We start from the raw sequence: 55,860 nt of genomic DNA on the forward strand, positions 1-55,860 counted from the left end.
GCGAAGACGTGCGGGGTGAAGCCCGTGAGGTCCCCGATGCCCTCGCCCTGGCCGATCAGCTTGATGGGCAGGCCGGTGCGCTCCTGCACGGCGAGCACGAAGCCGCCCTTCGCCGAGCCGTCGAGCTTCGTCAGCACGAGCCCGGTCACACCGGCCGACTCGAGGAACGCCTCCGCCTGCATCAGCCCGTTCTGACCGGTCGTGGCGTCGAGCACGAGCAGCACCTCGGCGATCGGCGCCTGCTTCTCGATGACGCGCTTGATCTTGGTCATCTCGTCCATCAGCCCGCCCTTGGTGTGCAGGCGGCCGGCGGTGTCGATGATGACGATCTCGGTGCCGTTCCGCTTCGCCTGCTCGACGGTCTGGAAGGCGACGGAGGCGGGGTCCTGGCCCTGGTGCTGGGGCCGGACGATGTCGGCGCCGGCCCGCTCCGCCCAGGTGGTGAGCTGCTCGACGGCGGCGGCGCGGAACGTGTCGGCCGCGCCGACGACGACGGTGCGGCCGTAGTTGCGGACGAACTTGGCGAACTTGCCGATGGTCGTCGTCTTGCCCACGCCGTTGACGCCCACGACCAGGACGACCGCGGGACGGTCGGTGAGGCGGAGGGTCGGGTCGAACTTGGCGAGCCGCTCCTCGAGCGACTCCCGCAGCATCCTCTGCAGGTCGCGCGGATCCGTGGTGCGGAAGCGGTCGACCTTGCCCCGCAGGTCCTCGATGGTCTCCTCGGTCACCGTCGGCCCGAAATCGGCGCTGATCAGCGCGGCTTCGAGGCCGTCCCAGGTGTCCTCGTCGATGACGCGCTTGACGGGCACGGCGGGCGGCGCGGCCGGAAGCGCGGCCGGCGTGGTGCCCGCCGCCTCGGCGGGAGCCGCGGCCTCGGCGGGAGCCGCGGCGGGAGCGTCGGCACTGCCGCCGCCGAAGAGGTTGCGGAGGCGGCCGGCAAGCGACCAGGGGGTGCGATCTGCCACGCCATCAGCCTATCCGCGTCAACCCCGGCGGCCGGATCTGTGCGACCCCGGCCGCCGCCGCTAGGTTGGCAGCACCTCCTGCCCGGCGACGAACGGACCCCTGCATGACGGTTCTCGGATTCCACGCCTCCCACGAGCAGATCCCCCCGCGCGAGCTGCTGCGAGCGGTCCGCCGGGCCGAGGAGGTGGGCTTCACCGGCGGCATGTGCTCCGACCACATCGCCCCGTGGAGTGAGCGGCAGGGCGAGTCCGGGTTCGCCTGGTCCTGGCTCGGGTCGGCGATGGAGGCGACCGAGCTGCCGTTCGGCGTCGTCAACGCGCCGGGGCAGCGCTACCACCCGGCGATCGTCGCGCAGGCGGCGGCCACGCTGCAGTCCATGTACCCCGGCCGGCTGTGGGTCGCCCTCGGCTCGGGCGAGAACATCAACGAGCACATCACCGGCGAGCGCTGGCCGCGCAAGGAGCTGCGCAATCAGCGGCTCCTCGAGTGCGTCGGAATCATCCGCGCCCTGCTCGCGGGCGAGGAGGTGAGCCACGAGGGCCTCGTCACCGTCGACCGGGCGAAGCTGTGGAGCCTTCCGCAGACTCCTCCGCCCCTGATCGGCGCGGCCGTCAGCGAGGAGACCGCGCGCTGGGTCGCCTCCTGGGCGGACGGCCTCGCCACCCTGGCGATCCCCGGCGACTCCGCGAAGCGGGTCGTCGACGCCTATCGCGACGCCGGGGGCCGCGGGCCCATCGTGCTCCAGCTGCATCTCAGCTACGCCAGCACCGAGGAGGAGGCGCTCGCCATCGCGCACGACCAGTGGCGCGCGGTCACCGTGTCGCCGCCCGCTGCGTGGGACCTCGACAGCACCGCCGCCTTCGACAATGCGACAGCGCTCATTCCCGCCGAGGCGATGCGCAGCAGCGTGCTCGTCAGCGCCGACCCCGCACGGCACCGGGCCGCGATCGAGGAGGCGATCGCGCTCGGGGCGGACGAGCTGTATCTGCACCACGTGGGCCAGCAGCAGGACGAGTTCCTCGACGTGTTCGGGGAGCACGTCCTCCCCCAGCTGCCGGTGACGAGGCGGGCCCTCCGATGAGGATCACCGACACCAGCGACCTCTGGTGGAAGTCCGCCGTCATCTACTGCCTCGACGTCGAGACCTTCCTCGACGCGAACGGGGACGGACGGGGCGACTTCGTGGGCCTCGCCCACCGCATCGATCACCTCGCCACCCTCGGGGTGACGTGCCTCTGGCTGATGCCCTTCTATCCGACGGCCGAACGCGACGACGGCTACGACATCACCGACTTCTACGGGGTCGATCCGCGGCTCGGCTCGCACGGCGAGCTCGTCGAGGTGCTGCGCCTCGCGGCGGACCGCGGGATGCGGGTGATCGTCGACCTGGTCGTCAACCACACCTCCGACCAGCACCCCTGGTTCCGGTCCGCCCGCTCGAGCCGCGAGTCGCCGTACCGCGACTGGTACATCTGGCGCGACGAGCCGCCGCCCGGCAGCGCCGAGAACGTCTTCCCCGACAAGGAGGACGGCGTCTGGCAGCTGGACGAGAAGACGGGCCAGTACTACCAGCACAGCTTCTACCGGCAGCAGCCCGACCTCAACGTCACCAACCCGGCCGTCCGGGACGAGGTGGCGAAGATCATGGGGTTCTGGCTGCAGCTCGGCATCTCCGGCTTCCGGGTGGACGCCGTCCCGTTCTTCCTCGACACGGCGGGCGTCGAGAACGCGTCCGAGCTGCTCGCCGACCCGCACGAGTACCTGCGCGACCTGCGCGCGTTCATGAACCGGCGGTCGGGGCAGTCGATCCTGCTCGGCGAGGTGAACCTGCCCTACGACGACCAGCTGGCGTTCTTCGGGGGCCCGCTCGGCGGCGAGCTGACCATGCAGTTCGACTTCAACGCCATGCAGCGGATGTACCTCTCGTTCGCACGGCAGGACGCGCGCCCGCTCATCGAGGCGCTGCGCGCCCGTCCGGCTCTCCCCGACGGGGCGCAGTGGGCGATCTTCGTGCGCAACCACGACGAGCTGACCCTCGACAAGCTGAGCGAGGAGGAGCGCCAGGAGGTGTTCGCCGCGTTCGGCCCGGACCCGTCGATGCAGCTGTACGGGCGTGGCCTGCGCCGTCGCCTGCCGCCGATGGTGGACGGGGACCCGCGCCGCATCCGCCTCGCCTACAGCCTGCTGTTCGCCCTGCCCGGAACCCCCACGCTGTTCTACGGCGAGGAGATCGGCATGGGCGAGAACCTCGCGATCGAGGGCCGCTCGTCCGTGCGCACGCCGATGCAGTGGACGCCCGGGGTGAACGGGGGATTCTCGACCGCGCCGGCGAAGAGGCTCCCCGCTCCGGTGACCGAGGGCGGCTACGGTCCCGAGTTCGTCAACGTCGAGGCGCAGCGGAACGACCCCGACTCGCTGCTCTCCTTCCTGCGCGCGCTCATCGAGCGCTACCAGACCACCTTCGAGATCGGGCACGGGGTGCCCGAGCTGCTCGACGCGGGCGCGGACGCCGTGCTCGCCCATGCGATGCGGTGGGACGAGGGCTGCGTGGTCCTCGTGCACAACTTCGGAGCCGCTCCGGTCGATGTCGCTCTCACGCTCGAGGGCAGCTCCCTGCTCGACCTGCTGACCGGCACGCGCCTGCCGCTCCCGGAGTCGGGTCCGGCACACATCCCCCTGGAGGGCTACGGCTTCCGCTGGCTGCGGCTGCTGCCGTGAGGCCTCTGGGCCTTTCCCTCAACAGGCGAAACGGCGGCCGACAGGCGGAAAGGGGCCGATTCCGCCTGTCGGCGGGATCTCTGCCTGTTGAAGGACAGGACGAGAAGGAGGACGGCGGGGACGGCCGAGCGACTCAGCTCGCGACGCGCTCCTCGCGGTCGGCGGACACCCGCTGGCCGACGACGGCGGAGACGCCGTCCTGGCGCATCGACACGCCGTAGAGGGCGTCGGCGATCTCCATCGTGCGCTTCTGGTGCGTGATGACGATGAGCTGCGACGAACTCCGGAGGTCCTCGAAGATCGTCAGCAGGCGGCCGAGGTTGGCGTCGTCGAGCGCCGCCTCCACCTCGTCCATGATGTAGAACGGGCTCGGCCGCGCCTTGAAGATGGCGACCAGCAGCGCGACCGCGGCGAGGGACCGCTCGCCGCCGGAGAGCAGCGAGAGCCGTTCGATCTTCTTGCCGGCCGGCCGGACGCTCACCTCGATGCCGGTGGTCAGCAGGTCGTCGGGGTCGGTCAGCTCGATGCTGCCCGTGCCGCCGGGGAACAGGATCGGGAACACCTCGGCGAAGGCCGCCTTCGTGTCCTCGAACGCGGTGAGGAAGATCGACTGCATCTTCTCGTCGATCTCGCCGATGATCGTGAGCAGGTCCTTGCGCGTGTTCTGCAGGTCGGCGAGCTGCTCGGTGAGGAACGCGTGCCGCTGCTCGAGCGCCGCGAACTCCTCGAGCGCCAGCGGATTCACCCGGCCCAGCTGCGCTAGCTTGCGCTCGGCGGCCGCGAGGCGGTCCTGCTGCTCTTTGCGGTCGAACCGGCGGGTCGCCGGCTCCTCCCCCTCGGCCGCCGTCAGGTCGGGGACGGGCACGTCGGGCCCGTACTCGGCGACGAGGACGTCCTCGTCGAGGCCGAGCGCGACCGCGCGCTCCAGCAGCCCGGACAGGTGCAGCCGCTTCTCGTAGGTCTGCAGCTCGAGGCCGTGCACCTGCTCGGTGATCGCGTGCAGGCGCGCGCGGAGCTCGGACTCGGCGCGGCGCAGCTCGGCGAGCTCCCGGTTGCGGCCGCTGCGCTCGGCCTCGGCCGCGGCGAGCTCGACCCGTGCGCGGGCGACCGAGCGGTCGGCGGACGCGAGCACCGCGGGCAGCTCCTCGGCGACCGCGGTCGCGGCCTCGATCTGGCGGCGGCGGATCACCGCCCGGCGCGCGGCCTCCTCCGCTGCGACGAGCTCCGCCGCCCGGCGGCGCTCCAGCGCGGCGATGCGGCCCGTCTCGGCGTTGACCCGCTCACGGGCGGTCTCGAGACCGAGGCGGGCGGACACCTCGCGCTCCCTCGCTGCGTCGACCTTGGCGGCGAGCGGCACGCGGGCCGCGCCGTCGAACGCGGGCCGCGGCACGGCACGAGCGGCGTCGAGCGCGTCCTTCGCCTCCGCGACGGCGGCCTCGGCGGCCGTGATCTGCTCGTCGGAGCGCGTGAACGCGGCCGCGAGGCGGTCGTGCTCCGCGGCGGCCGCCTCGGCGGAGGCGCGGGCGCGGTTCAGCGCCGCCGCGGATGCCGCTGCGCGGGACTCGGCTTCGCGCACCGCCGCCTGCGCGGCCTTCGCCGCCTGCTTCGCCGCATCCGCATCGGCACGCGCGGCGGCGAGCAGCGCACGAGTGTCGTCGGCCGCTTCCGTGACGGTCGCGAGGCGGGCAGCTGCGGCGTCGCGCTGCGCGCTCAGCTCGATGCGGCTCTGGGCGCGGCCGGTGCCACCGCGGAGCAGAGACGGCGCAAAGACCTCGCCCGCCCTGGTGACGACGGCGACACCGGCGGCGCGGGCGGCGGGCCACAGACCGCGGGCCTCGTTCGCGTCCTCGGCGAGCACGGCTCCCGCGAGGAGCGCCAGCACCCCGGCCGGGGCGGTCACGGCGGACGCGGCGGGGCGGCCGCCGGCGGCCGTCGCGACCGGTGTCGCAGCGGCGTCGGCGAGCACGATCTCCACGCGCCCCAGGTCGGCCTGCTCGGCGTGCCGCAGGGCGCCGACGGCGGCGTCCTCGTCCTCGGCCAGGGCGGCGTCGGCGAGAGTGCCGAGCGCGGCGGCGATCGCGGCCTCCCAGCCGGGCTCGACGGCGACCGAGTCGGCCACGAGCCCACGGACGCCCTCGATGCCGGAGCCGGCGAGCGCGGAGGACCCGTCCTCGGCGTCGAGGGCGAGGGAGAGGGCGGCGGTCCGGGCGGACAGCGCGTCGCGCTCGCGCTCGGCGGTGTGCAGCGCGTCACGGAGCTGGTCGACGGCGGCGGTGAGCCGGTCGACGGTCGCCTGCGCCTCCTCCGCCGCGGCGGGGAGGCCCTCCGCGGCGGCGGGCGCCGACTCCGCCTCCACCTCCGCGAGGCGGCCGCGCGCGGTGTCGCGGCGCTCCCGGGCGGCCTCGAGCGCGTTCTGCTGGCGGAGCGCCTCGCCGCGCACCGAGGCCAGGCGGGAGGTGGCGACCTCCGCGCGGCCCGTCAGCTGCGAGAGCTCGAGGTCGTAGCGGGACACCGCCGCGCTCTGCGCGGCGATCTCCTCGTCGACCGCGTCGAGGGCCGCGCGGTCCTCGGCGAGCGCCGCCCGGGCCGCCTCGAGCTCGCGGGCGGCAGAGCCGACGGCCGCCTGCAGCCGCACGAGCTCAGCCTTCGCGTCCTCGATGCGGCGCTCGCTCACGGTGACCTCGGCTGCGGGCGCCTCATCCGCCGCGCCGAGGAGGGCCAGCCGCTGGTTGGCGAGCGTGTAGAGGCTGCGGAGCCGCTCCTGCGCCGCCTCGAGGGCGAACGCGGTGTTGCGGGCGGCGTCGACCTCCTCGGTCGTGACGCTCGCCTCGAGCTCGGCGGCTCGGCGGGACTTCTCGTCGAGCTCCGCCTGCAGCACCATGCGCTCGGCGCCCCGCTCGTGCTCGGTGCGCCCGAAGTCGGCGAGCGCGGTGCGCAGCGCGACGACGTCATCCGCCAGGAGCCGGGCTCGTGCGTCGCGGACCGCCGCCTGGATGGTCTGCGCCTCGCGCGCGACCTGCGCCTGGTTGCCGAGCGGCTTCAGCTGGCGGCGGATCTCGCCGGCCAGGTCGGACAGGCGGGTGAGGTTCGCCTGCATGGACTCGAGCTTCCGCTCGGTCTTCTCCTTGCGCCGGCGGTGCTTGAGGATGCCGGCGGCCTCCTCGATGAAGCCGCGGCGGTCGGCGGGGGTGGCGTGCAGCACGGTGTCGAGCTGGCCCTGGCCGACGATGACGTGCATCTCGCGGCCGAGCCCGGAGTCGCTCAGCAGCTCCTGCACGTCGAGGAGCCGGCACGACTGACCGTTGATGGCGTACTCGCTGCCGCCGTTGCGGAACAGGGTGCGGCTGATCGTCACCTCGGTGTACTCGATCGGCAGGGCGCCGTCCGAGTTGTCGATCGTGAGCGCGACCTCGGCCCGTCCCAGGGGGCCCTTCGTCGCGGTGCCCGCGAAGATGACGTCCTCCATCTTGCCGCCGCGGAGGCTCTTCGCCCCCTGCTCCCCCATCACCCAGGCGAGCGCGTCGACGACGTTGCTCTTGCCCGATCCGTTGGGGCCGACCACGCACGTGACGCCGCCGTCGAAGGCGAACGTGGTGGGGTGCGCGAACGACTTGAACCCCTTGAGGGTCAACGTCTTGAGGTACACGCGCGCCTCCGTGCGGCTTCGGAATCCCGCTCACGGTACCCTCCCGCGCGCCCGCGGCCCGGCAGCCAGGCGGCGCACGCCCTGACATAGACTCCCGTTTCCGCCTCTCCCGCCCTCCCGGAAGGACGCCGCCGTGCCCGCTCGCACCTCGACGCGGACGTCCACGTCCCGTCCGCGGACCGCGGTCCCGGTGCGCCGGCGCCGTCCCGGCCGGCGGCGCCGGTCGCGCCGCCCCTCGGCCGCGGTGCGCGCCCGGCGCCGGGCGCTGCTCGTCCGGGGCGGCTGGATCGTCGCCGTGCTGGCGGTGGTGGGCCTCTGCTTCGCCGCCGCCGCGGCACGTGCCGGCGCACCTGGCCTCGTCTGCTTCGACGCGGCCGGCAAGCCGGTCGACCCGGGCCTCTCCGTCGCGGGCTACGGAGGCGAGCAGCTCGCGAACGCGAAGACGATCGTCGACACGGGAGCCGCCCTCGGCGCCCCGCGGCAGGCTCAGGAGATCGCCGTGATGACCGCGATGGGCGAGTCCGGCCTCCGCGTGCTCGACTACGGCGACGCCGCCGGCCCGGACAGCCGAGGGCTCTTCCAGCAGCGTGCCAACGGCGCGTGGGGCTCCTACGAGGACCGGATGAACCCCGCCGTGAGCGCCGGCAGCTTCTACCGGGTGCTGCTCGCCCTGCCCGACTGGCAGAGCCTCGAGCCGACGATCGCGGCGCATCGGGTGCAGCGCAACGCGGACGAGCGCCACTACCAGCGCTGGTTCCCCGCGGCGCAGGAGGTCGTTGCCGCGGTCAGCAGACCCGCACTCGACTGCTCGATCGGCGGGAACGCGGGCTGACCCCGGCCTACGGCGCCGCGGCGGCGAGGATCGGGAGGCCGCCGAGGAGGCGCATCCCGACCTCGACCAGGCCGTACGTGCAGTAGACCCCGAGGGCGATCGCGGCGACGTACTCGCGGATCGAGCCCGCGTTGCCGAGCAGCGGGAGCGCGATGTACCCGTTCGGCTTCCACAGGTCGTTGAGCACGTCGGTGCGCCGCCACCAGGAGGGCGGGCGCACGCGGATGGGCCACAGCAGGCCGGGGATGCCGCCCACGGTGAGCGCGTCGCCGGCGAGGTGCGCGACGTAGCCGATGCCGACGGCGAGCGGGAACCAGACCGCGGTGTCCGCCGCGTACACGAGCACGAGCAGGGCGGCGAGCAGGCCGAGCGCCCACGCGGTCCGCCAGTGCCGCACCAGGTCGCGGGCCTTGACGGCGAACGTGATGAGCGCGACCGTCGCGACGGCCGGCCCCACCGGCGAGTCGCCGAGGAGCGGCAGGTCCATCCGCCAGCGGCCGAGGGCGACGGCGCCCGCGGTGACGAGCCCCGCCGCGAGCAGCGTGTGGGCGCCGTGGCGGTGCCCGCCGCTCGCGTCGCCGATCGCGTCGGTGATCAGCGGACCGAGCACGGGCACCGAGTGCGCGATGGTGGCGCTGCGGTGGTCGGCGTCGGGCAGCAGCGCGGCGCCCGCGCACACCATCGCCCCGGCCAGCACGCCCGCGGGCTCGAGCGGCGCGATGCCGGTGCCGAACGCCGGCAGGGCGGCGGTGACCGCGAACCACGCGGCCGTCCCGCTCGTCGCGTGCGTGAACCCCATCACGAGGAACATAGTGCGGTGCTGCGCGGCCGGGGCCGATGCGGCACGCCGGGCACCACCTCCCCGCAGCGGTCCGGCAGGACTTCCTGCGCTCAGCAGGAGATCCGGGCCCGGAATGTCCTGCCGACTGCAGAAAGTCCTGCCGAAGGCAGGAGCCCGGTCCTCCACTCGAGCATCCGGCCCCGCGCTTGGGATACTGGCGCGGTGAGCGTCCCGGGACTCGACATCCGCCTCCTCGACATCCCCGCCACCATCGCCGACGACGACGGGTCGTTCGCCGAGATGGTGCGCGTCCGCAACGAGACGGAGGCCGCCGCGCTCGGCAGCTTCGACCTCGCCCCGGACCCCGCCGGCCTGCTCGTCGAGTACCACGACCGCTGGTTCGACCGGCGGATCTGGGTCGCCCGTGTGGAGGGGCGCATCGTCGGCCGCGCGTTCGTCGAGCTGCCGCTCGAGGAGGGCGCCCGCATCGCGGTCGTCGAGGTCGAGGTGCACCCGGACTGGCGGGGCCGCGGCATCGGGTCCGCGCTGCTCGAGCTCGGCGAGGGCCAGGCGGCGCAGGCGGGCCGCCGCACCCTGCAGGCGTGGCCCATCCACACGCGCGGGAACGACGGCGGCGAGCGGCTCGCGCCGCCCACCGGCTTCGGGACGCTGCCCGCCGGGGACCCCGGCGTGCGGTTCCTGCGCCGGGCCGGCTGGACGCTCGAGCAGATCTACCGCATCAGCCGCATCGACCTCGCGGAGTCGACGGCGCGCACGGCGGACGCGCTGCGCCGCGGGCGCGAGGGCGCCGGCGACGACTACGACGTGCTCGTGTGGGCGGGCGCGACGCCGCCGGAGCGCGAGGAGGACCAGGCGGCGCTCTACGCGCGCATGCTGACCGACGCCCCGTCCGCCGGGCTGGTCGTCGATCCCGAGGAGTGGACGCCGGAGCGGGTGCGCGACACCGACAGCCGAGCGGAGCAGGGCGGCTACCTGCTCGTCACGGCCGCCGCTCGGCACATCGCGACCGACCGGCTCGTCGGGTTCACGAACGTCTACATCCCGTCCGACCGCAGGAGGCCCGCCGACCAGGGCGACACGCTCGTGCTCAAGGAGCACCGCGGCCACCGGCTGGGGCTCCTGATCAAGGCCGCGCTGCACGAGGCGGTGCCCGTCCACTCCCCCGAGACGACGGCCATCACCACGTTCAACGCCGAGGAGAACCGCTACATGCTCGACGTCAACGAGGCCCTCGGCTTCGTCCCGATCGGCTACCAGGGCGTCTGGCAGAAGTCGCTGCCGGAGGCGCGCTAGCGGTCCTCTCCCTCAACAGGCACTTCTGCCCTCAACAGGCGGAAACGGGCGGTCCTCGCCTGTTGACGGGATTCCCGCCTGTCGGAGGAGAGGAACCGGTGGGAGCGGTCAGGCGGCGGGGCGGGGCAGGCGCTGGCAGTGGGGGCAGTAGTGGCTGCTGCGGTTCATGAAGCTCGTGCGCGCGATCGGCCGGCCGCAGCGGGCGCACGGCTTGCCCTGCTGGCCGTAGGCGTTGAGGCGCTGCGCGAAGTAGCCGGACGCGCCGTTCACGTTGACGTACTGAGCGTCGAAGCTCGTGCCGCCGTCCTCGAGCGCCCTCGCGAGCACGTGCCGCAGCTCCGCGAGCAGCGCCTTCCCCTTCGCGCGGGACAGGGACGCGGTCGGGGTGTCGAAGTGGAGGCGCGCCGCCCACAGCGCCTCGTCGGCGTAGATGTTGCCGATGCCGCTGACGAGAGTCTGGTCGAGGAGGGCCCGCTTGATGCCGGTCCCCTTGCGCGCGAGCGCGGCGAGGAAGCGGCGGTCGTCGAACGCCGGGTCGAGCGGGTCGCGCGCGATGTGCGCCACCTGCGACGGCACCACCGGGTCGGGCGACCCGAAGCCGCCGGCCGCACCGTCGCGCGTCGGCACGAGGTCGTCGACCGCCATGGACCCGAAGATGCGCTGGTCGACGAAGGCGAGCGAGAGGGGCCCGTGCTCGGGCGACTCGACGTCGAGGCGGATGCGGAGGAGCCGGTCGTCCGAGGCGTCGATCGCGCGGAGCAGCACCTGGCCGCTCATGCCGAGATGCGCGACGAGCGTGCGGCCGCCGCCGGCGAGCGGCAGCCAGAGGAACTTGCCGCGGCGGACCGCGCCGGCGAAGCGGGAGCCGACCAGCTCGTCGACGAACGTGTCGGAGGTGCCGGCGTGCCGGCGCAGCGAGCGTACGTCGAGCACGCGCACGCCCGTGACGGTCGCGCCCGCGACGGCGGGCTCGAGGCCGGCGCGGACGGTCTCGACCTCGGGGAGCTCCGGCACGTCAGGCCCCGGGGTCGGGGGCGCCGGCCTTGCGCTTGTGCTTGACGAGGCGGTTCCAGGCCTCGAGCGCGGCGGCCATCTCGGCCTGCTTCTTGCTCGAGCCCTCACCGGTCGCGGTGACGAGGGTGCCGACGGTGACGGTGGCGGTGAACATCCGCGAGTGGTCCGGGCCGGTCGCCGTGATCGAGTAGGCGGGCAGGCCGGCGCCCCGTCGCGAGGCGACCTCCTGCAGGCTCGTCTTCGGATCCAGCGCGCCGAAGCGGTCGGGGTCGTCGGCGAGCGGCCGGACGAGGCGCAGCACGAGCGCGGTCGCGACCTCGTCGCCGGCGGAGAGGAACACGGCGCCGATGATCGCCTCTACGCAGTCCGCGAGGATCGACGACTTGTCGCGGCCACCCGTGCGGTCCTCGCCGCGCCCGAGCCGGAGGAACGCGCCGAGCCCCAGCCCGCGCGCGATCTCGGCCAGCGCGACACTCGAGACGAGGCTCGCGCGGCGCTTGGCGAGGTCGCCCTCGTCGAGATCCGGGTGCTCGGTGAACAGCTGCACCGTCACGGCCTTGCCGAGGATGGCGTCGCCGAGGAACTCGAGCCGCTCGTTGTGGGGCAGCCGGCCGTGCTCGTACGCGTACGAGCGGTGGGTGAGCGCCAACTCGAGGAGGCCCGGGTCGATGTCGACGCCGAGCCTCTCGATCAGGATGCCGCGGTCCGCGGCATCCGCAGGTGCGGAGCTACCGCCCAAGTCAGACGTCGGCGACCTTGCGGCCCTTGTACTCGAGGTACAGCTCGGTGCCCTGGGAGTCCTCGACGACCTTCGCGCGGTGCGGAAGGCTGTAGGTGACCTTGCCGTTCTCGATGGTCTTCACCAGGGTCGGCACGGAGGCCTTCCACTGGGAGCGGCGGGCGTGGGTGTTGGCGCGCGACTTCTTCCGCTTGGGAACAGCCATGGGTTATCTCTCTTCTCTCGGAACGTCCGGGTTGTCGCGGTCCGCGCCCTCAGCGAGAGGGGCGAGCGCCGCCCACCGCTCATCGAGGGGGGCCTCGCGCTCATCGTCCGCGAGCACCAGCGCGATGCCTTCGGGAAGCTCGACCTGTTCGGTCTCCCCCGGCTTCACCGGCTGGAACGGCAGTGCCAGCACCACCGCGTCCCTCACGACCTGTTCAAGATCCACGTGGTCGCCTTGAACCTCGTAGTCGGAAGGAACCTCAGAAGGATACGCGAAAAGCTCCTGGAATTCGACCTCGACGGGGAGGTCGAAGTCGTCGAGCGTGCGCGCGTCCTGGGCGTCGGCGACGGTGCTCACGCTGCCCGTCGCGAGGATCCCCTCGTGCACGGACTCGAGCCGGACCTCCAGGTGCACGTCGCGTCCCTCGGGTACCCAGGCGAGCCCCTCGCCGAGCCGCTCGGGCGCCGCGACGCTGAACTCGCGTTCGCGCTGCTCCCCCGGGCGGTTCACGATGTCCCGGATGTTGACCAGGTAGTTCGCTGCCACGGGGGCAGTTTACGCCGCGCACGCAGGGGGTCCCGTCCGCGCGAGACCCCGTCTACAGCGCGGCGAGCGCCTCGTCGAGGATCGCGAGGCCGCGCTCGGCCTCCTCGCGCGTGATCACACAGGGCGGGACCACGTGGATCCGGTTGTCGGCGCTGAAGGGCAGCATGCCGCGCCGCAGCAGGTCGGCCTTGAGACGGCCGAGCTCCTGCGCCCCGAGGGGGCTCCGCGACGCCCGGTCGCCGACGAGGTCGAGCGCCCAGAAGACGCCGACGCCGCGCACCTCGCCGATCACCTCGTGCTTCTCCGCGAGCGCGGCGAGGCCGGGGCCCAGCACGTCGCGGCCGATCGCGGCCGCGTTCTCGACGATGCCCTCCTCCTCCATGGCGTCGAGGGCGGCGACGATCGACGCCATCGCGAGCGGGTGGCCCGAGTAGGTGAGGCCGCCCGGGAACACGGCGTCGTCGAACTGCTCGGCGATCCACGGCGGGATGATGACGCCGCCGGCGGGCACGTAGCCCGAGTTGACGCCCTTCGCGAAGGTGACGAGGTCGGGGACGACGCCCTCCGGGTTGACGCCCGGGTTCTGGAACGCGAACCAGTCGCCGGTGCGGCCGAAGCCCGCCATGACCTCGTCGAGGATGAGCACGATGCCGTACTTGTCGGCGAGCGCGCGGACCCCCGCGAGGTAGCCGGGCGGCGGGACGAGCACGCCGGCCGTGCCGGGGATCGTCTCGAGCAGCAGGGCCGCGATCGAGGAGGCGCCCTCCGCCTGGATGACGCGCTCGAGGTGGTGCAGGGCGCGCTCGCTCTCCTGCTCCGGGGAGTCGGACCAGAACTCGCTGCGGTAGGCGAACGGGCCGAAGAAGTGCACATGGGCGCGCGCGTACTCGTTGGGCACGCGCCGCCAGTCGCCGGTGGCGGTGATGGCCGCGCCGGTGTTGCCGTGGTACGAGCGGTAGGTGGAGAGCACCTTGTCGCGGCCGGTGACCAGGCGGGCGAGACGGATCGCGTTCTCGTTGGCGTCGGCGCCGCCGTTGGTGAAGAACACCTTCGAGAACTCGTCGCCCGCGCGGGCGAGGATGCGCGAGGCGGCCTCCCCGCGCGCCAGGTTGGCGTGGGCGGGCGCCACCGTCGTCAGCAGCTCGGCCTGCGCCTTGATGCCCGCGAGCACCTTCGGATGCTGGTGCCCGATGTTGACGTTGACGAGCTGGCTCGAGAAGTCGAGGTACTCCTTGCCGGCGCCGTCCCAGACCGTGCTGCCGAGTCCGCCGGCGATGACCATCGGAGCGAGTGCCGCCTGCGCCGACCAGGAGTGGAAGACGTGCGCCCGGTCGAGCTCGAGCGCGCGGCGCCCCTCGTCGGCGTCGGCGGCGGTGCCGCGTGCGGGGGTGGCGAGTGTCATGTGCGTTCTTTCGTGTCGGAAAGGGTGCGGCCGGGAAGGACTCCCGGCCGCACCGCGGGTGCTAGTTGCCGCCCTCGTTGAGGGTGACCTCGATCGGCGTGAAGTCCTCGCCGATCACATCCTCGCCCTCTTCCTGGAGCTCCGCGAGGGCCTGCTCGACGTACTCGTTCGAGTAGGCGGTCTCCGGCGGGTCGTCCGTGATGATGGTGGCGCCGGTCTCGTTCTCGGTGCTCTTGGCGATCTCGACCGTCTGCGCCCAGGCGTCCTCGTCGATCATGCCGATGCCGCCCGACGTCGACGGCCAGATGAGCTTGTTCACCTCGTTCGTCATCCAGAGCTGGTGGCTCGTGCCGAGCGTCGACCCGGCGGCGGTGACGATGTCGGCCGCCTCCTCCGGGTTGTCGCGGGCGAAGATCCAGCCCTTGATCGACGCCTTGATGAAGGCGACCGTCGTCTCCTGATACTCCTCCTCCTCGGCGAGCCGGTCCGCGTCGGCCCAGATCGCGTCCTGGAGCATGGCGGTGCCCTCCTCGTTCCAGTCGATGACGTTGAGGTCCTCGGGCTGGTAGAGCTCGCCGGTGTCCGGGTTCACCGTCTCGAGCACCTGCGCGTACTCGTTGTAGGTCATCGCCTGCGCGGCGTCGATGTCGCCCGCCAGGAACGCGTTCATGTCGAACTGCTGCTGCACGAGCGTGATGTCGCCGAGGGCGACACCCGCCTTCTGCATGCCCGCGAAGAGCTCCCACTCGTTGCCGAAGCCCCAGCTGCCGACCGTGTGGCCGGCGAGGTCCGCCGCGGTGGTGATGTCCTTGTCCTTGAACGAGATCTGGGTCGTCGCGCTGCGCTCGAAGATCTGCGCGACGTCCGTGACGTTGGTGCCCTGCTCGATCGAGCCGAGCACCTTGGGCACCCAGGAGATCGCGTAGTCGGCGGCGCCCGCCGCGATCTCGTCGATCGGCACGGTGTCGGTGCCGGACTCCTGGATGGTGACGTCGAGCCCCTCCTCCTCGTAGTAGCCCTGGTCGAGCGCCGCGTAGTAGCCGGCGAACTGCGCCTGGGCGACCCACTGGAGCTGCAGCGTGACCGGGGTCAGCTCTCCCCCGCCGTCCCCGCCTCCGCCGCCCGTGCCACCGCCGGTGTCGCCGCCCGACCCGCTCCCCGAGCACCCGCTCAAGGCGAGGGCGCTGATGGCGCTGACCGCGGCGATGCCGGGCAGCAGCCGAATGCTGTGTCTCATCACTTCCTCCTCGTTGTGCTGCTTCCTCGTAGTGCTGGTGGTGCTCCATCCGCGCGAGGCGGACGTGTCAGGCGTGGCCGCGGTGCCGGTTCGCCAGGATCTCGAGAGCGAGGGTGACGCAGTAGAAGGCGAGCCCGAGCAGGATCGCCCCTCCGACGTAGGCCCACGCGAGGGCGTAGTTGCTGCTCGACACGGCGCTCGTGATGGCGCGGCCGACGCCGTCGATCGGGCCGCCGAAGTACTCGGCGACGAGGGCGGAGATGACCGCGAGGGACGACGCGATCCGGAAGCCGGTGAAGACGTAGGGCAGCGCGACGGGCAGCGTCACCGTCCGGGTGGCCTGCCAGGGCGACGCCGCGTACGCCTTCATGAGGTCGCGGTGCACGGGGCGCACCTGGCGGAGGCCGCGGAGCGTGTTGAGGAAGACGGGGATGAACACCGCGATCGCGGCGACCAGCTGCCGGGCGGTCTGCGCGTTGGCCCCGAACATCGTGTAGAAGACGGGCGCGAGCGCGACGATCGGGACCACGGCGAGGCCCGCGACGAGCGGGGCGGTGATCTGGTCGACCACCCGCACGAGCGCGGCGAGGACCGCGAACAGGATGCCGACGATCGAGCCGAGCATGAGCCCGACGAGGGCGTTCCAGCCGGTGAGGAGCGCGCTCGCGAGGATCGTGTCCGGGGTCTGCCCGAAGGCGGTGCCGATCGCGAGCGGGCTGGGGATCACGAACGGCTTGACGTCGAACACGACGACGACGAGCTGCCACAGCGCGAGCGCGGCGATCCCGAGCACGATCGGGGCCACGACCGTGCGCGCCGCCGTCGCGCCGCGCATCAGCGGTTCTCCACTCCGCGGACGGCGCCGCGCGCGGCCTGCTCGCCGTGCAGCAGCTCGCGCACGGCGCTGACGCTCGCGAAGAAGTGCTCGTCCTCGCGGAGCGCGTCGCCCCGCTCCCCCGCGCGGCCGAGGTCGACGTCGAGGATGTCGCGGATGCGGCCGGGCCGCGGCGACATCACGACCACCCGGTTGGAGAGGAAGACGGCCTCGGGGATCGAGTGCGTCACGAACACGACGGCCGCTCCGGTCTCCGCGCAGATCCGAACGAGCTCGGTCTGCATGCGCTCCCGCGTCATCTCGTCGAGGGCGCCGAACGGCTCGTCCATCAGCAGCAGGCGCGGGCTCTCGGCGATCGCGCGGGCGATGGCGACGCGCTGCTGCATGCCGCCGGAGAGCTGGTCGGGGTAGGAGCCGCCGAAGTCCGCGAGCCCGACGAGCTCGAGCAGCTCGGTGACGCGAGCCGCGCGCTCGGCGCGGCCGGCGCCGTGCAGCTCGAGCGGCAGCTCGACGTTGGCGCGGACGGTGCGCCACGGGAGGAGGCCGGCCTGCTGGAAGGCGATGCCGTACTCCTGATCGATGCGCGCCTGCCGCGGCGTCTTGCCGAAGACGCTCACGGCTCCCGTCGTGGGGCTGTCGAGGTCGGCGATGAGGCGGAGGAGCGTGCTCTTGCCGCAGCCGGACGGGCCGATGAGCGAGACGAACTCGCCGGGCGCGACGGTGAGGTCGATGTCCTGCAGCGCCGTGACGGTGCCGCTCCTGGTCGAGAACGTCTTGTCGACGCCCGTGACGGAGACGGCGGGCGCCCCGATCGGCGCAGAGCCGGTGCTGGGCAGATCGGTCATGCGCTTCTTCCTTCGAGAGCGGACGGGAGCGGCGGCGCGGCCGGGACACCGGTCATGCGCTCACCTCACCGCGGCGGAAACGGCCGAGCGCGAGGCCCAGCAGGGCGACGAACCCGGCGGCGGCGAGGCCGAGCAGCACCGCGCCGAGGATCGGGGCCCACGTCTTGGCGGGGTCGCCGCTGCCGGACTGGGCGTACTCGATGATCATCCGGCCGATGCCGCCGCGGAGGCCGATGGAGACCTCGGCGACGACGGCGCCGACGACCGCGTTCGCGGCGGCGAGCCGGAGCGCGGGCAGCAGGTAGGGCACGCTCGCGGGCAGCCGCAGGCGCCAGAGCGTCACCCACCAGCCGACCGCGTAGGAGCGGAACAGCTCGACGTGGTTGGTGTCCGGCGACCCGAGACCGCGGAGGGCGCCGATCGCGACCGGGAAGAAGGCGAGGTAGGACGCGATGACGGCCACGCTCATCCACCCCTCCCACTGGAAGGAGCCGATCTCGATCTGCGAGCCCCAGCGTCGCACGAGCGGGGCTATGGCGATGAGCGGCACGGTCTGGCTGAGCACGATCCACGGCAGCACCGCGGACTCGGCGGTGCGGAACCGCTGCATGAGCAGCGCGAGCGCCATCCCGACCACCACGCCGACGAGCCAGCCGACCCCCGCGACGCCGAGCGAGAACGCGGCCGCGCCGAGCACCGCCTGCCAGACCGGCGGCGAGCCGGCGGTGCTGTTCACCGGCTGGCCGAGGCGGGCGAGCACGTCCCAGACGTGCGGCATCGCGAGGTCCGTGGTGCGCGGCAGCACGGTGAGGCCCCCGACCACCACGCCGCCCTCCGGGCCGAGCGCCTTGTAGAGCTCCCACATGGCGGCGAGCAGCAGGATGCCCAGGGCACCGAGCCCGACCTGCCGCCACCGCGCGCCCGCGCCGATGCGGCGCCGCAGCCGCGACCCCACCATCCCGGCTGCGCTCATCGTCACGCCTTCGCGGTGATGGCGTCGCGCAGTGCAGGGATGACCGTCTCGCCGTACACGCGGAGGGTCTCCTCCTTGTTGTCGTGCTGCAGGTAGCCGGCGAACTGGTCCACTCCGAGCGCCTTCAGGCGCTCGAGCTTCTCGATGTGCTGCTCGGCGGTGCCGAGCACGCAGAACCGGTCGACGATCTCGTCGGGCACGAAGGTGGTGTGCGTGTTGCCGGCGCGGCCGTGCTCGTTGTAGTCGTACTCCTGCCGACCCTTGATGTAGTCGGTGAGCGCCTGCGGAACCGCGCCGCTGCTGCCGTACTTCGCGACGATGTCGGCCACATGGTTGCCCACCATGCCGCCGAACCAGCGGCACTGGTCGCGCATGTGCTCCCAGTCGTCGCCGATGTAGAAGGGAGCGGCGACGCAGAACTTGACCGACGCCGGGTCGCGGCCCGCCTTCTCGGCGGCCTCGCGGACGGTGCGGATCATCCACTCGGCGATGTCGACGTCGGCGAGCTGCAGGATGAAGCCGTCGCCGACCTCCCCCGCGAGCTTGAGGGCGAGCGGGCCGTACGCGGCCACCCACACCTCGAGCTCGCTGCCGACGCTCCACGGGAACCGCAGCGTCGCCCCGTTGTACTCGACCGCCCGCGAGTTGCCGAGCTCGCGGATGACGTGGATCGACTCCCGCAGCTCCTTCAGCGTCGTCGGCTTGCCGTTCGTCACGCGGACGGCGGAGTCGCCGCGGCCGATGCCGCAGATCGTGCGGTTGCCGTACATCTCGTTGAGCGTCGCGAACACGGACGCGGTGACCGTCCAGTCGCGGGTCGCGGGGTTGGTGACGAACGGGCCCACCTTGATCCGCCGCGTCTCGGCGAGGATCTGGCTGTAGATGACGTACGGCTCCTGCCACAGCAGGTGTGAGTCGAACGTCCACACGTGGCTGAACCCGTGCTGCTCGGCGAGCTTCGCGAGCGCCACGGTCCGCGACGCCGGCGGGTTGGTCTGCAGGACCGCTCCGAACTCCATGTCAGGCCCCCATCAGATGAGGTACTGCGAGAGGCCGCGCTTGACGTAGCGGCCGTCGCCCTTGGCGCCGAGGTACTGGTCACCGTCCACCACGACCTTGCCGCGGGAGATCACCGTGTCGACGTGGCCGTCGATCTCGTAGCCCTCCCACGCGCTGTAGTCCATGTTCATGTGGTGGGTCTTGTCGACGCCGATGGACGTGTGCCCGTTCGGGTCGTAGATCACGATGTCGCCGTCGGCGCCGGGGGCGATCACGCCCTTCCTGCCGTAGAGCCCGAACATGCGGGCCGGGGTGGTGGAGGTGAGCTCGACCCAGCGCTCGAGGGTCAGCTCCCCCGTCACGACGCCCTGGTACATGAGATCCATCCGGTGCTCGATCGAGCCGATGCCGTTCGGGATCTTGCGGAAGTCGCCGACGCCCAGCTCCTTCTGCCCCTTCATGCAGAAGGGGCAGTGGTCGGTCGACACCATCTGCAGGTCGTTGGTGCGGAGGGCCTGCCACATCGCGTCCTGGTGGCCCTCGGCGCGGCTGCGCAGCGGAGTCGAGCAGACCCACTTGGCCCCCTCGAAGGCGCCCCACTCGTCACCGCGGGCGCCCAGCTGCTCCTCGAGGGAGAGGTAGAGGTACTGCGGACAGGTCTCCCCGTACACGTTCTGCCCGCGGTCGCGCGCCCAGGCGAGCTGCTCCACCGCCTGCTTCGCCGAGACGTGCACCACGTAGAGCGGCGCACCGGTCACGTTCGCGAGCATGATCGCGCGGTGGGTCGCCTCCTCCTCCATCTGCCAGGCGCGCGCGATGCCGTGGTAGTAAGGATCCGTCTTGCCCTGGGCGACGAGCTGCTCGGCCAGCACGTCGATGGCCGGGCCGTTCTCCGCGTGCATCATCGTGAGCAGGCCCGTCTCGGCCGACTTCTGCATCGCCCGGAGGATCTGCGCGTCGTCGCTGTAGAAGACGCCGGGGTAGGCCATGAACAGCTTGAAGCTCGTGACCCCCTCGTCGATGAGGCCGTCCATGGCGGTGAGCGCGTCGGCGTCGACGCCGCCGATGATCTGGTGGAAGCCGTAGTCGATCGCGCAGTTGCCCGCGGCCTTCTCGTGCCACGCGGCGAGCCCGTCCTGCACCCGCTCCCCCGTGCGCTGCACGGCGAAGTCGATGATCGTCGTCGTGCCGCCCCACGCGGCCGCCCGCGTGCCCGATTCGAAGGTGTCGGAGGCGGCGGTGCCGCCGAACGGGAGCTCCATGTGGGTGTGCGCGTCGATGCCGCCGGGGATGACGTACTTCCCGGTCGCGTCGATCACGGTGTCGACGGTGGACGCGAGGTCCGTGCCGAGCAGAACGCTGCCCGGCGCGAGCACCGCCGCGATGGTCTCGCCGTCGATCAGGACGTCCGCCTGCGTGCGCCCCGTCGAGGTGACCACGGTGCCGCCGGTGATGAGTGTCGTTGCCATGTTCTGTTTTCCCGTCGGCTCAGGGGGCGGTGATGGCGGCGTAGGAGTCGGGGCGGCGGTCCCGGTAGAACTGCCACTGATTGCGGACCTCGCGGATCATGTCGAGGTCGAGGTCGCGGATGACGATCTCCTCGTGCTCGCTGCTGCCCAGCTCGCCGATGTGGTTGCCGCGCGGGTCGACGAACTGGCTGGAGCCGTAGAAGGTGACCGCGGCCTCGCCGTACTCGTTGTCCTCGCGCCCGACCCGGTTCGGAGCCGCGACGAAGTAGCCGTTCGCCGCTGCCGCCGCGGGCTGCTCGATCTCCCACAGCCGGTTGGACAGGCCCGGCTTGGTCGCGTTCGGGTTGAACACGATCTGCGCGCCGTTCAGCCCGAGCTCCCGCCAGCCCTCCGGGAAGTGCCGGTCGTAGCAGATGTACACGCCGATCGGCCCGACGGCGGTCTTGAACACCGGATAGCCGAGGTTGCCGGGACGGAAGTAGAACTTCTCCCAGAACTTTTCGAGGTTCGGGATGTGGTGCTTGCGGTACTTGCCGAGGATCGTCCCGTCGCTGTCGACGACCACGGCGGTGTTGTAGTAGATCCCGGGCTGGTCCTCCTCGTAGATGGGGAGGATCATCACCAGGTTCAGCTCCTTCGCGAGCCTCGCGAAGCGCTGCACGGTCGGCCCGTCCGCCGGCTCGGCGTAGTCGTAGTACTTGGCGTCCTCGGTGATGCCGAAGTACGGCCCGTAGAAGAGCTCCTGGAAGCAGATGATCTGCGCGCCCTGCTCCGCCGCCCGCCGCGCGAAGTCCTCGTGCTTCGCGATCATCGACTCCTTGTCGCCGGTCCAGGTGGTTTGGGTGATCGCGGCTCGGACGACGGTCATGAGTTCCTCTCGGTCGACGCTGACCCGAATCGGCGTGCGAAGCGGGCCGATTGCTACATTGCGGTGCCGAGATTTCCCGGTTGTTTCACCGCGTGACGGGAGCGTAAAACCTCGGGGCGCGGCGCCGCCAGCATTGCCCACCGAATCGTGATGCGACCGGCGCCGGGCGGCTTCCCTCCGAGCGGCAGCGGGGCCCGGAGTAGGCTGGAAGGGACCCCCGGGCCTGCTCTGGTCCGGTGCGTCGGTTCGGGCTGTGAGCCGGCTGGTCTCCCGCGGCGCACCGCCGCGCCTCGACCGCGCCTTCCAGGAGTTCCCCGTGCCCTTCCGCCGTTCCGTCCTGCTCGCCCTGCCCGTCGCGTCCGCGGCGCTGCTCGCCGGCTGCGCCTCCGGGCCCGCCGCCGGCTCGCCGACCCCGTCCGCCTCCGCGGCGGCGGAGACCGTGACCGTCGACAACTGCGGCACCGAGGTCGCCTTCGAGGCGGCCCCCGAGCGGGTCGTCACGATCAAGTCCACCTCGACCGAGATGCTGCTCGCGCTCGGCGTCGGCGACCGGATCGTCGGCACCGCCTTCCAGGACGGCCCCCTGCCCGACGACCTCGCGGACGACGGCGCCGGCCTGACGTCGATCGCCGACAAGTTGCCCTCCGAGGAGGCGGTGCTCGGCCTCGAGCCGGACCTCGTGTACGCCGGGTGGGAGTCGGCGTTCGCGGCCGACGCCGCAGGCGAGCGGGACGAGCTCGCGAGCCTCGGAGTCGCCTCCTACGTGTCCCCGGCCGCCTGCAAGGAGCCCGGCTACCAGCCCGAGAAGCTGACCTGGGACGACGTGTTCGCCGAGATCACCGAGGTGGGCGACATCTTCCGCGTCCCGGATGCGGCCGCCGAGCTGGTCGACGAGCAGGAGGCCGAGGTGGCGGCGATCGAGCCCGACGACCGCGGCCTCACCGCGCTCTGGTACTCCTCGGGCACCGAGACCCCCTACGTGGGCGCCGGCATCGGCAATCCGCAGCTCCTCCTCGACACGATCGGCCTCGACAACATCGCGGGTGACGTCGAGGACACGTGGACCTCGATCGGCTGGGAGTCGGTCGTGGCGGCCGACCCGGACGTCATCGTCCTCGTCGACGCCTCGTGGAACTCGGCGCAGAAGAAGAGGGACCTGCTCGCCGCCGACCCCGCCCTCAGCGGGCTGACCGCGGTGCAGAACGAGCGCTACCTCGTCGTGCCGTTCGCGGCGAGCGAGGCGGGCGTCCGCAGCGCGGACGCGGCCGCGGACCTCGCCGCTCAGCTCGCCGAGCTCGACCTGCCCTGACGGAACTCCCGGACCGCCGTCCGCCGCCCCTCGACATCCGAATCCCTCCGCCGCCCCTCGAGTGACAAATTATGAGGTTCTCCGCCGTGACCGCCCCCGATCGCACCGTTCCGGTGGCGCGGGGCGCGTTCCTCCTTGATTCGTTGCGCGCGTCCCACCTCACGGCGGTCGGAGCGGGGACGCTGCTCGCCGCGCTCCTCGTCGTCTCGGTCGCGGTCGCGGTGACGCTCGGCCCGGCCGACATCCGCGTCGGCGACGTGTGGCGGTCGATCGCCTCCCACCTCGGCCTCGGGGTGTCGCCGCTCAGCGCGCTCCGCGACGGCATCGTCTGGGAGCTGCGCCTCCCCCGCGTGCTCACGGCCGCTGCGGTCGGCGCGGGCCTCGCACTGAGCGGCGCCGTCATGCAGGCGCTCACCCGCAACGCGCTCGCCGACCCGTACCTCCTCGGGCTGTCCTCCGGCGCGTCCCTCGGCGCGGTCGCGGTCGTCCTGCTCGGCCTCGGCGTGCTCCTCCCGGTCGCGGCCTTCGCGGGCGCGATGGCGGCGCTCCTCGCCACGCTCGCCCTCGCCCGCGCGGCCGGCGCCCTGACCCCGGCCCGCACGGTGCTCGCCGGAGTCGCCGTGTCGTCGCTCGCAGGCGCGGTGACGAGTCTCGTCATCTTCTGGACCGCGACCGGCGACTCCTACCGCGAGATCCTCGGCTGGCTGCTCGGCTCCCTCGCGGGCGCCCGGTGGCCGGCGGTCGCGATCGCGGCGGGTGCGGTGCTCGTCGTCGGCATCCCGCTCGTGCTCGTCGCGCGCCTGCTCGACGCCTTCGCCTTCGGCGACACGTCGGCCGCCGCCCTCGGCGTGCCCGTCGAGGCGGTCCGCTGGACGCTCCTCGGCGCGACCGCGCTGCTCACCGGCGCGCTCGTCTCCGTGAGCGGCTCGATCGGCTTCGTCGGGCTCGTGCTGCCGCACGCGATCCGGCTGCTCACCGGCCCCGGGCACCGCCGGCTGCTGCCGCTCTCGGCCCTCGCCGGCGCCGTCTTCCTCGTCTGGGCGGACACGGCAGCGCGGACCCTGTTCGATCCCCGCGAGCTGCCGGTCGGCGTGGTCACCGCCATCCTCGGGGCCCCGGTCTTCGCCCTGCTGCTCGTCCGCCGCCGGAGCCGGTCGTGACCGCCCTCCGCGCCGACCGCGTCCGCGCGAGCGCGGGCGGCCGCCTCGTCGTGGACGGCGTCGACGTCACGGCAGCTCCCGGCACCGTCACGGCTGTGATCGGGCCGAACGGCGCGGGCAAGTCGACCCTGCTGCGCACGCTCGCCGCCGTCGACCGGCCCGACGACGGCACCGTCCGCTACGGCGCCGACGACGCGTTCGCGCTCCGCCGCCGCGAGCGGGCGCGCCTCGCCGCGCTCGTCGAGCAGGACGCGACCACGGAGCTCGACCTCACGGTCGCCGACACGGTCGCCCTCGGCCGCCTGCCGCACGAGGGATTGTGGGGAGGCGATGCCGCCGAGCGGTCCGGCATCGTCGGCGCGAGCCTCCAGGCGGTCGGAATGACCGCGTTCGCCGATCGCCGCGTGACGACCCTCTCCGGCGGCGAACGGCAGCGCGTCCTGCTCGCGAAGGCCCTCGCTCAACGCACTCCGCTGCTGCTCCTCGACGAGCCGACCAATCATCTCGACATCGCGGCGCAGTTGACCACCCTGGGCCTCCTGCGCCGCCTCGCCGCCGCCGGCACGACGATCGTCGCGGCCCTGCACGACCTGGGGCTCGCGATCGCCTACGCGGACGCGGTCGTCGTGCTCGCGGCGGGCCGCGTCGTCGCGGCCGGCCCGACCCGGGAGACGCTCACCCCGGCCCTGCTCCGCGCGGTCTACGGCGTCGACGCGGTGCTGCTCGAGCATCCGGGCACCGGCCGGCCGGTGCTCGCGCTCGACCTGCCGGGCGACTAGGCGAACCGGAGGCGCAGCCCGCTGCGGATCTTGGCGGGCATCTCGCTCCACGTCACCCGGAGGTCCTGCCCCGGCTCCGCCTGCCAGGACGCCCGCGCGAGCACGCGGACGCCCGCGGCGATGATCGCGTTCGTCGCCGACTCCCCCGGGCAGCGGTGATCCTCGAGGTAGTCGCCGCCTCCTTGGGCCACGATGTGGCGCGGGTCGGCGGTGAGGAACCGGTCCGGGTCGAACCGGTCGGGATCCGGCCAGAGCCTCGCATCGTGGTTCGTGCCGTAGAGGTCGAGCATCACCCAGTCGCCCTCCGCGAAGTCGGCCTCCCGCCAGGAGAACGGGCGGCGCACCCGGCCGGCGATGATCGGGAAGAAGGGGGTGCGCCGGCGCACCTCGTGGGCGAAGCGGGCGGCCGCAGCCGGGTCCTCCGCGACGGTGTCCCGATGCACGGGGCGCTCGGACAGGGCGAGGGCCGCGAACTCCACGAGGCGCACCACGGCGACCGTCGGCCGGAGCAGGTTGAGCAGCTCGATCGCGGCGACGTCCTCGGGCAGCGGCAGGCCGTCGTCCCCCGTCCAGCGGGCGAGCGCCTCGAGAGGAGATCCCGCGGGCGGCACGACGCGGCCGTCGCGCACGGCGACGATCAGGCGGGTCGCCCACCGCTCGGTGCGGTGCCGGCCCAGCCGGGCCGCCCAGTTGAGGGGCCCGAAGGTGCCCGCGCGCTCCACCATGGCGGCGAGTTCACCGGTCCGCGCGTGGAACTCCTTCTCGGGGATGTCGGGGATGCCCGCCCAGCGGAACGCGGTGCGCGCGAGGATCGGGCCGAGCTCGTCGTGCAGGACGACCGGGTCCCCGCCCCGCCACCGCGCGATCGCGGCCTCCAGCTCGACGGCGAACAGGTCCGCCATCCGCTCGTCGCCGCCGGCCGTGAGCAGCGCGAGGAAGCCGCCCTTGCGGTGCCGGTGCGAGTCGTCCTCGAGGGTCTGGACGCTGCCGACGTCCTGCAGCAGGTGGAGGACGGACGGCGGCATCGCGCCGGCCCGGTCGAACCGGCCGCCCTCGTAGAACAGGCGGGCGGCCTCGGCGCCGCGGATGCAGACGACCGGCCGCCCCATGAGGCGGGTGCGGAACGCGTCCGAGCCGATGCGGTCGCACGTGCTGCTGATGTAGCGGTAGCCGTCGGCGACGAACGGGACGGAGCTGTCGGGTGTGGCGAGCGTGGGGATCATCGCACCTCCTCGTCCAGCGTACGGACGCGAGGCTCCCGCGGCGCGGGCTTGCGGCGTCCGTCCAGGCGCCGCACACCCGCGTCCGGCGGATCTGCAATCGTTGAGGGAAGGCTCCGGCTGCAGTACCGTCCGCACATGCATCAGCTCGGCGTGGAGCTTCCGACTATTGCCGCCGGTGGCCAGGCGGCGGAGGCGTCGTGGCTCAGTTCCGCAATCGCGGGACTGATCGGCGTCCTGGTCGGCGCGCTCCTCGCCTTCGTCACGAGCATCTACTTGGCTAACAGGGCCGAGAGAGCAGAGGCCCGCAGCATCATCTATTACGACCTGATTCACGACGTCTTCGACGAACTCTGGGAGCTCGCGGGTCAGGCGAGGATCGGTCGCTCGTTGTCCCGTAACCGCATATCGAATGCAATAACGATCACCCGCCGAATCGAGATGCGGTCGAGGGCCCTGCGTAAACGTCGGTATCAGCGACTTGCCCGCCAAGTCCACGGCAACCTTGCGGATCTTCAGCAGACGTATCAGGGCGGTCCCCTCACCGGCTCGCAGCGCAAGGCGATCCTCATGTCCGCGCGTTCACTCGATCGCCTGAATGCGGAGCTCGGTCGAGAGTTGGCCCGCTACTTCCCTTGACCAGGGAACTGCGGCGTCCGTCCAGGCGCCGCACACCCGCGCCCGGCGCGGGTCAGGCCATCGCGCGGAGGCGCGGCGCGAGGTCGCGCTCGAAGAGCTCCAGGAAGCGGCGCTGGTCGTCGCCGGGGCCGTGGAAGACGAGGTGGTTGAACCCCCAGCGGATGTACTGGCCGATCTTGTCCGCCACCTCGTCGGGATCGGAGCCGACGATCCAGCGCGACGCGATCTGCTCGATGGGCAGGGCATCGGCGGCCCGCTCCATCTCGACCGGGTCGTGGATGGACGACTTCTGCTCGGCGGACAGTGACAGCGGGGACCAGAAGCGGGTGTTCTGGAGCGCGGCGTCCGCGTCGGTGTCGTAGCTGAGCTTGATCTCGATCATCCGGTCGATCTGCTCGGGATCGCGGCCGGCCGCCGCGGCGCCCTCGGCGACGGCGGGCAGCAGCTTCTCGGTGTACAGCTCGGCACCCTTGCCGGAGGTGCAGATGAAGCCGTCGCCGCTGCGCCCCGCGTACTTCGCGACGACGGGCCCGCCGGCGGCGATGTAGACGGGGACGCCGCCCTCGGGGCGGTCGTAGATGCTCGCGTCGTGGGTGCTGTAGTACTCGCCCGCGAAGTTGACGCGCTCGCCGGCCCACAGCTCGCGGATGAGCCGGACCGACTCGCGCAGGCGGGCGAAGCGCTCCTTGAACTCCGGCCAGTCCTGCTCCCCGGCGCCGCGGAAGCCGGTCGCGATCTCGTTGAGCGCCTCGCCGGTGCCGACGCCGAGCATCACGCGGCCCGGGTAGAGCATCCCGAGGGTCGCGAAGGCCTGCGCGATGACGGCCGGGTTGTACCGGAACGTCGGCGTGAGCACCGAGGTGCCGAGCTGGATGGTGGACGTGCGCTCGCCCACCGCGGTGAGCCACGCCAGCGCGAAGGGGGCGTGCCCGCCCGTGTGCCGCCAGGGCTGGAAGTGGTCGCTGACGGTCGCGCTCTCGAAGCCGTGCTGCTCGGCGGCGACCGCGAATTCGACGAGGTCGCGGGGGCCGAACTGCTCAGCGGAGGCCTTGTAGCCGAGCTTGAGGGGGAGCATGGGGATCCTTTCGGAGGGTCGGGTCAGGACTCGTCGCCGTCGCCGTCGAGGGCCTCGCGGAAGCCGGCGTCGTAGCCGTCCCGGTAGCCCTCGTCGTACGCCTCGTCGCTGCCGAGCCGGAACATGTCCTGCTCGGCGGAGCGGACGAGAGTGCGGGCGCCGGGCGCGTCGAGCTCGGCGACGAGGTGGTCGAGGCCGCGCACGACGGCCACCGGCAGGGATGCCGCCTTGCCCTTGACGAGGTCGGCGGCCGCCGCGAGCTCGTCGGCGACCGCGGGCACGGTCACGTCGAGCGGGCGGCCTGCGGCGTCGCGCGTGCCGCGGAGGTCGTCGACGACGCGGACGCCGGCCGCGCCGATCGCCGCGTCGGTCTGGCCGACCCGCCAGGGCCGGCCGAGCGTGTCCGTCACGAGGACGCCGACGCGGGCGCCCCGATCGCGGAAGGCAGCGGCGATGCGGCGGGCGGACGCGTCGGGGTCGACGGGAAGCAGGAGCACGTGCCCCGCGGGCACGTTGCTGGAGTCGACGCCCGCGGCCGCCTGCACGATGCCGAGCCGGTTCTCGACGATGCGGGTGACGCCCGCCGCCGACGGGCGGGTGGCGACGACGCGCACGGTCTCGTCGGTGATCGCCTGCTCGCGGTCGGCCGCGGCGATGAGCCGCCCCTCCGCCTTCGCCACGATCTTGCTGCTGATCACGAGGATGTCGCCGTCCTCGGCGTCGGGCAGGGCGTCGAGGAGGATCGCGGCGAGATCATCGCCGGCGGCGATCTCGGGGATGCCGGGCACCGCCCAGACGGAGTAGCCGGCCACGTCAGCGCACCAGCTTCGGCAGGACGTCGCGGGCGAACACGTCGATCCACTCGCGCTGGTTGCGGCCGACGTTGTGCAGGTAGATGCGGTCCGCGCCGAGGTCGGCGTAGCGCTGGATCGCGGCGCGGTGCACGTCGGGGTCGGAGGAGATGACGACGCGGCCGTCGAAGTCCTCGGGGCGGACGAGCTTCGCGAGCTGCTCGAACTCGTAGGGCGAGCGGATGTCGCTGCGGGGGAACCGCATCCCGCCGTTCGGCCACTCGCGCAGGGCCGCAGCGAGGGCCTCCTCGTCGGTGGGAGCCCAGGACAGGTGCAGGCGCAGCACCTTGGTCGGCGCGGGACGACCGGCCTCGCGGGCCCCGTCGTCCACCCGGGCGAACAGCCCGGCGACCTTGTCGACGGGCGCGCCCACGGTGATCAGCCCGTCCGCCGAACGCCCGGCGCGGCGCGCGGTGACGGGGCCGGCGGTGGCGACGAGGACCGGCGGCGGCGCGTCCGGCATCGTCCAGAGCCGGGTCGACTCCATGCGGAAGTGCGTGCCGGAGTGCTTGACGTCGCGGCCGGCACGGGAGCCCTGGAAGAGCTTCGTGATGAGCTCGACCGCCTCGAACAGGCGGTTGATCCGCTCCGGCGCCTCGGGCCAGTACTGCCCGACGATGTGCTCGTTGAGCGCCTCGCCCGACCCGACGCCGAGCCAGTGCCGGCCCGGGTACATGGCGGCGAGCGTTGCGGACGCCTGCGCCACGACCGCCGGATGGGTGCGGTACGTCGGCGCGGTCACTCCCGTGCCGATGTCGCCGCTCGTGCGCTCGGCGACCGCGGTGAGCACGTTCCAGACGAACGAGCTCTGCCCCTGCGCGGGCACCCAGGGCTGGAAGTGGTCCGACGCGCTGACCCCGCGGAAGCCGCGGCTCTCGGCGTACGCCGCGAGCTCGACCGCCTCGGCGGGCGGGAACTGCTCGAGCATCGCCGCGTAGCCGACGGGAAGCGATGCCATGCGCTCATCCTTCCACTGCCCGCCGATCCGCCGCCCCGGGAAGGGACGCGGCCGTCCTACTGGGGACGGGAGGCGAGGAGGTCCGCGGAGGTGTCCGGCTGCAGGTAGTCGGCGACGGCGCGGGGCACGTACGGCGACACGTCGCCGCCGAGCGAGGCCACCTGCCGGACCAGCGAGCTCGACACGTGCGCGTGCGCGGGGTCCGGGAGCATGAAGATCGTCTCGACGCCCGCGAGGTTGCGGTTGACGATCGCCATCGGCGTCTCGTAGGCGACGTCGACCTGCGAGCGGATGCCCTTCACGAGCACCGAGGCGCCCACCTCGGTGCAGTAGTCGACGAGCAGCCCCACACTCCAGGACGCCACCTTGATGGAGCCCTGCAGACCGGCGTCCGCGATGCTCTGCTCGAGGAGGCTCACGCGCTGACTGATCGGCAGCAGAGCCGTCTTGGCCGGGTTGTGCACGACCAGCACGTGCAGCTCGTCGAACAGGTTCGCGGCCCGCTCGATGACGTCGACGTGTCCGAGAGTGACGGGGTCGAAGGACCCGGGAACCACGGCGATCCGGTGCATGCCGTCGAGCCTAACCGGGGCGATGTTTCCGGCTTGTTGCGGCACCCGTCCGTCCCCTGGTCGGCGCGGGTGGAACGTCCTCCCCGCGGGCGCTGTTCCACCCGCGCCGATGACGTTTCACCCGCGGCGAGCGAAGAGAGGGCGACTGCTCAGCCCTTGGCCAGGCTGTGCCCTCGGTTCCTCGCCGGCGGGCTGATGCTCAGCCCTTGGCGAGGCTGTGCCCTCGGTTCCTCGCTGGCGGGCTGATGCTCAGCCCTTGGCGAGGAACTCGCGCGCGGACTCGTCGAGGCGGCGGACGATCGCCTCCCGCAGCGCCGGATGTCCGGCCAGCACCGGGTCCTCGTCGAGCAGCTCCCCCGCCGCGGCACGGGCGTCGGCGATGAGGTCGGCGTCGCTGACGACGCGCAGCAGCCGCAGCGACGAGCGGCCGCCGGACTGCGTGGCGCCGAGCACGTCGCCCTCGCGGCGCAGCTCGAGGTCGATCTGGGCGAGCTCGAACCCGTCGAGGGTGCCGGCCACGGCATCCACCCGCTCCCGGGCGACGGTGCCCTGCTCGGCGGTCGTCACGAAGAGGCAGAGCCCCGGCAGTCCGCCCCGGCCGACGCGGCCGCGCAGCTGGTGCAGCTGGGAGACGCCGAAGCGGTCGGCGTCGAGCACGATCATGGTCGACGCGTTCGGCACGTCGACGCCCACCTCGATCACCGTCGTCGAGACGAGCACGTCGATGCGGCCCGCGGCGAAGTCCTGCATCACCGCGTCCTTCTCGTCGGCCGACATCCGGCCGTGCAGGGCGGCGACGCGGCGCCCCCGCAGGGGCTCGACGGTCGCGAGGAGGGCCATGGTCGCCTCGACGGACGCCCGCGGGGCGCCGGGAGGGGCCTCATCGGCCGGCTCGTCCCCGCCGCCGTCGTCCTCGGCGTCGTGCTTCGCGTCGATGGCGGGGCAGACGACGAAGACCTGACGGCCCTGCTCGATCTCCTCGGCGGCCCGCTGCCAGATGCGGTTCGTCCAGCCCGGATGGTCGGCGAGCGGCACGACGAAGCTCTCGATGCCCGCGCGCCCCGCGGGCAGCTCGGCGATGACGGACACGTCGAGATCGCCGAACACGGTCATCGCGACCGTGCGCGGGATGGGCGTGGCGGTGAGGACGAGCACGTGCGGCGGCGTTCCGCCCTTCGCCCGCAGCGCCTCACGCTGCTCGACGCCGAACCGGTGCTGCTCGTCGACGACGACGAGGCCGAGGTCGAAGAAGCCGACCTGGTCGCCGAGGAGCGCGTGCGTGCCGACCACGATGCCCGCCTGGCCGCTGACCGTGCGCAGCAGCGCGCGCTTCCGCTCGGCGGTCGACAGCTGGCCCGTGAGCAGAGTCGGCATGAGCTCGGCGGAGAGGTCGGGACCGAGCGACTTCACGATCGAGCGGAGGTGCTGGCCGGCGAGCACCTCGGTCGGCGCGAGGAGCGCGGACTGGCCGCCGGCGTCGGCGACCTGCAGCATCGCCCGCAGGGCGACGAGGGTCTTGCCGGAGCCGACCTCGCCCTGCACGAGCCGGTTCATCGGCACGGGCTCGGCGAGGTCGGTGGCGATCTGCTCACCGACCGCCGTCTGGTCGCCGGTCAGCCGGAACGGCAGGGACGCGTCGAAGCGCTCGAGGTAGCCGCCGGGCGCGGGCGGGCGGGCGGTCGCCGAGATCGCGCGGGCGGCCATCCGCTGCTCGAGAAGGGCCGCCTGCAGCACGAACGCCTCCTGCAGGCGGAGGGCGTCGCGCGCGCTGCGCCAGTCGGCGTCGCGCTTGGGCCGGTGGATCAGCTCGAGCGCCGCCCCGAAGTGGATGACGCCGAACCGCTCGCGGATGTCCGGCGGGACCGGGTCGTCGACAGGGTCGAGCGAGTCGAGGACGAGCGCGACCGACTGCGCGACCTTCCAGCTCGGCAGCGTGCTCGAGGCCGGGTAGATGGCGACGGGCTCGTCCGCCCACGCCTTGGCGGCGGCGCCCGACAGCGCAGGCTGATCCTCCTCGGGGAAGAGGTCGTAGTCGGGGTGCGCGAGCTGCGGGAGACCCTTGTAGCGGCCCACCTTGCCGGCGAAGATTCCGCGGACACCCGGCCGCAGCTGCTGGGCCCGCCACGCCTGGTTGAAGAAGGTGAGGGTGAGCAGCCCCTGGCCGTCCGAGATCTGCACCTCGAGGATCGACCCGCGGCGCGCCTGCATCTTGCGCTCGCGGACGGACCGCACCTCGGCGACGATCGTGACGTTCTCGTCGACCGGCAGCTCGGCGAGCGAGGTCAGCTCGCCCCGCTTGGCGTAGCGCCGCGGATAGTGGCTGAGCAGGTCGCCGACCGTGGTGACCCCGAACGCCTTGCCGAACGCGGCCGCGGTGCGGCCGCCCAGGACGTCGCCGAGCTTGCGGTCGAGCGGACTGGTCACCCGACGAGGCTACCCTCGACCGCCGACGCTGCCGGGGCGGGCGATCAGTGGATCTGGAGGAACCGCAGCTGGTTCCCGAACGGGTCGGTGAGGTCGAGCGCGGTGCCCCACGGCTTGTGCTCGATCTCGACGGCGCAGTGCGCGTAGTCCTTGCGCTCGAGCTCGAGGGCGAAGTCGCGGATCCCCTGGACGTGGATCTGCACGACGGTGCCGGGTGTGCCGTCGTCGAAGTGCTCCGAGAGGTGCAGTGTCGTGCCGTCGCGTGACACCGACCGGTACTGCGGCAGGTGCCCCGCGAAGCGGTGCTCCCAGTCGGCTCGGAAGCCGAGGAAGCCCACGTAGAACGCGTCGGCGAGCTCGCCGTTGAAGACTCGAAGTATCGGCACGACCGGCCCCATCGCCACCGTGCCCACCAGGGTATCCACCATGCGGGCCAGGGTATTTCGGGGCGCCGAAGCCCCGGAACTAGAACGGTCTGTTCGGGCGGGTCGGGCCTCCGGACGCCCCCGGCAACGACCGCCCTGATCGCGTCGGAAACTGCTCCGCCGGAACGAATCGGCGACATTCGACAAGAACTCGAAGGTGGCCTTCGGGACCCCGATCCGGGCCTGCGGACGCAAGAGAGGAGACCTGGGAAGTAGCCTCGAACGGATGGCACGGATCATTGCGGGCAGCGCCGGATCGCTCCGGCTGCGGGTGCCCCGCGCCGGCACCCGGCCGACCAGCGATCGGGTGCGGGAGGGCATCTTCTCCTCCCTCGAGGCGGAGGGCGCCCTCGTGGATGCGCGGGTGCTCGACCTCTACGCGGGGTCGGGCGCGCTCGCGCTCGAGGCCATGAGCCGCGGTGCCGCCTCGGCCGTGCTGGTCGACCGCTCCCCCGACTCCTATGCGGTGTGCCGCGCGAACGCACAGCTGGTCGCCGCCGCCGTGGGATCGTCGCCGGGCGCGATCCGCGTCGTCCGGCAGAGCGTCAGCACCTTCCTCGCCGCCGAGGGCGGCGCGTACGACCTCGCGTTCCTCGACCCGCCGTACGACCTCGGCGACGCCGACCTGGCCGAGAATCTGGCCGCGCTGCTGCCGCTGCTGGCGGAGGACGCCGTGGTGGTGGTGGAGCGCAGCTCGCGCTCCCCGGAGCCGGCGTGGCCGGCGGGCATCGCGTCGTTCCGCCGGCGCAACTACGGGGAGACCGCCGTGCACCTCGCCGCCCGGGACTGACAACCACAGGGGGCGTTCAGCCGATGCGGCCGTCCCAGCCGCCGAAGGGATCCCAGCCCGCGGTCACGGTCGCGGGGTCCTGGCCGTCGACGGTCACCCCGGAGCCCTCGGTGAGCCGGCCGAGGGCGCGGAAGCCGGGCGGCAGATCACCGGAGGGGAACGCGGCGAGCAGGCCGTGGTCCTCACCGCCGCTCAGCACGAGGGCGAGCGCGCGGTCGGCGAGCTCCGGCGCCTCCGCGGACAGGGCCGCGGCCTCGACGCCGAGGGCGGTCCCGGACAGGTCGATCGCGACGCCGCTCGCGGCCGCGATGCGGCCCGCGTCCAGCAGCAGGCCGTCGGACACGTCGAGCATCGCGGTCGCCCCGGCACGGGCGGCGGCGACACCCGCGGCGATCGGCGGACGCGGCGCGAGCTGTGCGTCGAGCAGCGGGCCGTGCTCGGCCCGGAGGGCGGGCACGAGGTCCGGGTCCGGCTCCCCTCGCTCGTCGACGCCGCGGCCGAAGAGCAGGGCGAGCCCCGCGCCGGCCCGGCCCAGCGTTCCGGCGAGCGCGAGCACGTCCCTCGGGCGGCCGCCGGAGCGGAGCACGGGAGGGCGGCCCTCGAGATCGCCGAGGACGGTCACCGCGACGGTGAGGGTCGGCGACGCGGAGAGGTCGCCGCCGACGACGCCGGTGCCGGGTGAGAGGGCGGCGCAGCCGTCGCGGAGGCCGTCCGCGAGCGCCTCGAGGTCCTTCAGGGGCGTGCCGGGCGGCGCCGCGAGGGCGACGACCAGCGCGGTCGGCACGGCGCCCATCGCGGCGGCGTCAGCGAGGTTCGTCGCCGCCGCCTTCCAGCCGAGGTCGTAGGGACTCGACCAGGCGAGCCGGAAGTCGGGGCCGTGCACGAGCAGATCGGTGGAGATGACGGTGCGCCCATCCGGGGAGGCGACGATCGCGGAGTCGTCGCCGGGGCCGAGCAGCGCGGCCGCCGCGGGCGGCAGGCGCGGGACGATGCGCCGCAGCGCGGCCGCCTCCCCGGCGGAGCCGAGGGTCGCGTCCGGGGTCCCGCTCACTCCCCCACGGTATCCCGGACGGAGATCGGTAGCCTCGGAGGGTGCCCCTCCCGGTTTCCGCAACGTCCGGCGCAACCCGCAACCGGAGAGCGTTGCGGTATGGCATTCCGGTTGCGGTTCTCGCGGTCGCGGGCGCGGGGCTGACAGGATGCGCGCCGACCGTCTCCCTCGACCCCGCGCCGGACGCCGAGAACGCCGACTGCGCCGCGATCGTCGTGGCACTGCCCGACACGGTCGCGGGCGCCGAGCGGCGGGACACCGACGCCCAGTCGACGGCCGCCTGGGGCTCCCCCGCGAGCATCGTGCTGCACTGCGGCGTCGCGGTGCCCGGTCCGACGACCGACCGGTGCATCAGCATCGACGACGTCGACTGGGTGGAGGACGCGAGCGAGGAGCCGATCTACACGTACACGAGCTACGGGCGCACCCCGGCGACCGAGGTGACCATCGACTCCACCGCCGTGTCGGCGTCCACCGCCCTGACCGAGCTGACGGATGCCGTCGGGGCGCTGCCCGCGCAGGGCGGCTGCGTCGGCGCGGAGGACGTCGGCTAGACCGAAGCTCGGGTGCCGTCTGCGCGGAACAGGAGAACCGCCCGCCTACCGGCGTGTCGTTCCTGATCCGCCGTCGAAACGGCCCGGCGATCCTGAACCGCGTGAAGAATCCTGATCCGCGCAGATGGCAGGTCGGCGCCGAGGACGTCGGCTAGACCGCGACGCCGAGGAGGGCGCCGATGCCGTAGGTGACCGCCATCGCGATCGCGCCGCCGACCACCACGCGGATGGCGGCCCTCAGCTTGCGGGCCTCGCCGAGGCGCGCGCCGACCGTGCCGGTGATCGCGAGCGCCGCGAGCACCACGACGAAGGTGACCGGGATCCGGACCTCCGCAGGCGGGAGCAGGATCGCCGCGAGCGGCAGCAGCGCGCCGAGGGCGAACGACACGAACGACGCGATCGCCGCGCCCCAGGGCGAGGTCAGCTCGTCGGGCACGAGGTGCAGCTCGGCGTCCGCGTGCGCCGCGAAGGCGTCGTGCGCCGTGAGCTCGCCCGCGACCCGCTCCGCGGTCTCCCGGCTGAGCCCCTTGCCCTCGTAGATGCGGGTCAGCTCCTCGAGCTCAGCCTCCGGGTCCTCGGCCAGCTCGCGGCGCTCCTTCTCGAGCATCGCCCGCTCCGCGTCGCGCTGGCTGCTCACCGACACGTACTCGCCGAGCGCCATCGACACGGCGCCCGCGAGGAGTCCCGCGACGCCCGCGGTGAGGATCGGCCCGGGAGCGGCGGTCGCACCCGCGACCCCCACCACGAGCGCGGCGGTCGAGACGATGCCGTCGTTCGCGCCGAGCACGCCGGCCCGGAGCCGGTTGAGGCGGGCGCCCGCTCCGTTCGCGTGCGGCTCCCCCTCGTGGGCGACCGCCTGCTCGGTCATCTCGCCGTCTGCAGGGCGAGCGCGATGAGCTCGTCGATCAGCGCCGGATAGCTGAGGCCGGAGGCGAGCCAGCACTTCGGGAACATCGAGATGGGCGTGAAGCCCGGCATCGTGTTCACCTCGTTGACGACGAAGCCGTCGGCGGTGAGGAAGAAGTCGACCCGGGCGAGACCGGCGCCGCCGATCGCCTCGAAGGCGCGGACCGCGATGCGCTGCATCTCGGCGAGCTCCCCGTCGCGCAGGTCCGCCGGGCAGACGAGCTCGACGCCGGGGGCGTCGAGATACTTCGCCTCGAAGTCGTAGAAGTCGCGGCCGGTGACGACGATCTCGCCGGCCACCGACGCGCGGGCCGGCGCGCCGTCGCGGCCGCCGAGAACGGCGCACTCCACCTCGCGGCCGACGATGCCGCGCTCGACGAGCACCTTGCCGTCCTCGGCGAACGCGGTCGCGAGCGCGGCGTCAAGGCCCGCCTCCTCGGTGACGCGGCTGACGCCGACGGACGACCCGGCGCGGGCCGGCTTGACGAACTGGGGGTAGCCGAGCGCGCCGATGCGGCGGGACCACAGCTCCCGGTCCGCGTCCCACTCCCGCTGCGTGAGCGTCACCCACGGCGCGACCGGGATGCCCGCGGCTTCGAGCACCGTCTTCGTGAAGTGCTTGTCCATGCCGAGGGCGGACGCGAGCACGCCGTTGCCGACGTAGGGCAGGCCGACGAGCTCGAGCATGCCCTGCACGGTGCCGTCCTCGCCCCACGGTCCGTGCAGAATCGGGAACACGAGGTCGAGCTCGCCGAGCGAGCGCTCCGCGCCGTCCTCGACCACCGTCAGCTCGCGGCTCGCGGCGCTGTCCGGCCAGCGGACGCGGGTCCCGTTGTCCTCGACCGTCGGCAGCGCGCCGGCGTCGAGCGCGAACCGGCCGGGGTCGTCGCTCTCGAGCACGAAGGCGCCGTCCCGGGTGATCCCCACCGGGATCACCTCGTAGCGCTCCCGATCGATGGCGCCGAGGACGCCGCCGGCGGTCGCGCAGCTGATGGAGTGCTCGCTGGAGCGGCCGCCGAACAGCAGCGCGATGCGAAGGCGGGGCGTCGGAATCGGACTCACTCTCCCTGGGGTAGGTCGTCGGTGGTCAGGTGGGGGGCGAGGTCCCGCGGCGCGAGGGTGCCGGCGAGCACCTGGCCGACCTGCTCCACGATGGGCATCAGCACCCCGCGGGCGCGGGCGAGCTCGAGCACGGGGCGCACGGAGGCGAGCCCCTCCGCCGTCTGCTCCATCGCGGCGACGACGTCGGAGAAGCTGTAGCCCTGCCCGAGCAGGCGCCCCGCGCGGTTGTTGCGCGACAGCGGCGACTCACTCGTCGCGATGAGGTCGCCGAGGCCGGCGAGGCCGGACATGGTCTCCGGCTGCGCACCGTAGGCGGCGGCGAAGGCCGACATCTCGGCGAGGCCGCGGGTGAGGATCGACGCCTTCGTGTTCTCGCCGTAGCCGACGCCGTCGACGATGCCGATCGCGAGCGCGATGAGGTTCTTCAGCACTCCGCCGAACTCGGTGCCGATCACGTCCGTGTTGACGAAGGACCGGAAGTACCGGTTCGTGGCCGTCGCGGCGATCGTCTGGGCGGTGAGCAGGTCGTCGGAGGCGACGACGGCGGCGGTCGGCATCTCCTTCGCGATCTCGAGGGCGAGGTTCGGGCCGGACGCGACAGCGATGCGGCTGCCGCCGAGCCCGAGCTCCTCGCCGAGCACCTGACTCATCCGGCGGCCGGTGCCGAGCTCGACGCCCTTCATCAGGCTGACGACGATCGCGTGCGGGTCGAGGTCCTTCGCGACGTCGCGGAGGTTCGACCGCAGGGTCTGGCTGGGCACCGATATGAAGACCTGCTCGGCGCCTTCGAGCACGGCGGGCAGCCGCGAGTCGGCGTGCAGGCTGCGGGGCAGGTTGATGCCCGGCAGGTAGTCGCTGTTGCGCTTGCCGACCGAGATCTCGGCGGCGAGCTCCGGACGGCGGGCCCAGATGGTGACGCTCGCGCCGCCGTCGGCGAGGACCTTGGCGAAGGTCGTGCCCCAGCTCCCGGCTCCGAGCACCGCGACGCGCGGCCCGGACACCGGCACCGGCTCACTCAAAGCGGCCCGTCTCGGACTGGCCCTGCTTCTTCGGATCCCAGCGCTCGGCCGGCGCGGACTCGCCGCGGAGGTCCTCGAGCAGGTCGGTGACGGCGTCCATCACGAGTTCGGTGGCCTCGCTGAGCGCGGCCGCGTCGAGCGTCCGGTCACGGTACGCCGAGAGGTCGACGGGGTCGCCGAACTTGACGGTGATCTTGGCGGGCGGGAACACGCTGATCTTCTTGCCGTACCGCGCCATGAGGTGCTGGGTGCCCCAGTGCGCGGCGGGGATCACCGGGATGCCGTGCTCGAGCGCGAGCCGGACGGCGCCGGTCTTGCCCCGCATCGGCCACATGCCGGGGTCGCGGGTGAGCGAGCCCTCCGGGTAGACGATGACCGGCCGTCCCTTCGCCACGAGCTCCTGCGCCGCCTCGAGGGTGGTGCTCGCCCGGCCGCCGCGCTCGACGGGGACCTGCCCGGTGCCGCGCAGCACGGCGCCGACGACGGGCACCTTGAACAGCGACGCCTTCGCGAGGAAGCGCGGGGCGCGGCCGACCCGCCAGAGCGTGTAGCCCATGACCACGGGGTCGATCTCGCTGTAGTGGTTGGGGGCCAGGACGAACGCCCCCGACGCCGGCACCTTGTCGCCGTCGATCACGCGGATGCGCGTGATCAGGCGGAGGGGCGGGACGACGAGCGCCGCCACGGGCCAGAACGCCGACGGCGTCGTCTTCTCCGGCTTGCGTCGCACCGATCCATTATCCCGCCGCATGCGCTGCTACCTCGCGCGCGCGGCGGCGCCGCGCAGAGCCGCGATCATCCCGAACACGCCGAACGCCGCCGCGGTGCCCACCATGATGAACAGCGGAACGGTCCACGCGGAGGTGAGGTCGTGCGCGAGCCCGAGCGCGGGTGGGGCGAGCGCGGCCACGGTATAGCCGACGCCCTGCACGAACGCGGACAGCGCGGCCGCCTGGCGCTGGCTGCCCGCGGCGGCCGCGATCACCGTCAGCAGCGAGGCGAAGCCGCCGCCCTGGGCGACGCCGCCGATCGCCGCGAACAGGAGGTAGTGCTCGGGCGCGAGCAGGAGGCCGACCGGCATGGTGACCCACAGCGCTCCGAGCACGAGGATCGGCGCCCACACCGGCAGCCGGCCCGCGAGCATCGGGACGCCGACGGCGCCGATCACCGCGCAGATCTGGAACAGCGACGCGGCCGCGCCGGCCGCCTCCGGCCCGAGCCCGCGCTCGTCGGCGAGCAGGGACGGCAGCCACGCGGTGAGGCCGTAGTAGGAGGTGGACTGGCCGGCGAAGGCGAGCGCGAGCAGCCACGCGAGCGGACGGCGCCAGACGACGGGCGCGGCCGTGGCGGCGTGCTCGTGCCGGTCGTGGTCCGTTCCGCGGCGACGCAGGAAGAGCATCCAGGCGAGCGCGCCGACCACCGCGAGCACGGCCCACGCCAGGAGCGCTCCGCGCCAGCCGAGCCAGGAGGACAGCGGAGCGGTGGCCACCGAGGCGAGCATCGCGCCGATGTTGAGGATCGCGACGTAGGCGCCCGTCACGGCCCCCACCCGCGCGGGGCGCACGTCGCGGCGGATGATCACCGGGACGACGATGTTGCCCACCGTGATGGCGATGCCGATGACTACGGTGCCCGCGAGGGCCAGCCAGAACGGCCCCGCCGACCGCACGAGCGCGCCCGCGACGATGCCGCCGAGGCAGGTCACGAGGGCGAGCTCGGGTCCGGTCCGGCGCGCGATCAGGAGAGCGAGCGGCGCCGCGAGCCCGAAGCACAGCACGGGAAGGCTCGTGAGCAGCCCGACCTCGGCGGCGCTGATGCCGAGGTCGGCCCGGATCTCCCCCGCCAGCGGCGCCACCGCGATGAACGGCGCGCGCAGGTTGATCGACGCGAGCAGCAGCACCGCGACGAAGATCGCCGGCGCGACGAGGCGCGCCGCCGGACGGGAGGAGGAGAGGGAGGGGGTGGTGCCGCCCGTCATCCCTCGAGGACGAAGCGGGCGCCCAGGGCCTCCAGCTTCGCGGCGAGGTTCTCGTAGCCGCGGCTGATGATGCCGACGTTGCTCACGGTGGAGCGGCCCTCGGCGGTCAGCGCCGCGATCAGGTGGGAGAACCCGCCGCGCAGGTCGGGGACCACCACGTCGGCGCCGTGCAGCGGCGTCGGGCCGACCACGACGGCGGCCTGCTCGAGGTCGCGGCGCGGCACGCGCCGGTCGCCGCCCTCGAGGCCGTGCTTGTGGACCGTGATATCGGCGCCCATCTCGATGAGCGCGTCCGTGAAGCCGAACCGGTTCTCGTAGACCGTCTCGTGCACGATGGACTGGCCCTCGGCCTGCGTGAGGGCGATCACGAGCGGCTGCTGCCAGTCGGTCATGAAGCCGGGGTGCACGTCGGTCTCGATCACGACCGGCTTGAGGGCGCAGCCCGGGTGGTAGAACCGGATGCCGTCCTCGTAGATGTCGAACTTGCCGCCGACCTTCCGGAAGACGTTGAGGAACGTCATCATGTGCTCCTGCTTCGCCCCGCCGACGAAGACGTCGCCGCCGGTGGCGAGCGCGGCGGAGGCCCAGCTGGCGGCCTCGTTGCGGTCGAAGATCGCGCGGTGCGTGTAGCCCTCGAGCTTGTCGACGCCCTCGATGAAGATCACGCGGTTCGGCTCGACGGAGATGATCGCGCCCATCTTCTGCAGGATCGCGATGAGGTCCATGATCTCGGGCTCGATGGCCGCGTTGCGCAGCTCGGTGACGCCCTCGGCGCGGGTCGCGGTGAGCAGCACCTGCTCGGTGGCGCCGACGCTCGGGTACGGCAGCTCGATGTGCGCGCCGTGCAGGCCGTTGGGGGCGGTGATCCGGATGCCGCTCGGCAGCTTGTCGACGACGGCGCCGAACCTGCGGAGCGCGTCGAGGTGGAAGTCGATCGGCCGGTCGCCGATGCGGCAGCCGCCGAGGTCGGGGATGAACGCCTCGCCGAGCTGGTGCAGCAGCGGGCCGCAGAACAGGATCGGGATCCGGCTCGAACCGGCGTGCGCGTCGATGTCCGCCATGTGCGCGGTCACGACGTTCGACGGGTCGAGGATCAGGTCGCCCGGCTCGGTGCCCTCGGACACCTTGACGCCGTGCACCTCGAGCAGACCGCGGACGACGCGGACGTCGCTGATGTCCGGCACCCCGCGCAACAGGCTCGAGCTCTCGCCCAGGAGGGAGGCCACCATCGCCTTCGTGACGAGGTTCTTCGCGCCCCGCACCTCGATGCGGCCGCGCAGCGGCACGCCGCCGTCGATGGTGATGCGGTCGAAGGTGAGGCCGACGCGCTCACCGGCCTTCTGGGCGTCTGTGACGAGACTGTTCACGGGATCCTTACTTGTCCGGACCCCCGCGCCGCTCAGGAGCGGACGGGGAGGGTCGTGGGCCGCCAGCTCTCGCGGCGGTCCTCGAATTCGGCGATGCGCGCTTCGTCGCGCAGGGTAAGGGCGATGTCGTCCAGACCCTCGAGCAGCCTCCATCTGGTGTAGTCGTCGATGTCGAACGGCACCGCGAGCTCTCCGATGGAGACCCTCTTGGCAACCAGATCGACGGTAGCCGCTATTCCCGGAGCGGCGTCCATTGCCGACCAGAGTTTCGCCAGATCGTCCTCGCTCACGACCCCGGTCACGAGGCCCTGCTTGCCGGAGTTGCCCCGGAAGATGTCGGCGAAACGGGGGCTCAGGACGACGCGGAAGCCGAAGTCGCGAAGCGCCCACACGGCGTGCTCGCGGCTCGATCCCGTGCCGAAGTCCTGCCCCGCGACGAGCACCGAGGCGCCCTGGTACTCGGGGCGGTTGAGCACGAACTCGGGGTCCTGCCGCCAGGAGTAGAAGAGCGCGTCGTCGAAGCCGGTCTTCGTCACGCGCTTCAGGAAGTTCGCGGGGATGATCTGGTCGGTGTCGACGTTCGAGCGCTTGAGCGGCGCGGCGATCCCGGTGTGGGTGGTGAACTTCTCCATCAGACCGACACCCCCTCGGCGGCCGACGCGGACAGCACGTCGTCCTGCTGCAGGTCCCAGGGGCTCGACAGCGTGCCGCGGACCGCGGTGGCCGCGGCGACGAGCGGCGACACGAGGTGCGTGCGACCGCCCTTGCCCTGCCGGCCCTCGAAGTTCCGGTTGCTGGTGGAGGCGCAGCGCTCCCCCGGCGCGAGCTGGTCGGGGTTCATGCCGAGGCACATCGAGCAGCCGGCGAACCGCCACTCCGCCCCGAACTCCTCGAACACCTTGTCGAGGCCCTCGGCCTCCGCCTCGATGCGCACGCGCGCCGAGCCGGGGACGACCATGACCCGCACGTCGGGCGCCTTCGTCCGGCCGCGGATGACGGACGCGAACGCGCGGAGGTCCTCGATGCGGCTGTTGGTGCAGGAGCCCATGAAGACCGCATCGACGCGGATGTCCTTCATCGGGGTGCCGGCGGCCAGGTCCATGTACTCGAGGGCGCGCTCGGCGGCGGCCTTCTCGTTCGGGTCGGCGATGCCGGCCGGGTCCGGGACCGTCTCGGACAGCGAGACGCCCTGGCCGGGGTTCGTGCCCCACGTGACGAAGGGCTCGAGCTCGTTCGCGTCGAGGAACACCTCTGCGTCGAACACGGCGTCGTCGTCCGTGGCCAGGGTGCGCCAGTACTCGACGGCGGCGTCCCAGTCCTCGCCCTGCGGGGCGTGCGGACGGCCCTTGAGGTAGGCGAACGTCGTGTCGTCGGGCGCGACCATCCCTGCGCGGGCGCCCGCCTCGATCGACATGTTGCAGATCGTCATCCGGCCCTCCATCGAGAGGGAGCGGATGGCGCTGCCGCGGTACTCGAGCACGTAGCCCTGGCCGCCGCCGGTGCCGATCTTCGCGATGACGGCGAGGATGATGTCCTTGGCGGTCACGCCGGGGCGCAGCTCGCCCTCGACGGTGATCGCCATCGTCTTGAACGGCTTCAGCGGCAGCGTCTGCGTGGCAAGCACGTGCTCGACCTCGCTCGTGCCGATGCCGAACGCCATGGCGCCGAACGCGCCGTGCGTCGAGGTGTGCGAGTCGCCGCAGACCACGGTGATGCCCGGCATCGTCAGGCCCAGCTGCGGGCCGACGACGTGCACGATGCCCTGCTCGAGGTCGCCGAGCGAGTGCAGGCGGATACCGAACTCCTCGGCGTTGCGGCGCAGCGTCTCGATCTGCGTGCGGCTCGTCAGGTCGGCGATCGGCTGCCCGATGTTGATGGTCGGGGTGTTGTGGTCCTCGGTGGCGATGGTGAGGTCCGGCCGGCGCACCGGGCGTCCCGCCATCCGCAGCCCGTCGAAGGCCTGCGGGCTCGTCACCTCGTGCACCAGGTGCAGGTCGATGTAGAGGAGGTCGGGTGCGCCGTCCTCGCCCTTCGCCACCAGGTGGTCGTCCCAGACCTTCTCGGCCAGGGTGCGACCGCGCAGCGCCATGGTCTCGTTCGTCATTGTCGTGCGTCTCCTACGTCTGTCGTGTCAGCCCAGAGCGGGACTCCGCGACGAGGGAGGCTGGGGTCAGGCCTCGTCGCGGCGGCTAAGAAGGAGCCAGGAGGGAAGCACCGGAACAGGGTAGCACCCGTCCCGCGGGAGCCCGTAGGGCGCTAGCGCCGAGCGCGCCGAGCGCGCGGGCGGTCCACCGAACGCGCCCTCGCGCACCGAGCGCACCCTGTGCACGGGGTGCGCTCGGTGTTCCGGGGTGCGCTCGGCGGGAGGAGGGTGCGCTCGGCGGGATGCCGTGCAGCGCGGCGGTCAGCGCGTGGGGTTGTCCTCGTCGCGCGCGACAGTGGGCACGGCCTCGGCCGGGTCGGGCAGCGCGGGGTCCCGCTTCATCTTCACGACGCTCGCGATGGTCGCGACGGACATCGCGGCGATGATGACGCCGAGCGAGGTCCAGGTGCCGATCTCCGGCGCCCACTCGACGTGCTGGCCACCGTTGATGAAGGGCAGCTCGTTCTCGTGCAGGGCGTGCAGGAACAGCTTCACGCCGATGAAGGCGAGGATGAACGCGATGCCGTACTTGAGGTAGACGAGGCGCTCGACCAGGTCGCCGAGCAGGAAGTACAGCTGGCGGAGTCCCATCAGCGCGAACACGTTCGCGGTGAAGACGATGAACGGGCTCGTCGTGATGCCGAAGATCGCGGGGATCGAGTCGAGCGCGAAGAGGATGTCCGTCGTGCCGATCGCGATGAACACGATGAGGATCGGCGTGAACGTCTTGTGGCCGTCCTTGACGGTGCGGATCTTGTTGCCGTCGAACTCGTCGGTGATGCGGATGTGCCGCCGGAGGAACGCGATGAGCTTGCTCTCGTTCTCCTCGTCGTGGTCCTTGCCGAAGGCCTGGGTCCATGCCGTGTAGACGAGGAACGCGCCGAACAGGTAGAAGATCCAGCTGAAGTTCTCGATGAGCGCGGCGCCCAGCAGGATGAAGATGCCGCGGAAGATGAGGGCCAGGATGATGCCCACCATCAGGATCTCCTGCTGGTACTTCTTGGGCACCTTGAACTGGGCCATGATGATGACGAAGACGAACAGGTTGTCGATCGACAGGCTGTACTCCGTCAGCCAGCCGGCGATGAACTGTCCGCCGTGCTCCGCGTCGCCGAGCACGAACATGGCCCCGGCGAAGATCAGCGCGAGCAGCACGTAGAAGCCGACCCAGAGGCTCGACTCCCGGACGCTCGGCACGTGCGGACGCTTGTAGGCGAGGATCAGGTCCCCGAGAAGGATGAGCAGGAGTACGGCATAGGAGCCGAGCTCGAACCAGACGGGGAGTTCCAGATTGGACAAGGAGTGATCCTTCGGTTGCGCGGGCATGGCGACGAACCGAAAGTCTCTCCCGCGCCCTGTCGGCGCCGCGGCACCCGGGGCCACTCCATCGGGACCCGTCCTGACGGACGCCGCGTTCCGGGATACTCCCCTTCGCGGAGGCGAGTCTAGCGGAGGCTCGGCCGCCGGAGGCGCGACGCCCCCTCCCGTGCGCCGCCTCGTGCCCGCCTCCGTGACCGGCCGAGTTGCCACTTTCCGCCCCCATTCATGCGGGATAGGGGCGGAAAGCGGCAACTCGCGAGGGGCGGAGCCCGATGGGCGAGGGGGCGCGCGCACCTAGACTCCCGATCGTGGATCGATCAGCCCGGCGCACCTTCGTCCTCGTCGACGGGGAGAACATCGACGCGACCCTCGGCGGCACCATCCTGGGCCGCAAGCCGGAGCCGGGCGAGCGGCCCCGCTGGGAGCGGGTCATCGACTTCGCCCGCCGGCTGCACGGTCAGGACGTGACCGGCCTGTTCTTCCTCAACGCCTCCAACGGGTACCTGCCGGGCCCCTTCGTCAGCGCGCTGATGAACATCGGCTTCCGCCCGGTGCCGCTCGCCGGCGGCCCCAACGAGAAGGTCGTCGACATCGGCATCCAGCGCACGCTGGAGGCGCTCGTCGACCGGAACGCGGACGTGCTGCTGTGCAGCCACGACGTCGACTTCCTCGAGCAGGTGGAGCGCCTGCTCGACGCCGACCAGCAGGTGGGCCTCATCGGCTTCCCCGAGCTCGTGAGCGGCGGCTACAGCTCGCTCGACCTGCCGATCTACGACCTCGAGTCGGACGTCAAGGCGTTCACGTCGCCGCTGCCGCGGGTCCGCATCATCCCGCTCGCCGAGTTCGACCCGATGGTCTTCCTGCGCTGACCCATGGCCGGCTTGCCGGCCGTCCCGTCGTCCGGCCGTCCCGTCGTCCCGTCGTCGGCCGAGAAGAGAGGGAGGGCGCGCACACCGCCGGGAAGCACTGAAGCCCCCGGCTCTGAGAGCCGGGGGCTTCGATGTGACCCCAGCGGGATTTGAACCCGCGTTACCGCCGTGAGAGGGCGACGTCCTAGGCCGCTAAACGATGGGGCCGTGTGTGCCGCGTCGAAACGCGCCTCAACGAGTATAGGCGAACGAGAACGGAACACCAATTCGCTCGTCAGAAGCCGCTTTCGCCTCCGGGGGCCAGGACGCGGAGCGCACCGTGCACCACCTCGAACTCGATCGGGAGCGGGCCGAGGCGCTCCCCGTCGCCGTATGCCGCGATCGGCACGTCCGACTCGAGGAGTCCCCGGCGGGCGCGCTCGAGGCGCACCATCGGCAGGGTCGTGTGCCGGCCGGAGAAGACGCGCGGGAACAGGGCGAGGAACCGCAGCCGCCCGACCGGCGTCACGAGCAGCACGTCGAGCTCGCCGTCGTCGACCCGCGCGTCCGGCGCGATGTGCATGCCGCCGCCGATCCAGCCGTTGTTGGCGACCGCGAGCAGCACCCCCGACTCGTCCCGCGCGACGCCGTCGAGCTCGATCCGGTAGCGCATCGGGCGCAGGGCAGCAAGCTCGCGCACGAGCGCGATCGTGTAGCGGCTCGCGCCGCGGGGCCGGCGCATCCGGTTCGCCCGCTCCGTGACGAGCGCGTCGAAGCCGGCGGAGATCGCGCCGACCACCCACACCGGGTCGCCGCCGGCGGGCGTCGCGCGGATGGCGTCGACACGGCGGGCCGGTGCGCGGAGCGCCTCGAGGAGGACGCGCACCGCGGCGTCCGGGTCGCCGAGCGGCAGCCCCAGCCCGCGGGCCAGGTCGTTGCCGGTGCCGGACGGCACGATCCCCAGGGCGCGGTCGGTGCCGGCGACGTGGCGGGCGCCGAAGTGCACCATCCCGTCGCCGCCCACCACGACGAGGGCGTCCGGACGGCGTCCCGCCAGCTCCTGGCGGACGGCGGTGTCGAGCTCGGCGAGGGACGGCCGCAGCAGCCCCGTCACCTCGTGGCCTGCCGCACGGAGGCTCCCGACGACCAGAGCGCCGGCGTCCCGGCCGCGGCCGAACGACGCCGACGGGTTGATGGCGACGACGAGTCGGCGGCGGTCCTGCACCGGCCCATCATGGCGGAGCCGCGCTCCGCAACCGGATCGTGCGCATTTGCGCGGCCCGGCGAGCCGGGTGTTGTCTGTGCCCATGAAGGTGACGAAGCTCGAACACGCCGCACTGATCGTCGAGACCGCCGGGAGAACCCTGATCGTCGATCCGGGCTCGCTCACCACCCCCGTCACCGAGCCCGGCAACGCGGTCGGCATCGTCATCACGCACGAGCATCCGGACCACTGGACGCCCGAGCAGCTCAACCGGATCCTCGGCAAGAACCCCGGCATCCCGATCTTCGGGCCCGCAGGCGTCGCGGCGGCGGCCGAGGGCTTCGACGTCACGGTGGTCGCCGAGGGCACGACGGTCGAGATAGGCCCCTTCACCCTCCAGTTCTTCGGCGAGAAGCACGCCCTCATCCACGAGACGTTGCCCGTGCCGGACAACGTCGGCGTCCTGATCAACGGGTCCTTCTTCTATCCGGGCGACGCGCTGACCGTGCCGGACGTGAAGGTGCAGACCCTCGCGGTGCCCTCCGCCGCGCCGTGGCTCAAGCTCGGCGAGGCGATGGACTACGTGACCGCCATGGGAGCGGCGCACGTCTTCCCGACCCACGACATGGTGCTGACCGCGGCCGGTCGGAGCATCTACAACGGGCGGCTCCAGGCGGCCACCGAGGCAGCGGGCGGCGAGTTCGTCGCCCTCGAGCCCGGGCAGTCCATCGACGTCTGACCTACCCGGGGAACATCGCCGAGACGTACGGCGTCGCGGGCGCCGCGCGCAGGGCATCCGGTGTGCCGCGCTGCACCGCCCGGCCGCCCTCGACGACCACGACCTCGTCGGCGAGCACCTCCGCGTCGACCGGATCGTGCGTCACGAGGATCGTGCATCCGGGATGACGCCGGAGGCCGTCGCGCAGCCCCGAGCGCACCTCCTCGCGGACTTCCGCATCGAGGGCCGCGAGCGGCTCGTCGAGCAGGAGCAGATGCGGCTGCGGCGCGAGCGCCCGCGCCAGCGCGACCCGCTGCGCCTGCCCGCCGGAGACCTCCCGCGGCCGCGCGCCCGCGAGCTCGCCGATCCCGAGTCGGCCGAGCCACTCCCCTGCGGTCCGCAGCGCGTCCGCCCGACGGGCTCCGCCGGCGCGCAGGCCGAACGCGACGTTCTCGGCCACGGAGAGGTGCGGGAAGAGCAGGGCGTCCTGGAACATCCAGCCCACCGACCGGCGCGCGATGTCGACGGACACGCCGACGGCGACGTCGTCGAGCACCCGGCCGTCGAGGACGACGCGCCCGGACGCGAGCGGAACGGCCCCCGCGAGGGCGCCGAGCCCGGTGCTCTTGCCGGCGCCGTTCGGCCCGAGCAGCGCGACGACCGCGCCGGGCGGCACGACGAGCTCCAGCTCGAGCCGGAACCCGCCGCGCTCGACGGCGAGCCGCGCGTCGAGGCCGCTCATGCGCCCACCCGCAGCCAGCGGTCGCGAAGGCTGACGAGCACGACGACGGACACGGCGAGCAGCAGCAGCGCGAGCACGATCGCCGAGTCGGGCGAGGTCTGCAGCCCCAGGTAGGCGGCGACCGGCAGCGTGCGGGTGACGCCCGGCAGGCTGCCCGCGAAGGTGATGGTCGCGCCGAACTCGCCGAGCGCGCGCGTGAAGCAGAGGACCGCGCCCGACACGAGGCCCGGCGCGACGAGCGGCAGCGTGACCCGCCGGAAGGCGTGCCAGCGGGACGCGCCGAGGCTTGCGGCCACGATGCCGTACCGCGGATCCGCGCCGCGGAGGGCGCCCTCGACGGCGAGGACGAGGAACGGCATCGACACGAAGGTCTGGGCGAGCACGACGGCCGGCGTGGTGAAGGGCACCGTGATCCCGGTCAGCGACTGCAGCGGCGCGCCGACGAGACCCTGCCGGCCGAGCAGGAGGAGCAGCGCGATGCCGCCGACGACAGGCGGCAGGACGAGCGGAACGGTCACCGCGGCGCGCAGCAGCCGGCGAGCCGGCGTCGGCCAGCGGTCCGAGGAGGCGAGCACCGCGGCGAGCGGCACCCCGAGCACGAGCGCCGCGGCGGTCGCGGCGAGCGCCGTGCCGAGGGAGAGCAGCAGCGCCGACAGCGACTCCGGGGCGGCGAGCAGGGCGCCCGCGCGCGTCCAGGGCACCCGGGTTATGAGGGCGACGAGCGGCAGCGCGAGCAGCAGGACGGCGACCGCGGCCGGCAGCCAAAGGATGCCGGGCAGGTCACGGCGCGGCAAAGCCGGCCTCCTCGAAGGCGCTGCGCCCGTCCTCGGCGACGTAGCGGGCGAAGGCGCGGGCGAGCTCCGGGTCCGCCGCTCGGTCGAGCACCGCGATCGGGTAGTCCGTCGGCTCCTCCTCGGCCTCAGGGAACGGGACCCCCTGCGCTCGACCACCGGCGGCGAGCACGTCGGTGCGGTAGACGAGGCCGGCATCCACCTCGCCGAGCTCCACCTTGGTGAGCACGGCGCGCACGTCCTGCTCCAGCGTGTCGGGCACCGCCTGCACTCCGGCGGCGGCGAGCACCCTCGAGGCGACCGCCCCGCACGGCACCGACTCGTCGCAGAGCGCGATCGCGAGCTCGGGTCGGGCGAGGTCCGCCAGCCCGGTCACACCGGCCGGGTTGCCCGGCGGGACGGCGATCTCGAGGACGTTCCGCGCGACCACCACGGACTCACCGGCGAGCAGGCCGGCATCGGCGACGACGGCCATGGTGTCCTCGCTGGCGGCCGCGAACACGTCGGCCGGGGCTCCCTGGGTCAGCTGCGCGGCGAGGCCCGAGCTGCCCCCGAACGAGAGCACGACCGAGACGCCGGGGCGCTCCGCCTCGAACCGGTCCGCGAGCTCCTCGAGCACGTCGGTGAGCGAGGCCGCCGCGAACACCGAGACCGTGCCGGCGGTGGCGCCCGTGCCGGCGCCGGAGCCGGCCCCCGTGGACGCGCAGCCGACGAGCGCCGCGGCCGCGAGGGCCGCGATCGCCGCCGGCGCCGCCCGCCGTCTCATCGCCGGTCGGGGCGGGCGGGCTCTGCCTCCACGACCACGGTGGTCGCCTTCATGCTGGCGGTCGCGATCCGGCCGGGCTCGAGCTCGAGCTCCTCGGCGGCCTCGCGGCTCATCAGGGAGACGATGCGGAAGGGCCCCGCCTGCAGCTCGACCTGCGCCATGACGCCGTCCTTCTCGACGCGGGTCACGATGCCCGGGATCCGGTTGCGGGCGGAGCTGCCGGCGCGCGGCCGGGCCGCGGCGAGCGGCGACTCCTCCGCGATCTCGCGGGCGAGGCCGGCCAGCTCCGCGCCGTCGACGGTGAGCCGCCGTCCCTCGGCGCGCATCTCGATCCGGCCGGCATCCGCCCACCGCCGCAGGGTGTCGTCGCTCACACCGAGCAGGGCCGCCGCCTCGCTCACACGCACCCGGGGAACAGCCATGACCTCTCCTTCCGCCGCATCTGCGTCGCTCCGACCAGCGTAGAGGCGCGGATACGGCACTCGGCGGACGGTGACAGAATTCCGGCATGCCTTCAGCGCCGGATCGGGCCCGCTTCGCCCGGCAGATCACGCTGCCCGGCGTCGGACTGTCCGGGCAGGAGCGCCTCGCGTCCGCTCGCGTGCTCGTGATCGGCGCGGGCGGCCTCGGCAGCGCGGTGCTGCCGACCCTCGCCGCGGCGGGCGTCGGCACGCTCGGCGTCGTCGACGACGACGTGGTCGAGGTGAGCAACCTGCACCGCCAGACGCTGCACACCGCCGCCGACGTGGGCCGGCGGAAGGTGGACTCCGCCGCCGACCGCCTGCACGGCATCGCCAGCGGGGCCGTGACGACGCACGCGGTCCGCCTCACCGCCGCCAACGCGGCCGAGCTCGTCGCCGGATACGACCTCCTCGTCGACGGCAGCGACAACTTCGCCACCCGCTACCTCGCCAACGACACCGCCCGTGCCGCGGGGATTCCGCTGGTCTGGGGCGCCATCTCACAGTACGGCGGCCACGTCGGCGTGGTCTTGCCCGCCGAGGGACCCGACTACCGCGACCTCTTCCCCGTCGAGCCTGACCCGTCCTCGGTGCTCACCTGCGCGGAGGGTGGAGTGCTCCCCTCCGTCTGCGGAGTCGTCGGCGGGCTGATGGCGACCGAGGTCCTCAAGCTCCTCGCCGGGCTCGGCCGGCCGCTCTCCGGCCGCGTCACCAGCTACGACGCCCTCACCGGCCGTTTCCGCGAGGTCGCCTTCCGAGCGGATCCCGACCGCGACGCCGCTCCCTCTCCCCTGCCCGCATCCGCTTCCCGTCCCCAGGAGGACCGCATGACCGCGAACGCCGACGGAATCACCGCCCCCGAGCTCGAGCGGCTCCTCGCCGACGGGGAGCCCGTGCAGCTCGTCGACGTGCGCGAGCCGTGGGAGGCGGAGATCGCCGCCATCCCCGGCTCGCAGCTGCTGCCGCTCGGCTCGCTCCCGTCCACGCTCGACACCCTCGATCCGGAGGTGCCGGTGATCGCCTACTGCCACCACGGCGTGCGGTCGGAGCGCGCGCTGCACATCCTGCGCTCCGCCGGCCTCGACGCCCGCCACATGGAGGGCGGCATCGACGCGTGGAGCCGCAGCGTCGCCCCGGAGACGCCCCGCTACTGATGGCGCGCCGCACCGTCGAGGAGCACGCGGCGGCGATCGCCGAGCTCCTCGCGCCCGCGCTCACCCCGACGCCGACCGTGGTCCCGCTGGCCGGGGCCCGCGGTCGGGTCGCCTTCACCGACGTGCGCTCGCCGGTCGACCTGCCGCTCTTCCGCAACTCGCAGATGGACGGCATCGCGGTTCGCGCGGCCGACGTCGCGTCCGTCCCCGCTCGCCTGCCGCTGCGGGGAACGGTGCCCGCCGGCGCGACGCAGCCTCCCCCGCTCGATCCGGGGACTGCGGTGCGGATCATGACCGGCGCGCCGGTCCCGGGCGGTGCGGACACCGTGGTGCCGGTCGAGGAGACGAGCACCGACGGCACGCACGTCGTGGTGCACCGCGGCCGCGGCGCCGGGGAGTACGTGCGGGAGCCGGGCAGCGACGTCACTGCCGGAGAGGTGCTCGTGCCGGCCGGCACACTCCTCGCGCCGCGGCACCTCGCCGCCCTCGCGGCCGCCGGCCTCGACCGGGTGACCGTCCGGCAGAGCCCGCACGTGGCGGTCCTCACCACGGGCGACGAGCTCATCGAGCCCGGGACGCGACCGTCGCCGGGGCAGCTGTTCGACGCGAACGCCACAGCGCTCGACGCCGCCTGCGCGGAGGCGGGCGCACAGGTCGTGGTCCGGGAGCGGACCGCCGACGATCCGGCCGAGTTCGGAGCCGCGCTCGCCCGGGCGGTCGCGGGCGCCGACGTCGTGCTGACCTCCGGCGGCATCTCCCAGGGCGAGTTCGAGGTCGTCCGCCAGGTGGTGGGGCCGACGGGCGGCTGGGTGGGGTCCGTCGCCATGCAGCCCGGCGGTCCGCAGGCCACCGCCGTTCTCGACGGGGTGCCCGTCGTCTGCTTCCCCGGCAACCCGGTGAGCACGCAGGTGTCCTTCGCGGTGTTCGTCCGCCCGCTGCTCCGCGCCGCCGCCGGCCTGCCGCCGATCCGGCCCGTGCCCCTCCCGCTCGCCGACGACGTGCGCGGAATGCCCGGCAAGCGCCAGTTCCGGCGGGGCCGGGTGGACGAGAATGGCCGGGTGTCGATCGTCGCCGGTCCCGGATCCCATCTGGTCGCCGCGATGGCGGCCTCCGACGTGCTCGTGCCCGTCGACCGCGACCTCGCCGCCGGCGAGACGGTGGAGGTGATCCCGCTGTGACCGAGGACCAGGGTCTGACCCACGTCGACGCGGACGGCCGCGCCCGCATGGTGGACGTCAGCGGCAAGGCGGAGGCCCGCCGGGTCGCCACCGCCGAGGGGCGGCTGGAGACCACCGCCGAGGTGGTCGCGCTCGTCCGGGCGGACGGGCTGCCGAAGGCCGACGTGCTGCCGACCGCGCGCATCGCCGCGATCGCGGGCGCGAAGCGGACCTCCGAGCTGATCCCCCTCTGCCATCCGCTCCCGCTCACCTCACTGACGGTCGACTTCGACCTTCAGGAGACCGCCATCCGGATCACGGTGACGGCCGCCACCACCGGCCGCACCGGCGTCGAGATGGAGGCGCTCACCGGCGTGGCCGTCGCCGGCCTGACGCTGCACGACATGGTGAAGGCCGTCGACCCGGAGGCGACCATGACGGGCGTCCGCCTTCTCGCGAAGTCGGGCGGCAAGCGCGGCGACTGGCGACGCGGCGACGCCGGTACGGACGCCGGCGCGGGTCGGGCGGACACCCGCACCCCCGCAGGCGGTCGCGACGTGTCCGCGCGCCCCGCGGTTCGACGCGACACGGGCGCGGTGCTGGTCGCATCGACGCGGGCCGCGGCCGGCGAGCGCGAGGACACCACCGGCCCGCTGCTCGCCGCGTTCCTCGAGGAGCTCGGGTTCGCCGCCGACGTGCGAGTGGTGGCCGACGCCGGCGTCGCGGCCGCGCTGCGGGAGGTCGTCGAGTCGCGTCCCGCCGTCGTCCTCACGACGGGCGGCACCGGGTCGAGCCCCACGGATGCGACCCCCGAGGCGACGCGTCCGCTGCTCGACCGCGAGCTGACCGGCGTCGCGGAGGCGATCCGCGAGCGCGGCCGGGCGGCCACGCCGACGGCGGCGCTGAGCCGGGGCCTCGCGGGCACGGCGGGCGGCACGGTGATCGTCAACCTCCCCGGCTCCCCGGGCGGCGTGAAGGACGGCATCGCCGTGCTGCGCGACCTGCTCCCCCACCTCCTCGATCAGCTGGGCGGCGGCGACCACCCGCCCTCGACGGGCGGCGAGTTCGTGCCCGCCGAGGTCGCCGAGCGCCGTGCCGTCGAGGAGCCCGCCGAGGGCGAGGACGAGGCGGCGCAGGCGGCCACCGACTTCGAGGGCCACTCGTGACGGTGGCGCTCGCCCGGGTGTCCGCCGAACCGATCGACGCCGCCGAGGTGGAGGGCGCGGTGCTCACGGTCGCCGACGGCGCGCTCGTCACGTTCCGCGGCGTCGTCCGCGACCTGGACGACGGCCGCGGCGTCACCGCGCTCGACTACTCGGCGCATCCCGATGCGGAGCGCTTCCTCGCCGAGAGCTGCGCCCGCATCGCCGAGGAGACGGGGCTCACCGTCGCCGCGGCGCACCGGGTGGGCGCGCTCCGGATCGGCGACGTCGCCCTGGTCGCCGCGGTCGCCTCCCCGCACCGCGCGGAGGCGTTCGCCGCCTGCGCCCGCCTGGTCGACGACATCAAGTCGTCGGTCCCCATCTGGAAGCGCCAGCACTACACCGACGGCGTCTCCGACTGGGTGGGGCTCTAAGGCACCCACCCGCGGAGCGGTGTCAGCCGCCCGCGAAGGGCGGGAGCACGTCGACCTGGCGGCCGAGCGCGCGGGAGGGGTCGCGCACGACGACGCCGTCGACGAGGAACGAGCCGTTGCGGAGGACGCGGGTCATGCCGCCGCCGTAGCGGGCGACGAGGTCGTCCTGCAGCGCCCCGACGGTGGCGGGCTCGACGGCGACCGTCTCCTCCTCGCGGCCCGCGACCTCGGCGGCCGCCGCGAAGTACCGGACGAGCACGTCAGCCACCGATCGCCCCCATCGTCCGGGTCGGGCGCACGAACGACTCGTCGTCGATGCCGTGGCCGGCCCTCTTCCCCCACATCGCGAGCCGCCAGCGCTCGGCGATCGCCTCGTCGTCGGAGCCGTCGCGCAGCAGCGACCGCAGGTCGGTCTCGTCGTCGCCGAACAGGCAGGCCCGCACGCTTCCCTCGGCGGTGATCCGGGTGCGGTCGCAGTCGCCGCAGAAGGATCGGGACACCGACGCGATGATGCCGACCGTGGCCGGTCCGCCGTCGACGAGCCACTCCTCCGCGGGTGCCGATGGGTCCTCGCGCCCGTGCGGCTCGAGGCGGAAGCGGGTGCGGAGCACGGCGAGCAGCTCCTCGGCGTCGACCATCGAGTCCCGGCGCCAGGCGGCGTCCGCATCGAGGGGCATCTGCTCGATGAAGCGCAGACGGATGCCGCGTTCGAGAGCCCAGCCGAGCAGGTCGGCCGCGTCGTCGAGGGTGTCGCGCATCAGGACGGCGTTGACCTTGAGCGGCGCGAGCCCGGCAGCCTGTGCCGCCGCGATGCCGTCGAGCACTGCGGGCAGCCGGTCGCGGCGGGTCAGCGTGCGGAAGTGCTCGCGGTCCAGGGTGTCGAGCGACACGTTCACCCGCGACAGTCCCGCGGCGGCGAGCACGGCCGCCTTCTTGTCGAGGCCGATGCCGTTCGTGGTGAGCGAGAGCCGCACGCCGGGCGCCGCGGCGGCGGACAGCCGCACGATGTCGACGAGGTCGGGGCGCACCAGCGGCTCGCCTCCCGTGAAGCGCACCTCCTGCACCCCGAGGCGGGTGCCCGCGATGCCGACGAGCCGCGCGACCTCCTCGGTGCTGAGCACCTGGCTGCGCGGGATGGACGGCAGCCCCTCGGCGGGCATGCAGTAGGTGCACCGCAGCGAGCACTTCTCGGTGAGCGAGATCCGCAGATCACGGGCGATGCGGCCGAACCGGTCGACGAGCTCGGGCACATCGGGCCGCCCCTCCCCGGACGGGGTCGGGCGGCGCAGCAGCGGGAGTCCGAGCGCGACGGCGGTCACGCGTCCACCCTACGCATCCGGCGCGTCATGCGCCGTCGCACGGCTCTCCGCCCCGGAGCGCGGGCACTACCGTTGATGCGGACACTCTCGAGGAAGGCCGACCATGGGCATCTTCTCCCCCGGGTTCACG

56 protein-coding genes and 1 tRNA gene (2 of these 57 running past the window's edge) are annotated in these 55,860 nt (G+C 73.1%); 17 read left to right on the top strand and 40 right to left on the bottom strand.

Features of this window, described 5'->3' with window-relative positions; all coding sequences use genetic code 11:
- Positions 1–812: the 5' portion of a signal recognition particle-docking protein FtsY gene (gene ftsY / locus J3P36_RS05915; RefSeq protein ID WP_210506669.1), read on the bottom strand. 22 nt of this gene lie to the left of the window's left edge; only the first 812 of its 834 coding nucleotides appear in the window; it begins with the start codon at positions 810–812; its stop codon lies off the left edge, out of view.
- Between the two features lie 260 nt (positions 813–1,072).
- On the opposite strand from ftsY, the gene J3P36_RS05920 reads away from it, so the two are divergent.
- Together J3P36_RS05920 and J3P36_RS05925 are read left to right on the top strand one after the other, a co-directional pair.
- Positions 1,073–2,050 carry a TIGR03885 family FMN-dependent LLM class oxidoreductase gene (locus J3P36_RS05920; RefSeq protein WP_210506282.1) on the top strand — a complete coding sequence of 326 codons (978 nt, stop codon included), beginning with the start codon at positions 1,073–1,075 and terminating at the stop codon, positions 2,048–2,050.
- A complete protein-coding gene (locus J3P36_RS05925) occupies positions 2,047–3,687 on the top strand; it encodes an alpha-amylase family protein (RefSeq protein ID WP_210506283.1) in 1,641 nt (546 codons plus the stop codon). Before J3P36_RS05920 ends, J3P36_RS05925 begins: the two co-directional genes overlap by 4 nt.
- Positions 3,688–3,820: 133 nt before the next feature.
- On the opposite strand, the gene smc is transcribed toward J3P36_RS05925, so the two are convergent.
- Entirely contained in the window at positions 3,821–7,333 is a 3,513-nt protein-coding gene (gene smc / locus J3P36_RS05930; protein ID WP_210506284.1) for a chromosome segregation protein SMC, read from the bottom strand.
- 133 nt (positions 7,334–7,466) lie between these two features.
- Here smc and J3P36_RS05935 point away from each other — a divergent pair, with 133 nt between their 5' ends.
- Positions 7,467–8,165: a hypothetical protein gene (locus tag J3P36_RS05935; protein ID WP_307806963.1), complete on the top strand. Its 699-nt coding sequence runs from the start codon at positions 7,467–7,469 to the stop codon at positions 8,163–8,165.
- Between the two features lie 7 nt (positions 8,166–8,172).
- Here the strand turns inward: J3P36_RS05935 and J3P36_RS05940 are convergent, their stop codons facing one another.
- A complete protein-coding gene (locus tag J3P36_RS05940) occupies positions 8,173–8,964 on the bottom strand; it encodes a metal-dependent hydrolase (protein ID WP_210506285.1) in 792 nt (263 codons plus the stop codon).
- Between the two features lie 204 nt (positions 8,965–9,168).
- Between J3P36_RS05940 and J3P36_RS05945 the strand changes: the two genes are divergently transcribed.
- Entirely contained in the window at positions 9,169–10,260 is a 1,092-nt protein-coding gene (locus J3P36_RS05945; protein WP_210506286.1) for a GNAT family N-acetyltransferase, read from the top strand.
- Positions 10,261–10,368: 108 nt separating this feature from the next.
- Here J3P36_RS05945 and mutM read toward each other — a convergent pair whose 3' ends face one another.
- The 12 genes from mutM to J3P36_RS06005 form a co-directional block, all read right to left on the bottom strand.
- Positions 10,369–11,274, bottom strand: coding sequence for a bifunctional DNA-formamidopyrimidine glycosylase/DNA-(apurinic or apyrimidinic site) lyase (gene mutM, locus J3P36_RS05950; RefSeq protein WP_210506287.1), 906 nt, complete (start codon positions 11,272–11,274; stop codon positions 10,369–10,371).
- 1 nt (position 11,275) lies between these two features.
- Entirely contained in the window at positions 11,276–12,013 is a 738-nt protein-coding gene (rnc, locus tag J3P36_RS05955) for a ribonuclease III (protein WP_210506288.1), read from the bottom strand.
- 1 nt (position 12,014) lies between these two features.
- Positions 12,015–12,218, bottom strand: a complete 204-nt coding sequence (gene rpmF / locus J3P36_RS05960; protein WP_210480822.1) for a 50S ribosomal protein L32 — start codon at positions 12,216–12,218, stop codon at positions 12,015–12,017.
- 3 nt (positions 12,219–12,221) lie between these two features.
- Positions 12,222–12,764, bottom strand: a complete 543-nt coding sequence (locus J3P36_RS05965; protein ID WP_210506289.1) for a DUF177 domain-containing protein — start codon at positions 12,762–12,764, stop codon at positions 12,222–12,224.
- 52 nt (positions 12,765–12,816) lie between these two features.
- Positions 12,817–14,166 (bottom strand): aspartate aminotransferase family protein, encoded by a 1,350-nt coding sequence (locus tag J3P36_RS05970; RefSeq protein WP_210506290.1) that lies wholly within the window; start codon positions 14,164–14,166, stop codon positions 12,817–12,819.
- 61 nt (positions 14,167–14,227) lie between these two features.
- Complete coding sequence (locus tag J3P36_RS05975; RefSeq protein ID WP_210506291.1) at positions 14,228–15,403, bottom strand: ABC transporter substrate-binding protein; 1,176 nt, start codon at positions 15,401–15,403, stop codon at positions 14,228–14,230.
- Between the two features lie 67 nt (positions 15,404–15,470).
- Complete coding sequence (locus J3P36_RS05980; protein ID WP_210506292.1) at positions 15,471–16,238, bottom strand: ABC transporter permease; 768 nt, start codon at positions 16,236–16,238, stop codon at positions 15,471–15,473.
- Positions 16,238–17,083 carry an ABC transporter ATP-binding protein gene (locus J3P36_RS05985; RefSeq protein WP_210506293.1) on the bottom strand — a complete coding sequence of 282 codons (846 nt, stop codon included), beginning with the start codon at positions 17,081–17,083 and terminating at the stop codon, positions 16,238–16,240. Before J3P36_RS05985 ends, J3P36_RS05980 begins: the two co-directional genes overlap by 1 nt.
- A 52-nt stretch (positions 17,084–17,135) precedes the next feature.
- A complete protein-coding gene (locus J3P36_RS05990) occupies positions 17,136–18,056 on the bottom strand; it encodes an ABC transporter permease (RefSeq protein WP_374100705.1) in 921 nt (306 codons plus the stop codon).
- Positions 18,057–18,058: 2 nt separating this feature from the next.
- Entirely contained in the window at positions 18,059–19,075 is a 1,017-nt protein-coding gene (locus J3P36_RS05995; RefSeq protein ID WP_210506294.1) for a TIGR03842 family LLM class F420-dependent oxidoreductase, read from the bottom strand.
- Positions 19,076–19,087: 12 nt separating this feature from the next.
- Positions 19,088–20,524 (bottom strand): dihydropyrimidinase, encoded by a 1,437-nt coding sequence (gene hydA, locus J3P36_RS06000; RefSeq protein ID WP_210506295.1) that lies wholly within the window; start codon positions 20,522–20,524, stop codon positions 19,088–19,090.
- Between the two features lie 19 nt (positions 20,525–20,543).
- On the bottom strand, positions 20,544–21,392 hold the full coding sequence (locus J3P36_RS06005) for a nitrilase-related carbon-nitrogen hydrolase (RefSeq protein WP_210506296.1): 849 nt from the start codon (positions 21,390–21,392) through the stop codon (positions 20,544–20,546).
- A 253-nt stretch (positions 21,393–21,645) separates the two neighbouring features.
- Between J3P36_RS06005 and J3P36_RS06010 the strand changes: the two genes are divergently transcribed.
- The 3 genes from J3P36_RS06010 to J3P36_RS06020 all read left to right on the top strand — a co-directional run bounded on the left by J3P36_RS06010 (position 21,646) and on the right by J3P36_RS06020 (position 24,640).
- A complete protein-coding gene (locus J3P36_RS06010; protein ID WP_374100706.1) occupies positions 21,646–22,701 on the top strand; it encodes a putative F420-0 ABC transporter substrate-binding protein in 1,056 nt (351 codons plus the stop codon).
- Positions 22,702–22,787: 86 nt separating this feature from the next.
- The gene (locus J3P36_RS06015) at positions 22,788–23,861 is read left to right on the top strand and encodes a putative F420-0 ABC transporter permease subunit (RefSeq protein WP_374100707.1); all 1,074 of its coding nucleotides are present in this window, start codon (positions 22,788–22,790) and stop codon (positions 23,859–23,861) included.
- The gene (locus tag J3P36_RS06020; protein WP_210506298.1) at positions 23,858–24,640 is read left to right on the top strand and encodes an ABC transporter ATP-binding protein; all 783 of its coding nucleotides are present in this window, start codon (positions 23,858–23,860) and stop codon (positions 24,638–24,640) included. The genes J3P36_RS06015 and J3P36_RS06020 overlap by 4 nt, the downstream gene beginning before the upstream one ends.
- Here the strand turns inward: J3P36_RS06020 and J3P36_RS06025 are convergent.
- Positions 24,637–25,863 (bottom strand): cytochrome P450, encoded by a 1,227-nt coding sequence (locus J3P36_RS06025; protein WP_210506299.1) that lies wholly within the window; start codon positions 25,861–25,863, stop codon positions 24,637–24,639. The two genes, J3P36_RS06020 and J3P36_RS06025, sit on opposite strands and share 4 nt — an antisense overlap.
- Before the next feature lie 135 nt (positions 25,864–25,998).
- Here J3P36_RS06025 and J3P36_RS06030 point away from each other — a divergent pair, with 135 nt between their 5' ends.
- Positions 25,999–26,499, top strand: a complete 501-nt coding sequence (locus J3P36_RS06030) for a hypothetical protein (RefSeq protein WP_210506300.1) — start codon at positions 25,999–26,001, stop codon at positions 26,497–26,499.
- A gap of 52 nt (positions 26,500–26,551) precedes the next feature.
- Here the strand turns inward: J3P36_RS06030 and fgd are convergent, their stop codons facing one another.
- From fgd to J3P36_RS06060, 6 genes are all read right to left on the bottom strand, one after another.
- Complete coding sequence (fgd, locus tag J3P36_RS06035) at positions 26,552–27,574, bottom strand: glucose-6-phosphate dehydrogenase (coenzyme-F420) (protein WP_210506301.1); 1,023 nt, start codon at positions 27,572–27,574, stop codon at positions 26,552–26,554.
- Positions 27,575–27,597: 23 nt separating this feature from the next.
- Complete coding sequence (locus tag J3P36_RS06040) at positions 27,598–28,386, bottom strand: coenzyme F420-0:L-glutamate ligase (RefSeq protein ID WP_210506302.1); 789 nt, start codon at positions 28,384–28,386, stop codon at positions 27,598–27,600.
- 1 nt (position 28,387) lies between these two features.
- Entirely contained in the window at positions 28,388–29,383 is a 996-nt protein-coding gene (locus tag J3P36_RS06045) for a TIGR03557 family F420-dependent LLM class oxidoreductase (RefSeq protein ID WP_210506303.1), read from the bottom strand.
- Positions 29,384–29,439: 56 nt separating this feature from the next.
- Positions 29,440–29,955: a pantetheine-phosphate adenylyltransferase gene (coaD, locus tag J3P36_RS06050; protein WP_210506304.1), complete on the bottom strand. Its 516-nt coding sequence runs from the start codon at positions 29,953–29,955 to the stop codon at positions 29,440–29,442.
- Positions 29,956–30,204: 249 nt separating this feature from the next.
- A complete protein-coding gene (locus J3P36_RS06055; protein WP_210506305.1) occupies positions 30,205–32,379 on the bottom strand; it encodes an ATP-dependent DNA helicase RecG in 2,175 nt (724 codons plus the stop codon).
- Positions 32,380–32,423: 44 nt separating this feature from the next.
- Positions 32,424–32,807: a glyoxalase superfamily protein gene (locus tag J3P36_RS06060; RefSeq protein ID WP_210506306.1), complete on the bottom strand. Its 384-nt coding sequence runs from the start codon at positions 32,805–32,807 to the stop codon at positions 32,424–32,426.
- 223 nt (positions 32,808–33,030) lie between these two features.
- On the opposite strand from J3P36_RS06060, the gene rsmD reads away from it, so the two are divergent.
- The gene (rsmD, locus tag J3P36_RS06065; RefSeq protein ID WP_210506307.1) at positions 33,031–33,594 is read left to right on the top strand and encodes a 16S rRNA (guanine(966)-N(2))-methyltransferase RsmD; all 564 of its coding nucleotides are present in this window, start codon (positions 33,031–33,033) and stop codon (positions 33,592–33,594) included.
- Between the two features lie 16 nt (positions 33,595–33,610).
- Here the strand turns inward: rsmD and J3P36_RS06070 are convergent, their stop codons facing one another.
- A complete protein-coding gene (locus tag J3P36_RS06070) occupies positions 33,611–34,645 on the bottom strand; it encodes a thiamine-phosphate kinase (protein WP_210506308.1) in 1,035 nt (344 codons plus the stop codon).
- A gap of 92 nt (positions 34,646–34,737) precedes the next feature.
- Between J3P36_RS06070 and J3P36_RS06075 the strand changes: the two genes are divergently transcribed.
- Positions 34,738–35,199 (top strand): DUF3515 domain-containing protein, encoded by a 462-nt coding sequence (locus J3P36_RS06075; protein ID WP_210506309.1) that lies wholly within the window; start codon positions 34,738–34,740, stop codon positions 35,197–35,199.
- Between the two features lie 151 nt (positions 35,200–35,350).
- Here the strand turns inward: J3P36_RS06075 and J3P36_RS06080 are convergent, their stop codons facing one another.
- The 9 genes from J3P36_RS06080 to J3P36_RS06120 all read right to left on the bottom strand — a co-directional run bounded on the left by J3P36_RS06080 (position 35,351) and on the right by J3P36_RS06120 (position 44,964).
- On the bottom strand, positions 35,351–36,067 hold the full coding sequence (locus J3P36_RS06080; protein ID WP_210506310.1) for a VIT family protein: 717 nt from the start codon (positions 36,065–36,067) through the stop codon (positions 35,351–35,353).
- A complete protein-coding gene (locus J3P36_RS06085; protein WP_210506311.1) occupies positions 36,064–37,167 on the bottom strand; it encodes a D-alanine--D-alanine ligase family protein in 1,104 nt (367 codons plus the stop codon). Before J3P36_RS06085 ends, J3P36_RS06080 begins: the two co-directional genes overlap by 4 nt.
- Complete coding sequence (locus J3P36_RS06090) at positions 37,164–38,174, bottom strand: NAD(P)H-dependent glycerol-3-phosphate dehydrogenase (protein WP_307806964.1); 1,011 nt, start codon at positions 38,172–38,174, stop codon at positions 37,164–37,166. Before J3P36_RS06090 ends, J3P36_RS06085 begins: the two co-directional genes overlap by 4 nt.
- A gap of 4 nt (positions 38,175–38,178) precedes the next feature.
- Positions 38,179–38,916 carry a lysophospholipid acyltransferase family protein gene (locus J3P36_RS06095; RefSeq protein ID WP_307806965.1) on the bottom strand — a complete coding sequence of 246 codons (738 nt, stop codon included), beginning with the start codon at positions 38,914–38,916 and terminating at the stop codon, positions 38,179–38,181.
- A 27-nt stretch (positions 38,917–38,943) separates the two neighbouring features.
- Positions 38,944–40,164, bottom strand: coding sequence for an MFS transporter (locus tag J3P36_RS06100; RefSeq protein ID WP_210506313.1), 1,221 nt, complete (start codon positions 40,162–40,164; stop codon positions 38,944–38,946).
- A complete protein-coding gene (murA, locus tag J3P36_RS06105) occupies positions 40,161–41,531 on the bottom strand; it encodes a UDP-N-acetylglucosamine 1-carboxyvinyltransferase (RefSeq protein WP_210506314.1) in 1,371 nt (456 codons plus the stop codon). Before murA ends, J3P36_RS06100 begins: the two co-directional genes overlap by 4 nt.
- Positions 41,532–41,563: 32 nt before the next feature.
- Complete coding sequence (gene leuD, locus J3P36_RS06110; protein WP_210506315.1) at positions 41,564–42,163, bottom strand: 3-isopropylmalate dehydratase small subunit; 600 nt, start codon at positions 42,161–42,163, stop codon at positions 41,564–41,566.
- Positions 42,163–43,635 carry a 3-isopropylmalate dehydratase large subunit gene (gene leuC / locus J3P36_RS06115; RefSeq protein ID WP_246854150.1) on the bottom strand — a complete coding sequence of 491 codons (1,473 nt, stop codon included), beginning with the start codon at positions 43,633–43,635 and terminating at the stop codon, positions 42,163–42,165. The genes leuD and leuC overlap by 1 nt, the downstream gene beginning before the upstream one ends.
- Positions 43,636–43,935: 300 nt before the next feature.
- On the bottom strand, positions 43,936–44,964 hold the full coding sequence (locus J3P36_RS06120; protein ID WP_374100711.1) for a TerC family protein: 1,029 nt from the start codon (positions 44,962–44,964) through the stop codon (positions 43,936–43,938).
- Positions 44,965–45,266: 302 nt separating this feature from the next.
- Between J3P36_RS06120 and J3P36_RS06125 the strand changes: the two genes are divergently transcribed.
- Positions 45,267–45,863, top strand: a complete 597-nt coding sequence (locus tag J3P36_RS06125) for an NYN domain-containing protein (protein ID WP_210506317.1) — start codon at positions 45,267–45,269, stop codon at positions 45,861–45,863.
- 134 nt (positions 45,864–45,997) lie between these two features.
- Here the strand turns inward: J3P36_RS06125 and J3P36_RS06130 are convergent.
- Positions 45,998–46,070, bottom strand: a tRNA-Glu gene (locus tag J3P36_RS06130).
- 67 nt (positions 46,071–46,137) lie between these two features.
- Entirely contained in the window at positions 46,138–47,067 is a 930-nt protein-coding gene (locus J3P36_RS06135; protein ID WP_307806966.1) for a diacylglycerol kinase family protein, read from the bottom strand.
- An 82-nt stretch (positions 47,068–47,149) separates the two neighbouring features.
- On the opposite strand from J3P36_RS06135, the gene J3P36_RS06140 reads away from it, so the two are divergent.
- Positions 47,150–47,785: an MBL fold metallo-hydrolase gene (locus J3P36_RS06140; RefSeq protein WP_210506319.1), complete on the top strand. Its 636-nt coding sequence runs from the start codon at positions 47,150–47,152 to the stop codon at positions 47,783–47,785.
- Position 47,786: 1 nt separating this feature from the next.
- On the opposite strand, the gene J3P36_RS06145 is transcribed toward J3P36_RS06140, so the two are convergent.
- Genes J3P36_RS06145 through J3P36_RS06160 form a run of 4 tightly spaced genes read right to left on the bottom strand, consistent with a single transcriptional unit; the run spans position 47,787 to position 50,485 of the window.
- The gene (locus tag J3P36_RS06145; RefSeq protein WP_210506320.1) at positions 47,787–48,506 is read right to left on the bottom strand and encodes an ABC transporter ATP-binding protein; all 720 of its coding nucleotides are present in this window, start codon (positions 48,504–48,506) and stop codon (positions 47,787–47,789) included.
- Positions 48,503–49,300, bottom strand: coding sequence for an ABC transporter permease (locus J3P36_RS06150; RefSeq protein WP_210506321.1), 798 nt, complete (start codon positions 49,298–49,300; stop codon positions 48,503–48,505). The genes J3P36_RS06145 and J3P36_RS06150 overlap by 4 nt, the downstream gene beginning before the upstream one ends.
- Positions 49,287–50,063 (bottom strand): molybdate ABC transporter substrate-binding protein, encoded by a 777-nt coding sequence (modA, locus tag J3P36_RS06155; protein WP_210506322.1) that lies wholly within the window; start codon positions 50,061–50,063, stop codon positions 49,287–49,289. The genes J3P36_RS06150 and modA overlap by 14 nt, the downstream gene beginning before the upstream one ends.
- A complete protein-coding gene (locus tag J3P36_RS06160; protein ID WP_210506323.1) occupies positions 50,060–50,485 on the bottom strand; it encodes a molybdopterin-binding protein in 426 nt (141 codons plus the stop codon). The genes modA and J3P36_RS06160 overlap by 4 nt, the downstream gene beginning before the upstream one ends.
- 86 nt (positions 50,486–50,571) lie before the next feature.
- Here J3P36_RS06160 and J3P36_RS06165 point away from each other — a divergent pair, with 86 nt between their 5' ends.
- From J3P36_RS06165 to J3P36_RS06180, 4 genes are read left to right on the top strand one after another with little or no spacing between them, the layout of a single operon-like run.
- Positions 50,572–51,678 (top strand): ThiF family adenylyltransferase, encoded by a 1,107-nt coding sequence (locus J3P36_RS06165; RefSeq protein WP_210506324.1) that lies wholly within the window; start codon positions 50,572–50,574, stop codon positions 51,676–51,678.
- On the top strand, positions 51,678–52,856 hold the full coding sequence (gene glp, locus J3P36_RS06170; protein WP_210506325.1) for a gephyrin-like molybdotransferase Glp: 1,179 nt from the start codon (positions 51,678–51,680) through the stop codon (positions 52,854–52,856). Before J3P36_RS06165 ends, glp begins: the two co-directional genes overlap by 1 nt.
- Positions 52,853–54,001 carry a bifunctional molybdenum cofactor biosynthesis protein MoaC/MoaB gene (moaCB, locus tag J3P36_RS06175; protein WP_210506326.1) on the top strand — a complete coding sequence of 383 codons (1,149 nt, stop codon included), beginning with the start codon at positions 52,853–52,855 and terminating at the stop codon, positions 53,999–54,001. The genes glp and moaCB overlap by 4 nt, the downstream gene beginning before the upstream one ends.
- On the top strand, positions 53,998–54,411 hold the full coding sequence (locus tag J3P36_RS06180; RefSeq protein ID WP_210506327.1) for a molybdenum cofactor biosynthesis protein MoaE: 414 nt from the start codon (positions 53,998–54,000) through the stop codon (positions 54,409–54,411). Before moaCB ends, J3P36_RS06180 begins: the two co-directional genes overlap by 4 nt.
- 22 nt (positions 54,412–54,433) lie before the next feature.
- Here the strand turns inward: J3P36_RS06180 and J3P36_RS06185 are convergent, their stop codons facing one another.
- Together J3P36_RS06185 and moaA are read right to left on the bottom strand one after the other, a co-directional pair.
- A complete protein-coding gene (locus tag J3P36_RS06185) occupies positions 54,434–54,679 on the bottom strand; it encodes a MoaD/ThiS family protein (RefSeq protein ID WP_210506328.1) in 246 nt (81 codons plus the stop codon).
- Positions 54,672–55,730: a GTP 3',8-cyclase MoaA gene (gene moaA, locus J3P36_RS06190; protein ID WP_210506329.1), complete on the bottom strand. Its 1,059-nt coding sequence runs from the start codon at positions 55,728–55,730 to the stop codon at positions 54,672–54,674. Before moaA ends, J3P36_RS06185 begins: the two co-directional genes overlap by 8 nt.
- Before the next feature lie 103 nt (positions 55,731–55,833).
- On the opposite strand from moaA, the gene J3P36_RS06195 reads away from it, so the two are divergent.
- Positions 55,834–55,860, top strand: partial view of a molybdopterin-dependent oxidoreductase gene (locus J3P36_RS06195; protein ID WP_210506330.1) — the 5' end (the start) only. 567 nt of this gene lie beyond the right edge of the window; the window shows 27 of its 594 coding nt (coding positions 1–27); it begins with the start codon at positions 55,834–55,836; the stop codon falls past the right edge of the window.

The sequence above is a fragment of the Naasia sp. SYSU D00057 genome, assembly GCF_017916505.1.
Taxonomy (GTDB): Bacteria; Actinomycetota; Actinomycetes; order Actinomycetales; family Microbacteriaceae; genus Naasia.

Bases quoted from the DNA above. Each gene is read 5' to 3' on its own strand.
- J3P36_RS05920 (WP_210506282.1), top strand. From the start codon at position 1,073: ATGACGGTTCTCGGATTCCACGCCTCCCACGAGCAGATCCCCCCGCGC.
- J3P36_RS05925 (WP_210506283.1), top strand. From the start codon at position 2,047: ATGAGGATCACCGACACCAGCGACCTCTGGTGGAAGTCCGCCGTCATC.
- J3P36_RS05940 (WP_210506285.1), bottom strand. From the start codon at position 8,964: ATGGGGTTCACGCACGCGACGAGCGGGACGGCCGCGTGGTTCGCGGTC.
- rpmF (WP_210480822.1), bottom strand. From the start codon at position 12,218: ATGGCTGTTCCCAAGCGGAAGAAGTCGCGCGCCAACACCCACGCCCGC.
- J3P36_RS05970 (WP_210506290.1), bottom strand. From the start codon at position 14,166: ATGACACTCGCCACCCCCGCACGCGGCACCGCCGCCGACGCCGACGAG.
- J3P36_RS05975 (WP_210506291.1), bottom strand. From the start codon at position 15,403: ATGAGACACAGCATTCGGCTGCTGCCCGGCATCGCCGCGGTCAGCGCC.
- J3P36_RS05980 (WP_210506292.1), bottom strand. From the start codon at position 16,238: ATGCGCGGCGCGACGGCGGCGCGCACGGTCGTGGCCCCGATCGTGCTC.
- J3P36_RS05985 (WP_210506293.1), bottom strand. From the start codon at position 17,083: ATGACCGATCTGCCCAGCACCGGCTCTGCGCCGATCGGGGCGCCCGCC.
- J3P36_RS05990 (WP_374100705.1), bottom strand. From the start codon at position 18,056: ATGAGCGCAGCCGGGATGGTGGGGTCGCGGCTGCGGCGCCGCATCGGC.
- J3P36_RS05995 (WP_210506294.1), bottom strand. From the start codon at position 19,075: ATGGAGTTCGGAGCGGTCCTGCAGACCAACCCGCCGGCGTCGCGGACC.
- hydA (WP_210506295.1), bottom strand. From the start codon at position 20,524: ATGGCAACGACACTCATCACCGGCGGCACCGTGGTCACCTCGACGGGG.
- J3P36_RS06005 (WP_210506296.1), bottom strand. From the start codon at position 21,392: ATGACCGTCGTCCGAGCCGCGATCACCCAAACCACCTGGACCGGCGAC.
- J3P36_RS06025 (WP_210506299.1), bottom strand. From the start codon at position 25,863: ATGATCCCCACGCTCGCCACACCCGACAGCTCCGTCCCGTTCGTCGCC.
- J3P36_RS06030 (WP_210506300.1), top strand. From the start codon at position 25,999: ATGCATCAGCTCGGCGTGGAGCTTCCGACTATTGCCGCCGGTGGCCAG.
- fgd (WP_210506301.1), bottom strand. From the start codon at position 27,574: ATGCTCCCCCTCAAGCTCGGCTACAAGGCCTCCGCTGAGCAGTTCGGC.
- J3P36_RS06045 (WP_210506303.1), bottom strand. From the start codon at position 29,383: ATGGCATCGCTTCCCGTCGGCTACGCGGCGATGCTCGAGCAGTTCCCG.
- coaD (WP_210506304.1), bottom strand. From the start codon at position 29,955: ATGCACCGGATCGCCGTGGTTCCCGGGTCCTTCGACCCCGTCACTCTC.
- J3P36_RS06060 (WP_210506306.1), bottom strand. From the start codon at position 32,807: ATGGTGGATACCCTGGTGGGCACGGTGGCGATGGGGCCGGTCGTGCCG.
- rsmD (WP_210506307.1), top strand. From the start codon at position 33,031: ATGGCACGGATCATTGCGGGCAGCGCCGGATCGCTCCGGCTGCGGGTG.
- J3P36_RS06080 (WP_210506310.1), bottom strand. From the start codon at position 36,067: ATGACCGAGCAGGCGGTCGCCCACGAGGGGGAGCCGCACGCGAACGGA.
- J3P36_RS06100 (WP_210506313.1), bottom strand. From the start codon at position 40,164: ATGACGGGCGGCACCACCCCCTCCCTCTCCTCCTCCCGTCCGGCGGCG.
- leuD (WP_210506315.1), bottom strand. From the start codon at position 42,163: ATGGAGAAGTTCACCACCCACACCGGGATCGCCGCGCCGCTCAAGCGC.
- leuC (WP_246854150.1), bottom strand. From the start codon at position 43,635: ATGACGAACGAGACCATGGCGCTGCGCGGTCGCACCCTGGCCGAGAAG.
- J3P36_RS06125 (WP_210506317.1), top strand. From the start codon at position 45,267: ATGGGCGAGGGGGCGCGCGCACCTAGACTCCCGATCGTGGATCGATCA.
- J3P36_RS06140 (WP_210506319.1), top strand. From the start codon at position 47,150: ATGAAGGTGACGAAGCTCGAACACGCCGCACTGATCGTCGAGACCGCC.
- J3P36_RS06145 (WP_210506320.1), bottom strand. From the start codon at position 48,506: ATGAGCGGCCTCGACGCGCGGCTCGCCGTCGAGCGCGGCGGGTTCCGG.
- modA (WP_210506322.1), bottom strand. From the start codon at position 50,063: ATGAGACGGCGGGCGGCGCCGGCGGCGATCGCGGCCCTCGCGGCCGCG.
- J3P36_RS06160 (WP_210506323.1), bottom strand. From the start codon at position 50,485: ATGGCTGTTCCCCGGGTGCGTGTGAGCGAGGCGGCGGCCCTGCTCGGT.
- J3P36_RS06165 (WP_210506324.1), top strand. From the start codon at position 50,572: ATGCCTTCAGCGCCGGATCGGGCCCGCTTCGCCCGGCAGATCACGCTG.
- glp (WP_210506325.1), top strand. From the start codon at position 51,678: ATGGCGCGCCGCACCGTCGAGGAGCACGCGGCGGCGATCGCCGAGCTC.